The following is a 56727-nucleotide window of genomic DNA, read 5'->3' as shown; positions in this document are numbered from 1 at the left end:
GTGCGGTGCTCGGTCTGCTGCCGATCGCCGGTGTCCCGCTCCCGCTGTTCTCCTACGGAGGGTCCGCCCTGCTGCCGACCATGTTCGCCGTCGGGCTGCTGATCGCGTTCGCGCGTGACGATCCCGCTGCGCGGGCGGCGCTTTCGATGCGGCAACCCCGCTTTGGTCGAAAGCGGGCGGGAGGCGCCGTGCCGGCACGGGGGCCTCGGAGATGGAACACGATGAGACGGCGCGCCCCATCGGCGCGTTCGTCCGGAGAGCGGTGAATTTCGGTGCATGTCGTACTCGCCGGTGGGGGGACCGCCGGCCACATCGAGCCCGCGCTCGCCCTCGCGGACGCCCTGCGCAGGCAGGACCCGAGCGTGGGGATCACGGCCCTGGGCACGGAACGGGGGCTGGAGACCAAGCTCGTCCCGCAGCGCGGCTACGAGCTCGCGCTCATCCCGGCCGTCCCGCTGCCCCGTAAGCCCACCCCCGAGCTGATCACCGTCCCGGGCCGGCTGCGCGGCACGATCAAGGCCACCGAGCAGATCCTGGAGCGCACCAAGGCCGACGCCGTCGTCGGCTTCGGCGGCTACGTGGCGCTGCCCGGCTACCTCGCCGCCAAGCGGCTCGGCGTGCCGATCGTCGTCCACGAGGCCAACGCCCGTCCCGGCCTCGCCAACAAGATCGGGTCCCGGTACGCCGCCCAGGTGGCCGTGGCCACGCCGGACAGCAAGCTGCGCAACTCCCGCTACATCGGCATCCCGCTGCGCCACACCATCGCCACCCTGGACCGGGCCGCCGTCCGCCCCGAGGCCCGGCACCTGTTCGGCCTCGACCCGAACCTGCCGACCCTGCTGGTCTCCGGCGGCTCGCAAGGCGCCCGGCGCCTCAACGAGGTCGTCCAGCAGGTCGCGCCCCTGCTCCAGCAGGCCGGGATCCAGATCCTGCACGCGGTCGGCCCGAAGAACGAACTGCCGCATGTGCAGCAGATGCCGGGAATGCCCCCGTACATCCCGGTAAGTTACCTGGACCGGATGGACCTCGCGTACGCCGCGGCCGACATGATGCTCTGCCGCGCGGGCGCGATGACCGTCGCCGAACTCTCCGCCGTCGGGCTCCCGGCCGCCTACGTCCCGCTGCCCATCGGCAACGGCGAACAGCGGCTGAACGCCCAGCCGGTGGTCAAGGCCGGCGGCGGACTGCTGGTCGACGACGCGGAACTGACGCCCGAGTGGGTACGGGGCAACGTCCTGCCCGTGCTCGCCGACCCGCACCGGTTGTACGAGATGTCCCGCGCCGCCGCCGAGTTCGGCCGCCGGGACGCCGACGACCTGCTCGTCGGCATGGTGTACGAGGCGATCGCCTCGCACCGACGCCAGTAGCCAGGAAAAGGGAGTGCGCGTGGCCGGATCGACGACCGCCGAGCGCGGTGAACGCCAGCAGGAGTCGTCCGGCCCGCCTCCCGACCGGCGGTTGAGGGTGCGTCGGCTCCGTATGATCATCATCCTCGCCGTGGCGCTCGCGCTTCTCTCCGCGGGCGCCGTCTGGCTGTTGTACGGCTCCCAGTGGCTGCGCGTCGAACGCGTGGCGGTCTCGGGAACCCTGGTGCTGACTCCGGAGCAGGTGCGCGAGGCGGCGGACGTCCCGGTCGGCGAGCCGCTGATGTCCGTCGACACCGATGCGATCGAGGCACGACTGCGCCGGAAATTGCCCCGAATTGACTCAGTTGACGTCTCGCGCTCCTGGCCCCACGGAATCGGGCTGAAAGTGACCGAACGTACTCCGGTTCTGCTTGTCCAAAAGGGCGGAAACTTTGTCGAAGTGGACGATGAAGGTGTCCGGTTCGCCACGGTTTCCGAGGCTCCGAAAGGCGTCCCCGCACTGGAATTGGAGCTCACCCGGCCGGACTCGCGCGCCGCGAGCCTGCGCCGCTTCGGCGAAGCCCGGCTCGTGCGGGAAGCGGTGCGGGTGGCGGGTGACATTCCGGTCGACGTCGCGCGCGCGGCCCGTTCCGTCAAGGTGCGTTCGTACGACGACATCTCGCTGGAGTTGAGGGGCGGTCGCACCGTCGCCTGGGGGAGCGGCGAGAATGGCGCCGCGAAGGCCCGTACGCTCGCCGCTCTCATGAAAGCCACCCCTGATGCGGGGCACTTCGACGTCAGCGTTCCCACCGCCCCTGCGTCATCGGGGAGTTGACGCACATCAGCGCAGGCCAGCACCCTGGTTGGGCACTGCTACGGCTGATCACATAGGGTGAAAAGAAAAATGGGAGGTTCGGCGTGTTCGTTGAACGTGCGCCACTTGTCGACTTAGTGTCCTGTTCAGAAGACTCCAGGGAACAGACACACTGGTAACCCTAAACTTCAGCGTTAGGGTTCGGGTCGGCGCTACGGACCGTCCCATTCGGCATCAGTCGACGGATCGCGAGGCAGCAGTGCCTCATCGGTCCGGCGACACGTAACTCGAGGCGAGAGGCCTTCGACGTGGCAGCACCGCAGAACTACCTCGCAGTCATCAAAGTCATCGGTGTCGGCGGCGGTGGTGTCAATGCCATCAACCGGATGATCGAGGTCGGTCTCAAGGGCGTCGAGTTCATCGCCATCAACACCGACGCGCAGGCGCTGTTGATGAGCGACGCCGACGTCAAGCTCGACGTCGGCCGCGAACTCACCCGCGGACTCGGCGCCGGCGCCAACCCGGCTGTCGGACGCAAGGCCGCAGAGGACCACCGCGAGGAGATCGAGGAGGTCCTCAAGGGGGCCGACATGGTCTTCGTGACGGCCGGTGAAGGCGGCGGCACCGGCACCGGCGGCGCGCCCGTCGTGGCCAACATCGCCCGCTCGCTGGGCGCCCTCACCATCGGCGTGGTCACCCGCCCGTTCACCTTCGAGGGCCGGCGCCGCGCCAACCAGGCAGAGGACGGGATCGCGGAGCTCCGCGAAGAGGTCGACACCCTCATCGTCATCCCCAACGACCGGCTGCTGTCCATCTCGGACCGCCAGGTCTCGGTGCTCGACGCCTTCAAGTCGGCCGACCAGGTCCTGCTCTCCGGTGTCCAGGGCATCACCGACCTCATCACCACCCCCGGCCTGATCAACCTCGACTTCGCCGACGTCAAGTCGGTCATGTCCGAGGCCGGTTCGGCGCTCATGGGCATCGGCTCGGCCCGCGGCGACGACCGCGCGGTGGCCGCCGCCGAGATGGCGATCTCCTCGCCGCTCCTGGAGGCGTCCATCGACGGCGCCCGGGGCGTGCTGCTCTCCATCTCCGGCGGCTCCGACCTCGGCCTGTTCGAGATCAACGAGGCGGCCCAGCTGGTCAGCGAGGCCGCCCACCCCGAGGCCAACATCATCTTCGGCGCGGTCATCGACGACGCCCTGGGCGACGAGGTCCGCGTCACCGTGATCGCCGCCGGCTTCGACGGGGGCCAGCCGCCGACCCGCCGGGAGACCGTCATGGGGTCCTCCTCGAACTCGGCCCGCCGCGAGGAGCCCACCCCGGTGCGGCAGACCGAGAGCCGTCCGTCCTTCGGCTCGCTCGGCAGCGTCACACCGAAGGAGGGCCCGGACCCCGCGCCCGAGCCGGCCGCCGACCTCCCGGTCGCCCCGCCCGTCCCGCCGTCCCGGACCTACTCCGACAGCGCGGCCGAGGAACTGGACGTGCCGGACTTCCTGAAGTGATAGGGCAGCGCGAGAGCGTGAGCGGCGCGCACTTCGCCTTCACCGACCGGTGGGGCGGGGTGAGCGCCGCTCCGTATGAGGAGCTCAACCTCGGCGGGGCGGTCGGCGACCACCCCGACGCCGTACGGACCAATCGCGAACTGGCCGCCAAGTCGCTCGGTCTCGACCCGGACCGGGTGGTCTGGATGAACCAGGTGCACGGGGCGGACGTCGCGGTGGTCACGGAGCCGTGGGGCGAGAAGCCGGTGCCCCGGGTCGACGCGATCGTCAGCGCCGAACCCGGACTCGCCCTCGCCGTCCTCACCGCCGACTGCACCCCGGTGCTGCTGGCCGACCCGGTCGCCCGGATCGTCGCGGCGGCCCACGCCGGCCGGCCCGGCATGGTCGCCGGAGTCGTCCCGGCCGCGCTACGCGCGATGACCGAACTCGGCGCCGATCCCGCCCGGATCGTCGCCCGCACCGGACCGGCCGTCTGCGGCAGGTGCTACGAAGTGCCCGAGGAGATGCGCGCCGATGTCGCCGCCGTCGAACCCGCGGCGCACGCCGAAACGAGTTGGGGCACTCCCGCGGTCGACGTGACCGCCGGAGTGCACGCCCAGCTCGACCGGCTCGGGGTGCGTGACCGGCAGCAGTCGCCGGTGTGCACGCTGGAGTCGGCCGACCACTTCTCGTACCGCCGCGATCGCACCACGGGGCGACTCGCGGGATATGTCTGGCTGGACTGATGGGGCATGACGGACCGTAAGGACGAACTCGCCGCAAATCTGGCGAAAGTGGAGGAGCGCATCGCCGCCGCGTGCGCGACCGCCGGGCGAGCGCGGGAGGAGGTGACCCTCATCGTGGTCACCAAGACCTATCCCGCGAGCGATGTGCGGATCCTCTCCGAGCTCGGTGTGCGCCATGTCGCCGAGAACAAGGACCAGGACGCGGCGCCCAAGGCCGCCGAATGCGCGGATCTGCCTCTTACTTGGCATTTTGTTGGCCAGTTGCAGACCAACAAAGTGCGATCCGTTGTGGGTTACGCGGATCTCGTGCAGTCCGTCGATCGTTCGAAGTTGGTGACGGCTCTCTCCAGGGAGGCCGTGAAGGCCGGACGTGAAGTGGGCTGCCTGATCCAGGTCGCTCTCGACGCCGGTTCGAGCGAGCGAGGGGAGCGGGGTGGTGTGGCGTCGGGCGGAATCGAGGAGTTGGCCGATCTCGTGGCCCGGGCTCCGGGGGTGCGGCTCGACGGGTTGATGACCGTCGCCCCGCTCACCGGGGAGTACGCGGGACGCGAACAGGCTGCGTTCGAGCGGTTGATGGATTTGTCGACGGACCTGCGCCGAGCTCATCCGGCTGCGAACATGGTCTCGGCAGGGATGAGTGCGGACCTCGAACAGGCCGTGGCGGCCGGGGCGACACATGTACGCGTCGGCACCGCGGTACTCGGAGTCCGCCCCAGGCTCGGGTAACGTCGCCAGGAAGTCGGACCACAGCAGAAAATATGGTCATGACCGCCGCAAGGCGGTCATAACGACCTCGTGGATCGCGGGCACTTGGCAGTCGTCAGCCGATCCACCACAGAGCGGAGGACTCAGAGAATGGCCGGCGCGATGCGCAAGATGGCGGTCTACCTCGGCCTCGTGGAGGACGATGGGTACGACGGCCGCGGTTTCGACCCCGACGACGACTTCGAACCGGAACTCGACCCGGAGCCAGAGCGGGACCGCCGACGGCATGAGCCGTCTCACCAGTCACATCAGGCACTTCAGCCCGAAAGGGACGAATCGGTCAGAGTTGTGCAGTCCTCGGTGCCGCGCGACCCGGTGCCCCGATCCTCTTCGCTCGCCGCGGAATCGGTGCGTCCCGCGCGCATCGCGCCCGTGGCATCCATCACACAAGAGCGCGCAAGCCTGGAGAAGAACGCACCGGTGATCATGCCCAAGGTCGTGTCGGAACGAGAGCCTTACCGGATCACCACACTTCACCCCCGGACCTACAACGAGGCCCGTACCATCGGGGAACACTTCCGTGAGGGCACCCCGGTGATCATGAATCTGACTGAGATGGATGACACAGACGCCAAGCGACTTGTCGACTTTGCGGCCGGTTTGGTGTTTGGTCTTCACGGCAGCATCGAGCGGGTGACGCAGAAGGTGTTCCTGTTGTCGCCTGCTAACGTCGATGTCACGGCGGAGGACAAGGCTCGCATCGCAGAGGGCGGGTTCTTCAACCAGAGCTGAGAAGCAACAACCGGAACGAAGTACGAACAGGGGAGAGGGAAAGACAGTCCATGAGCGTGTTCGCACAGGTGATCTACATCGCGCTGATGGTGTTCCTCATCGTGCTCATCTTCCGGTTGGTCATGGACTACGTCTTCCAGTTCGCCCGCTCGTGGCAACCCGGCAAGGCGATGGTGGTCGTTCTGGAGGCCACCTACACTGTCACCGATCCACCGTTGAAGCTTCTGCGGCGGTTCATCCCGCCGCTGCGTCTCGGGGGCGTGGCGCTCGACCTGTCCTTCTTCGTGCTGATGATCATCGTCTACATCCTCATCTCCATCATGGGAAACCTGGCGAGGTGACTGTGGACGATACGGTCTTGCCGACTGCCGATGACTACGTTGAGGTGAAGAGATGCCGTTGACCCCCGAGGACGTGCGGAACAAGCAGTTCACGACCGTCCGCCTCCGAGAAGGCTATGACGAGGACGAGGTCGATGCCTTCCTCGACGAGGTCGAAGCCGAACTGACCCGCCTGCTGCGCGAGAACGAGGACCTGCGCGCCAAGCTGGCCGCGGCGACGCGTGCTGCTGCCCAGAACCAGCAGAACATGCGCAAGCCTCCGGAGCAGGACCAGCAGCAGCAGGGTGGCATGCCCGGACAGGGAATGCCGCAGCAGGGCATGCGTGGACCTGGTCCCGGCGCCCCGGTGCCCGCCGGCATATCTGGTCCGCCGCAGCAGCAGATGGGCGGCCCCATGGGTGGCCCGCCCCAGCTGCCGAGCGGTGCGCCGCAGCTGCCCGCCGGTCCCGGCGGTGGCCAGGGCGGCCCGCAGGGTCCCGGTCCGATGGGCCAGGGCCCCATGGGTCAGGGTCAGATGGGCCAGATGGGCCAGGGCCCCATGGGTCAGGGTCAGATGGGCCAGGGTCAGATGGGCCAGGGTCAGATGGGCCAGGGTCAGATGGGCCAGGGCACCATGGGCGGTCAGCCGCCCATGCAGCAGCAGATGGGCGGCCCCATGGGCGGTCCGATGGGCGGCCCCGGTCAGGGCCCTGGTGGCGACAGCGCCGCCCGAGTCCTCTCGCTGGCCCAGCAGACCGCCGACCAGGCGATCGCCGAGGCTCGTTCCGAGGCCAACAAGATCGTCGGCGAGGCGCGTTCGCGTGCCGAGGGTCTTGAGCGTGACGCCCGTGCCAAGGCCGACGCCCTGGAGCGGGACGCGCAGGAGAAGCACCGCGTCGCGATGGGCTCCCTGGAGTCCGCCCGCGCCACGCTGGAGCGCAAGGTCGAGGACCTGCGCGGCTTCGAGCGCGAGTACCGCACGCGTCTGAAGTCGTACCTCGAGTCCCAGCTGCGTCAGCTGGAGACCCAGGCCGACGACTCGCTGGCTCCGCCGCGCACCCCGGCGACCGCGTCGCTGCCGCCGTCCCCGGCGCCTTCCATGGCTCCGGCCGGTGCGAGCGCGCCGTCGTACGGTGGCAACCCGGGCATGGGTGGCGGTCCTTCGCAGGCCGCTCCCTCCTACGGCGGTCAGCAGCAGATGTCGCCCGCGATGACCCAGCCGATGGCGCCGGTGCGGCCGCAGGGTCCCGGCCCGATGGGGCAGGCTCCCTCGCCCATGCGTGGCTTCCTCATCGACGAGGACGACAACTGACGGCCTCTAGTACGCCTTAGGCGTCGGCAGCGTTCAGGGAGGGGCCCCGGATTTCGATCCGGGGCCCCTCCCTTTTACGCGTGTTGATCACAGTGTCGTTCGCAGGCATGAGGAAGGCCCGGCCCCGCGACGGGGACCGGGCCTTCCTTGTCGGGCTTACGCCTTGCGCAGGCGGAACGTCAGCGACAGGCCCTCGTCGGTGAACGGGGCGCCGTAGGTGTCGTCCGCCTCGCCCTGGGCGAAGTCCGTCGCCAGGACCTCGTCGGCGATCAGGGAGCTGTGCTCGGACAATGCCGCGATCACGGCCGGGTCGGTGGCCGTCCAGCGCAGCGCGATGCGGTCGGCCACGTCGAGGCCGCTGTTCTTGCGGGCCTCCTGGATCAGGCGGATCGCGTCACGGGCGAGGCCCGCCTGACGGAGTTCCTCCGTGATCTCCAGGTCCAGGGCCACCGTCGCACCGGAGTCGGACGCCACCGACCAGCCCTCGCGCGGGGTCTCCGTGATGATCACCTCGTCGGGAGCGAGCGTGATCGTCTCGCCGTCGACCTCGACCGAGGCCGTGCCCTCGCGCAGGGCGAGGGAGAGCGCGGCCGCGTCGGCGTTCGCGACGGCCTTGGCCACGTCCTGGACCCGCTTGCCGAACCGCTTGCCGAGCGCGCGGAAGTTGGCCTTCGCCGTGGTGTCGACCAGGCTGCCGCCGACCTCGCTGAGGGAGGCGAGCGCGCTCACGTTGAGCTCGTCCGTGATCTGCGCGTGCAGTTCACGGTCGAGGGCGTCGAAGCCGGTCGCGGCGACGAGCGCCCGGGACAGCGGCTGCCGGGTCTTCACGCCCGACTCCGCGCGCGTGGCACGGCCCAGCTCGACGAGCCGGCGCACCAGGACCATCTGCTTCGACAGCTCCGGGTCGATCGCGGAGAGGTCCGCCTCCGGCCAGGAGGTCAGGTGCACCGACTCCGGGGCGCCCGGGGTGACCGGCACGACCAGGTCCTGCCAGACCCGCTCGGTGATGAACGGGGTCAGCGGCGCCATCAGCTTGGTGACGGTCTCGACGACCTCGTGCAGCGTGCGCAGCGCGGCCTTGTCGCCCTGCCAGAAGCGGCGCCGGGACCGGCGTACGTACCAGTTGGACAGGTCGTCGACGAACGCCGACAGGAGCTTGCCGGCGCGCTGGGTGTCGTATGACTCCAGGGACTGGGTCACCTGGTCGGTCAGCGCGTGGAGTTCGGACAGCAGCCAGCGGTCCAGGACCGGGCGGTGGGCGGGGGCCGGGTCCGCCTCGCTGGGCGCCCAGTCGGACGTACGGGCGTACAGGGCCTGGAAGGCGACCGTGTTCCAGTACGTCAGGAGCGTCTTGCGGACGACCTCCTGGATCGTGCCGTGGCCGACCCGGCGGGCCGCCCACGGGGAGCCGCCGGCCGCCATGAACCAGCGCACCGCGTCCGCGCCGTGCCGGTCCATCAGCGGGATCGGCTCCAGGGTGTTGCCCAGGTGCTTGGACATCTTGCGGCCGTCCTCGGCGAGGATGTGGCCGAGGCAGACGACGTTCTCGTACGACGACTTGTCGAAGACCAGGGTGCCGACCGCCATCAGCGTGTAGAACCAGCCGCGCGTCTGGTCGATGGCCTCGCTGATGAACTGCGCCGGGTAGCGGGACTCGAACAGTTCCTTGTTCTTGTACGGGTAGCCCCACTGCGCGAAAGGCATCGAACCCGAGTCGTACCAGGCGTCGATGACCTCCGGCACGCGCGTGGCCGTCTTCTGGCACTGCGGGCAGGCGAAGGTGACGTCGTCGATGAACGGGCGGTGCGGGTCCAGTTCGGAGTGGTCCGTGCCGGTCAGCTCGGTGAGCTCGGCTCGGGAGCCGACCACGGTCAGGTGGTCGTCCTCGCAGCGCCAGATCGGCAGCGGGGTGCCCCAGTAGCGGTTGCGGGACAGCGCCCAGTCGATGTTGTTCTGCAGCCAGTCACCGAAGCGGCCGTGCTTGACCGTCTCCGGGAACCAGTTGGTGTTCTCGTTCTCCTGGAGCAGGCGGTCCTTGGCGGCGGTGGTGCGGATGTACCAGGAAGGCTGCGCGTAGTAGAGGAGCGCGGTGTGGCAGCGCCAGCAGTGCGGGTAGCTGTGCTCGTACGGGATGTGCCGGAAGAGGAGGCCGCGCTGCTGGAGGTCCTCGGTGAGCTGTTCGTCCGCCTTCTTGAAGAAGACGCCGCCCACGAGGGGGACGTCCTCCTCGAAGGTGCCGTCGGGGCGGACCGGGTTCACCACGGGCAGGCCGTAGGCGCGGCAGACCTTGAGGTCGTCCTCACCGAAGGCGGGGGACTGGTGGACCAGGCCCGTACCGTCCTCGGTCGTGACGTACTCGGCGTTGACCACGTAATGGGCCGGCTCCGGGAACTCCACGAGCTCGAACGGACGTTGATAGGTCCAGCGCTCCATCTCGGCGCCGGTGAAGGACTGGCCGGTCGTCTCCCAGCCCTCGCCGAGCGCCTTGGCGAGCAGCGGCTCGGCGACGACGAGCTTCTCCTCGCCGTCGGTCGCGACGACGTAGGTGACCTCCGGGTGCGCGGCGACCGCCGTGTTGGACACCAGGGTCCAGGGGGTCGTCGTCCACACCAGGAGCGCGGCGTCACCGGCGAGCGGACCGGAGGTGAGCGGGAAACGGACGTACACGGACGGGTCCACGACCGTCTCGTAGCCCTGCGCCAGCTCGTGGTCGGACAGGCCGGTGCCGCAGCGCGGACACCAGGGGGCGACGCGATGGTCCTGGACCAGCAGGCCCTTGTCGAAGATCGTCTTCAGCGACCACCAGACCGACTCGATGTACTCGGGGTCCATCGTGCGGTAGGGGTCCTGGAGGTCGGTCCAGTAGCCCATGCGGGTCGTGAGCGCCTCGAAGGCGTCGGTGTGGCGGGTCACGGACTCGCGGCACTTGTCGTTGAACTCGGCGATGCCGTACGCCTCGATGTCCTTCTTGCCGCTGAACCCGAGCTCCTTCTCGACCGCGAGCTCCACCGGGAGACCGTGGCAGTCCCAGCCGGCCTTGCGGGCCACGTGGTAGCCGCGCATGGTGCGGAAGCGGGGGAAGACGTCCTTGAAGACGCGCGCCTCGATGTGGTGGGCACCCGGCATGCCGTTGGCGGTGGGCGGGCCCTCGTAGAACACCCACTCGGGGCGGCCCTCGGACTGCTCCAGGGTCTTGGCGAAGATCTTCTGCTCGCGCCAGAAGTCGAGCACCGCGTGCTCGAGCGCGGGCAGGTCGACCTGGGCGGGCACCTGGCGGTACTGCGTCATCAGTCTTCCTCCGGCGGATGTGCTGCCTTCCGTCCGGAGGGACGAGAGTCCGTGCGCCGGTTTCGACGCGCTCCCGCGGTACCACCCTCCTTGGCCCGCCGACACGGGGTATGTGCCGGTGAGCCCCCTCATTGGGGTCGCGATGCCGGGTCTACGCCCCCCGCAGAGGGTTCTTCCGGCGGCTCCGGGGTGATCTTCGCGTCGCGCTCGCCCCCGGGCTTCCACCGTCCCCGGGTCGCTCTGGGCTGCGTACGCCGCTACTCGTCCCCATCCACGCTTTTCGCTGCGCCCAGTGTACGGCGCCCCGGGGACAGCGGCCGACCGCTTTTCAGGGGCCGGGCGCGGAGGCCGCCGCAGGGCCCGGGGTGACCCGAATGGAGCGGCACGGCTGTTCGGATTCCGGGACGGACGGTCCGGCGGATTACCCGGCGGGGAGCTGGGCACAACGCATGCATGCTTCCCGCCCCGCGCGCGTGGGGCGGGCGAATCAGGCGGCGTGCCCCGTTGCCGCGGGACTCAAGTCGATTTATCGTCCCAGCACGATTCGCGAGCAAGATCACAATATGTGAAGGGGCCGCGGCATGGTGGCGAAGAAGACCGCCGTACAGCAGTCGGCGTCGGGCCGGTCCACCCATGCCCGTGCCTCCGGCGGCGAGGCCAAGGGAGCGGGCGGGACATCTGCGGGGGCCGCGTCTTCCGACAAGGGCGCGGCGGCGAAGGCGGTGAAGGCGGTCGGGGCGGCGGCGAAGAGCGTCGCGAAGAAGGCCGGCGTCAAGAGCACGCGTACGGGTGCCGAGAAGGCCGCGGCGAGGAACGCGGTGCCCCGCGAGACGGGCGGCGCCAGGAAGGCCACCGCCGCGGCTTCCAGGGCGGCTCCTGACAGACAGGCGGCAGCGGAGGAGGAGGTCTCGGTCTCGGCCGGGAGACCGGCGGCCGACCCGCCTGTCGGCGGGACGGGAGAGACCACCAAGGGCGTCGGCAAAACTTCGGTCACGAAGAAGGCTTCGGGCACGAAGAAAACTGCGGTCACTAAGAAGTCCGCGGTCACGAAGAAGGCTGCTGTCGCGAAGAAGGCGGTCGCCAAGAAGGCTGGGGTCACCAAGAAGGCGGTCAAGAAGGCTGTGGTCCCCGAAAAGGCGGTCGCCGACAAGTCCCCGGTCGCCGAGAAGGCTCCGGCCACGAAGAAGAAGGCTGTCACGAAGAAGAAGGCGGTCCCGAAGAAGACCGCCGCCAAGAGCACGGCCGCGACGAAGAGCGCGGCCAAGAGCACGTCCGCGACGAAGGCCGCGGGGAAGAAGACGGCCGTGAAGGACACCGCGGTCGAGGAGACGGTCGCCACGGACGCCGGTGTTCCGCAGGGAGATGCCGGGCAGGGCGCCTCGGGGAAGAAGACCTCCACGAAGACGGCGGCCGGGAAGAGCACGGCCGGAAAGAGCACGGCCCACAAGGCGGGCGCGGCCGAGGCCGCGAAGAAGACGGGAGCCACGACGGTGGTTGCGAAGAAGACCCCTGGCACGGCCACGGCGGCGAAGACCGCCCTACCCAGCGCGCGTCTCGCCGCGGTGGAGCCCGGCGAACTCGCGGTGCGCCCGGGTGAGGACCCGTGGACGCCCGAAGAGGTCGAGGAGGCCCGCGCGGAGCTGACGGCCGAGGTGCTGCGGCTGCGCACCGAGATCTCCACGTCCGAGGAGTCCCTGGTCGGGCTCATGCGGGACTCCGGGGACGGCGCCGGCGACGATCAGGCCGACACCGGGACCAAGAACATCACGCGCGAGAGCGAGATGGCCCTCGCGGCCAACGCGCGCGAGATGCTCACCCAGACCGAGCGCGCCCTCGGACGCCTCGACGCCGGCACCTACGGTCTGTGCGAGAACTGCGGCAACCCCATCGGCAAGGCACGCATGCAGGCCTTCCCGCGGGCCACCCTGTGCGTGGAGTGCAAGCAGAAGCAGGAACGCCGGTACTGAAGGTCCTTGGAGGCGTGTCGTACCCTCGTCCTCAGTCAGGTACCTAGGTCGAGGGACTCACGTGGCAGAGGCGGAGCGCATCATCGGTACGCCGGATACCCCAGAGGCGGCGGGGGCCGGGCCGGAGCAGGACCAGACGGCGCGGCCCAGGGGCCGGCGCCGTATCGCCGTGCTGTTCACGGTGGCCGCCTTCGCGTACGCCCTCGACCTGGTCAGCAAGATGATCGTGGTCGCCAGGCTGGAGCACCACGAGCCGATCGAGATCATCGGGGACTGGCTGAAGTTCGAGGCGATCCGCAACGCGGGCGCGGCCTTCGGCTTCGGCGAGGCCTTCACCGTGATCTTCACGGTGATCGCGGCGGCGGTGATCGTGGTCATCGCCCGGCTCGCCCGCAAGCTCTACAGCCTCCCCTGGGCGATCGCGCTCGGGCTGCTGCTCGGCGGCGCGCTCGGCAACCTCACCGACCGGCTCTTCCGCTCGCCCGGCGTCTTCGAGGGCGCGGTCGTCGACTTCATCGCGCCCAAGCACTTCGCCGTCTTCAACCTCGCCGACTCGGCCATCGTGTGCGGCGGCATCCTGATCGTGCTGCTGTCCTTCAAGGGGCTGGACCCGGACGGGACCGTCCACAAGGACTGAGCGCGCGGTCGGGGCTGTCTCACCCGTCCGGCATACTCGACGGGTGAGCACCATTCCCGAGATCCGCACCCTGCCCGTGCCCGACGGCCTGGAGGGCGAGCGCGTCGACGCCGCCATCTCCCGCATGTTCGGCTTCTCCCGTACCAAGGCGGCCGAGCTCGCCGCCTCGGGGAAGGTCATGGTCGACGGGTCGGTGGTCGGGAAGTCCGAGCGGGTGCACGGCGGGGCCTGGCTGGAGGTCGAGATGCCACAGGCGCCCGCGCCGGTGCAGATCGTCGCCGAGCCGGTCGAGGGCATGGAGATCGTCCATGACGACGACGACGTGGTCGTGATCGTCAAGCCGGTCGGGGTGGCCGCGCACCCGTCGCCCGGCTGGACCGGGACGACCGTGATCGGTGGGCTCGCCGCCGCCGGGTACCGCATCTCGACCTCCGGTGCCGCCGAGCGCCAGGGCATCGTGCACCGGCTCGACGTGGGCACCTCGGGACTGATGGTCGTGGCCAAGTCGGAGCGGGCGTACACCTCACTCAAGCGGCAGTTCAAGGAGCGCACGGTCGACAAGCGCTACCACACGCTCGTCCAGGGCCACCCGGACCCGACCAGCGGCACCATCGACGCGCCCATCGGCCGTCACCCCCAGCACGACTACAAGTGGGCGGTCACCGCCGAGGGCAAGCCGTCCGTCACGCACTACGACCTCATCGAGGCGTTCCGTGCGGCCTCCCTGCTCGACGTGAAGCTGGAGACTGGGCGGACCCACCAGATCCGCGTGCACATGGCGGCCCACCGCCACCCCTGCGTCGGCGACCTGACGTACGGCGCCGACCCGACGCTCGCCAAGCGGCTGCGGCTGACCCGGCAGTGGCTGCACGCCGTCAGGCTCGGCTTCGAGCACCCCGGGGACGGGGAGTGGGTGGAGTTCGCCAGCGATTATCCGGAGGACCTCCAGCAGGCCCTGGAGCTGGTGCGCGAGGAGACCTACGGGTGAGCACGCGCGCGTACGTGGTGCGGGTCGCCGAGGATCCCGCCGACCGTGAGGCCTGCTTCACGGTGCGCAAGGAGGTCTTCGTCGGCGAGCAGGGCGTGCCCGAGGACATCGAGTACGACGCCTACGACGCCGTGGCGGTGCATGTGCTGGCCGTGCGGGACGACGGGGTGCCGCTCGGGACCGGGCGGCTGCTGTTCGGTGCGGAGGCGGCCGGGAAGACCGGCGGCGACGCGTCGGTGGGGTCGCTGGGGCGGCTCGCGGTGACCCAGGAGGCGCGCGGGCTCGGCGTGGGGGCCGCGCTCGTGCGGGCCGTCGAGGACGCGGCACGCGCGCGTGGGCTGACGGCTGTGGATCTGCACGCCCAGACGCACGCGCTGGGGTTCTACGAGCGGCTGGGGTACGTGGCGTACGGGCCGGAGTTCCCGGACGCGGGGATGCCGCACCGGGCCATGCGGCGGGTTCTCTGACGGTCGGCGGGAGCGGCGGTCGGGAGGGTTCGGGCGTTTTGCGGGCAGACTGAAGTGACCGATGTTCTGTCGATCTGCCCGGAGTTCTGACCGTGGATCAGTTGGCCCTGTTGTTTGTGTTGTTGCTGGGGGCTCTGATCAGTGTCCCGGCGGGGGACCGTTTCGGGTTGCCGGCGCCGGTGCTGATGACGCTGCTCGGCATAGTGCTCGCGGTGCTGGACTTCGTACCGAATGTCGACATCCCACCCGAGCTGATCCTGCCCATCCTCTTGCCGCCCCTGCTCTACGCGGCGGTGCGGCGCACTTCCTGGCGCCAGTTCACGGCCAACAAACGGCCGATCTTCCTGCTCGCCGTCGCGCTCGTGTTCGTGACGACCCTGTGCGTCGCCGCCGTCGCCCACGCGATCGTGCCGGGGCTGCCGATCGCCGCCGCCGTCGCGCTCGGCGCGCTGGTCGCACCGCCCGACCCGGTCGCCGCGACCGCCGTCGCGGGCCAACTGGGGCTGCCTCGCAGGCTGGTGTCCATCCTGGAGGGCGAGGGGCTGTTCAACGACGTCACGGCGATCGTGCTCTACCACGTGGCCGTCGCCGCGGCCGTCAGCGGCTCGTTCACGGCCGGGGAGGCCGGCTTGGAGCTCGTGCTCTCCGCGGTGGTCGCCGTTGCCGTGGGACTCGCGCTCGGCTGGGGCGCCAACAAGCTGATGGATCTGCTGGGCGACGCCACCCTCCAGATCGGGCTGACGGTGCTCGTCCCGTACGCCTCCTACGTGCTCGCCGAGGAGCTGCACGGCTCCGGGGTGCTCGCCGTGCTGACCACCGCACTGTTCCTCGCCGAGTACGGCACCGACGCCGACGACGTGATGACCCGGCTGGCCGGGCATACCTTCTGGGACATCGTCGACACGCTCGTCACCGGGGTGGCCTTCGGGCTGATCGGGCTCGAACTGCACAACGCGATCCGGACCGCCTCCGGCCGCTGGGGCGAGATGCTCGGCTGGGCCGCGGCGATCGTGGCCGTGGTCGTGCTCGTACGACTGGCATGGCTGATGCCGGCCACCTGGCTCACCAAGCGGATGCACGCGAAGCGGGACTACAGCGAGGAGATCCCGACCAGTTGGCGGGAGACCGTCATCATGTGGTGGTCCGGGATGCGAGGCGTGGCGTCGGTGGCGCTGGCCCTGGCCATTCCGCTGGAGACCGACTCGGGGGCGGGCTTTCCCGACCGGGACGAGATCGTCTTCATCGCGTTCGGGGTGATCATGGCCACGCTGGTGCTCCAGGGGCTGACCCTGCCGTGGCTGGTGAAACGGCTGGGGGTACAGGCCGACACCGAGCGGGAGAAGGAGTTCGAGAAGGCCCTCGCCGTCCGGGCGGCGAAGGCGGCCAAGCGGCGGCTGCGGGAGATCGAGGCCGTGGAGGAGCTGCCGGAGGACCTGTCCGAGCAGATGCTGCGGCGGGCGTTCGAGATCGGCGTGCGGATCCATCCCGAGTCGGGGGACGAGGAGCGGCGCGAGGCCAGGCGGCGGCTCAAGCGGGCACGGCGGATCCACGGCGAGCTGCTGAGCGCGGCGCGGCACGAGGTGCTGGCGGCGCGGAGTGAACCGGGGGCCGATCCCGAGGTCGTGGACCGGGTGCTGCGGCACCTGGATGTCCGCAGTCTGCGGTGACCGGTGTGCGAAGGTCACGTAAATCGGGGTGAGTCGGCCGACGGTGTGCTCGTAGGGTCCAGCTATGGCTCGCAATGTGGTGATCAGTGGTGGCGGTACGGGAATCGGGCTCGCGGCGGCGCAGGTGTTCGCCGCGGAAGGGGACCGGGTGCTGCTGCTCGGGCGGCGCGCCGAGGTGCTGGAGAAGGCCGGGGTGCCCGGGGCGCTGACGTACGCCGCCGATCTCGGTGACGTCGACCAGGTACGCGGGGTCGTCGGGTTCGTGGAGCGTGAACTGGGGGCCGTGGACGTACTGATCCACAGCGCCGGGGGCACCGGCCGGCTCGAACCGCCCGCAGACAGCACCGATCCGCTCGACGCCGTCGCACACAACTGGACCGTGAACTTCCGTCTCAATCTGCTGACCGCCGCGCTGCTCACCGAGGGGCTGAAGGAACTGCTCGCCTCACCGGGCGGCCGGGTGCTGTTCGTCAGCTCCATCGCCGCGTACCGGGGGTCCGGGAGCGGGGCGTACGGGGCGGCGAAGGCGGGGCTGCATCCGTACGCCCATGATCTGGCCCGGGAGTTGGGGCCTCGGGGGATCACGGCGAACGTGGTGGCGCCGGGGTATGTCGAGGACACCGAGTTCTTCGGCGAGGCGATCGACCCGGCCCGGCGCGAACGGCTCATCAACGACACCTCGACGGGGCGCGCGGGAAGGCCGGGGGACATCGCGGCCACGCTGCACTGGCTGGCGTCACCGGGGGCCGGGCACGTCACGTCACAGATCATCCAGGTCAACGGCGGGACCGAGCGGGGGCGGTGACGAGGCGCGGGCGCCGGTGACGGCGGATACCGTCACCGGCGCCAGGACGGACCGTCAGCCGCGGCCCGCCCAGGTGGATTCGGCGGCCACGCCGTCGGAGTTGCCGTCCGGTCGGTGGCCGTTCCTCGACCGGAACCCCGGCGCCGGCGTCGCGTCCGCCGTGTTGACCCGCGGCAGGGCGTACGGGTGGTTGTCGGTCAGCCAGCGGATCATCTGCTCGCGGACCGTGACCCGTACCGTCCAGATGTCGTCGGCGTCCTTGGCGGTCACCAGGGCACGCACCTGCATGGTGTTCGGTGTGGTGTCGGTGACGACGAGGCCGTAGTCGCGGCCGTCCCAGGCGGGGCACTCGCGCAGGATGTCCCGCAGCCGCCGGCGCATCAGGTCCACCGGGGCCGTGTGATCGACGTGCCAGTAGACGATGCCGGTCATCTGCGGGGTGCCGCGCGACCAGTTCTCGAACGGATTCGAGGTGAAGTACGACACCGGCATGGTGATCCGGCGCTCGTCCCAGGTCCGTACCGTCAGGAACGTGAGCGTGATCTCCTCGACGGTGCCCCACTCGCCGTCCACCACCACGGTGTCGCCTATGCGCACCATGTCGCCGAAGGCGATCTGCAGCCCGGCGAACATGTTGCTGAGTGTCGACTGAGCGGCCACACCGGCGACGATGCCGAGGATTCCGGCCGAGGCCAGCAGTGAGGCACCGGCCGCGCGCATGGCCGGGAACGTCAGCAGCATCGCGGCGGCCGCCATCACGCCGACGACCGCGGTGACCACACGCGTGATCAGCGTCACCTGGGTGCGCACCCGGCGGACCCGGGCGGCGTCGTGGTGGGCGCGGGCGTAGCGGGTGTAGGTCGTCTCCACGACGGCGGCGGCGATCCGGATCACCAGCCAGGCGGTCGCCCCGATGAGAACCAGGGTCAGCGTCTGCCCGATGCCGGCGCTGTGCCGCTCCAGCACCCTCGCCTCGTCGTACGCCCCTCTCAGCATCGCCGCGCAGAGCACGAGCATGTAAGGGATGCGGCCACGACGCAGCAGACCCCACAGCGGGGTCTCGCTGTGACGGTCGTCGGCCTTGCGCAGCAGTCGGTCGGTGGCCCACCCGATCAGCAGCGTGAGCAGTAGTGAGCCGCCGACCACGATCAGTGGGCGGAGTACGTTCTCCATGACCCCGAACCTAACCGGCCCGGGGGAGTCATGAACATGTGACTTCTGCCCCGAAGTGGGTACGGCCGCCGACGTGCCCGCGGAAACGGCGCTGTCGGTGCGGGCTGGCACCATGGCCTCATGAACATCATGCTCTTTCACTCGACCTACGGCCTCCGGCCCGCCGTCCGTCAGGCCGCCGACCGGCTGCGGGAGGCCGGACACGAGGTGTGGACGCCGGACCTCTTCGAGGGGCGTACGTTCGAGACGGTCGAGGAGGGCATGGCCTTCAACGAGGAGATCGGCAAGGACGAACTGCTCAAGCGGGCCGTCCTGGCCGCCGCGCCCTACTCCGAACGCGGCCTTGTTTACGCCGGCTTCTCGCTCGGCGCCTCGATCGCGCAGACCCTCGCTCTCGGCGACGAGAAGGCCCGCGGACTCCTGCTCCTGCACGGCACGTCCGACATCGCGCCGAACGCGACCGCGGACGAACTGCCGGTCCAGCTGCACGTGGCCGAGCCGGACCCCTTCGAGACCGACGACTGGCTGAGCGCCTGGTATCTCCAGATGGGCCGCACCGGCGCTGACGTGGAGGTCTACCGATATGCCGGCGCCGGTCACCTCTACACCGACCCTGGCCTGCCGGACTACGACGAGGAGGCCGCCGAGGCCACCTGGCGGGTGGCCCTCGGCTTCCTGGAGACCCTCTAGCGCCGGCCTAGACGGGGGTGTACGTCCGCTCGACCTTCTGCGTGCCGGTCCGCGTGCGGTACGAACGCGCCCAGGACGAGGTCGCGTTCGCCTTGGTCTTGTCGGAGAGCACGTAGTAGTCCATCTGCGCCCGGTCGGCTGTGATGTCCAGCACGCCGTAGCCGTGACGGTCGGTGTCGACCCAGTGGACGTGCCGGTTGGCGACCTGGATGACCGGCGCCGCGAGCGCGGTGACCGTGCCCTCGGGGACCTTCAGGAGGTCGTCGAGGTTGTCGGAGGTCACCGACGTGACGACGAACTCCGTGGCGGCCGAGGCCGACAGCGGGTAGGTGCCGGCGTCCACCGGCACGTCGTTGGCCCACGCCATGTGGATGTCACCGGTCAGGAAGACGGTGTTGCGGATGGCGTTGGAGCGCAGGTGGGCGAGGAGTTCACGGCGGTCGTCCGTGTAGCCGTCCCACTGGTCGGGGTTGAGGGCGAGGCCCTCCTTCGGCAGACCGAGCAGCTCGGCGAGCGGCCTGAGCAGGTCGGCGGAGAGCGAGCCGATCGCGAACGGCGAGATCATCACGGAGTTGCCGACCAGCCGCCAGGTCGTGTCGGAGGACTTCAGCCCCGCTTTGAGCCAGTCCAGCTGGGCCCGGCCGGTGATCGTGCGGTCCGGGTCGTCGACCGAGCCGTTGCCCACGGCGACCTGCTGCGAGCGGAAGGACCGCAGGTCGAGCAGCGAGAGGTCGGCGAGCTTGCCGAAGCGCAGCCGCCGGTAGGTGGTGCCCGCGAGCGCCGGACGCACCGGCATCCACTCGAAGTAGGCCTGCTTGGCGGCGGCCTGACGGGCCGACCAGGCACCCTCCGTGCCCTCGGTGTGGTTCTCCGCACCGCCCGACCATGCGTCGTTGGCGAACTCGTGGTCGTCCCAGATCGCGACGACCGGGGCGACCGCGTGCAGGGCCTGGAGATCGGGGTCCGTCTTGTACTTGCCGTGCCGGGTCCGGTAGTCGGCGAGGGCGAGTATCTCGTGGGTCGGCGCGTGCTGCCGTACGACGGTGTCGCGGGTGCCGTAGTCGCCGGTGCCGTACTCGTAGATGTAGTCGCCCAGGTGCAGCCAGGCGTCCAGGTCGCCGCGGGCCGCGAGGTGGCGGTAGGAGGAGAAGTAGCCGGCCTCCCAGTTGGCGCAGGAGACCACGCCGAAGCGGAGGTTCGCCACGGCCGCGTCCGCCGCCGGCGCGGTGCGGGTACGCGCCGCCGGGGAGTCGGTGCCGCCGGCCGAGAAGCGGAACCAGTAGTCGGTCGCGGGGGCGAGGCCGCGCACGTCCGCCTTGACCGTGTGGTCGGAGGCGGCGGTCGCGGTGACGGAACCCTTGGCGACGACGCTCGTGAAGCCCTTGTCCCTGGCGACGACCCAGCCGACCTCGGTGTCCGGGCCGAGCCCGGAACCGGGTACGGCCTCGGCGGTCGGGGTCACCCGGGTCCACAGCAGGATGCCGTCCGGGAGCGGGTCGCCGGAGGCCACGCCGTGCAGGAAGGCGGGTGCCTCGACCGCGCCGGCCGGCCAGGCGGCGGCGAGCGGGGCACCCAGGACAGCGGTGGCCGCCGCGGCCTTGACGACCGTACGGCGGCGCGGGGAAAGGGAGTTGCTCCCGGCTGTGCTCTGTCTGCTAGTCACGGACGATCAGGTTACTGATCGGTATGAACGAGAGCGGGCGAACTCGTGAAAGTTCGCCCGCTCTTTGCCCGAAGAGTGTGGGGATCAGCCCTTCAGGGCCGCCGTGAGCGCCGTGTTGAAGTCGGCGACGGTCATCGGCGCGCTCTTGCCGTCGGACCCGGTCAGCGTCTTGCCGTCCATCTTCAGGGTCGGGGTGCCGGTGACGCCGTCCTTGTTGAACTTCTCGGACATGTCCAGGGCCCACTTGTCGTAGGTGCCGTTCTTCACGGCGTTCTGGAAGGTCTTGTTGTCCTTCAGCTCCGGGACGGTCTGCGCGATCTTGATGAGGTAGGAGTCGTCCTTGAACTTGTCCGGGCCGCTCTCCTCGGGGTGCCACTTCGTGGAGTACATCGCGGTCTTGTACTTGAGGAACGCCTCCGGACTGACGTTCAGCGCGGCGCCGAGGGCGCTGAGGCCGTTCTTGGAGCCCTCGCCGCCGAGGTTGCCGTCGAGGAAGGTGGCGCCGACGTACTGGATCTTGAACTTGCCGTCCTCGACGTCCTTGTCGACGGTCGAGCCGACGGTCTGCTCGAACTGGGCGCAGACGGGGCAGCGCGGGTCCTCGTACATGACCAGGGTCTTCTTGGCGGTGCTCTTGCCGATGACGACCGTCGTGCCGTTGGTGCCCGTGCTGTTGGCCGGCTTGACGAGCTTGTCGTCCTTGGCCGCTTCCCAGTAGCCGGGCTTGTTGTTCTGGACGACCGCGTAGCCGATGCCGCCGGCTATCGCCAGGACGCCGACCACGGAGCAGGCGACGATGACCTGCCGCTTGACCTTGTCGCGCTTGGCCTGGCGCTCGCGCTCCTGCCGCAGCCGCTCGCGGGCGGCGGTCTTCGAGGCCTGGCTGTTCCGCTTGCTCATGGTGGTGTTCTCCATCAAGGGGACGCGCACACGTCGTGTGCGGGGATACGTGGGTCGGGACTGGTGGCGCTCAGATGCTGTGCGAGCGTGAGGCTCAGGCGGCAGCGGCCGAGCACGGCGGTCCACGCCGTCCCAGGGAGTGCACGAGGATCTCGTCGAGTACGGCGGCCGTACGGCGGCCCGGGCGCACCGGACGGGCCGGTTCCGGCGCCGACCGCACGGTCAGCGCGGCGGCCGCGAGCAGCAGCGGCCGGAAGGTCGTGGTGGCCACGGCCCGCAGCAGCTGGGCCAGGGCCCGCTCACCGCGGCGCAGCCAGGCGGCCGCGAGGAGGCCGACGCAGACGTGGGCGCCCAGCAGCAGCCAGGCGGTCTGCGGATGGGCGTGGGCGAGCAGGCCGCCGAGCCGGCCGGGGTCGGTGCCGGTCATCCGGGCCAGCGGTGAGCCGACGCGGGTGCCGTCACCGCAGAACACGTCCCAGCCGACCGAGCGCAGCGGACCCGCCACCGGGCCGCCCGCGGCGCCGTAGCAGACGTGCTGGCCGGTGGTGAAGACGGTGTCGGCGGCGAGCTCCAGTGGGATCAGCACGGCGGCGATCCGCCCGTAGCCGCGCTCCCGGCCGGCCAGCGCGTAGGAGAGCGCGAACACGGCGACGGCGACCGCCGCCACCGTGTTGAGCGGCAGGGGAGCCCGGGACAGCAGCACGTGCGACGCGGTGCTGAGCGTCACGACGAGTGCCGTGAACAGCGCCGCGCGGAGCGCTCGTAGCGGGGTCCCGGATATGTCCATAGCGTGGAGAGTGTGTCACGCGGGCCTGTAAGGGACCCCTAAAGAGTCCCTGTCAGCGGCCCTATCGTTATCGACAGCGGTATGGGGCCTGTCACAGGCCGGGGATACGGCCGTTGCGGAACAGGTCGACGAAGGTCTGGTGGTCGGCACGCGCGCGTGCGCCGTAGCTGTGCGCGAAGTCGACCAGGAGGCCCGCGAAGCCGTCCTCGTCGGCCGCGATCGCCGCGTCGATGGCCCGCTCGGTGGAGAAGGGCACCAGGGACTCGCCGGAGGTGTCGTCGGCCGCCGCGTGCATGGTGGCCGTGGCCCGGCCGAGGTCGGCGACGACCCCCGCGATCTCCTCCGGGTCGTCGATGTCGCCCCAGTCCAGGTCCACGGCGTACGGCGAGATCTCGGCGACGAGCTGGCCCGCGCCGCCCAGCTCGGTCCAGCCCAGCCACGGGTCGGCGTGCTGCTGGAGGGCGCGCTGGGAGATCACCGTGCGGTGGCCCTCGTGCTGGAAGTAGTCCCGGATCGCCGGGTCGGTGATGTGCCGGGAGACGGCCGGGGTCTGGGCCTGCTTGATGTAGATCACCACGTCGTTCTCCAGGGCGTCGGTATGCCCCTCGAGCAGGATGTTGTACGACGGCAGCCCGGCCGATCCGATGCCGATGCCCCGGCGGCCGACGACGTCCTTGACGCGGTAGGAGTCCGGACGGGCCAGGGATGCTTCCGGGAGGGTCTCCAGGTAGCCGTCGAAGGCCGCGAGCACCTTGTACCGGGTGGCGGCGTCCAGTTCGATGGAACCGCCGCCCGGCGCGAAGCGGCGCTCGAAGTCGCGGATCTCCGTCATCGACTCCAGGAGGCCGAAGCGGGTCAGCGAGCGGGCGTCGCGCAGCGCGTCCAGGAGTGGGCCCTGGGCGGTGTCCAGGGTGAAGGGCGGCACCTCGTCGCTCTTGGCGCCGGTGGCCAGGGCGTGGATCCGCTCGCGGTACGCGCCCGCGTACACCTCCACCAGCTCGGTGATCTGATCGTCGCCGAGCGCCTTGGCGTACCCGATCAGCGCGACGGAGGCGGCGAAGCGCTTGAGGTCCCAGGTGAAGGGGCCGACGTAGGCCTCGTCGAAGTCGTTGACGTTGAAGATCAGCCGGCCGTTGGCGTCCAGGTACGTGCCGAAGTTCTCCGCGTGCAGGTCGCCGTGGATCCACACGCGCGAGGTGCGCTCGTCCAGGTACGGGCCGCCCCTCTTCTCCGCGTCGAGGTCGTGGTAGAAGAGGCAGGCCGTACCGCGGTAGAACGCGAACGCCGAGGCCGCCATCTTCCGGAACTTCACGCGGAACGCTGCCGGATCGGCGGCCAGGAGCTCGCCGAAGGCGGTGTCGAAGACAGCGAGAATCTCCTCGCCGCGGTGCTCGTCGTTGAGCTGCGGAACCGACATCGCGGGGTGCCTCCTGGTACATCTGTACGACAGCGTTTCTGTCGTCTCTCCAACGGGCGGGCCCCGGGGAAAGTGCCCGCGACCCTCGTTGTGAAGGTACGCGGGGCGGGCCCCTGAGTGTCAGTGCAGAGGCATAGACTTCGACGCTGTCCCCCACCGTCCGCCCGCCTGTCGTCGAGTGTTTTCCATGGAGGCCATGCCGTGTCAAAGCCGCCGTTCACGCACCTGCACGTCCACACCCAGTACTCCCTGCTGGACGGTGCCGCGCGGCTCAAGGACATGTTCGACGCGTGCAACGAGATGGGCATGACCCACATCGCCATGTCCGACCACGGCAACCTGCACGGGGCGTACGACTTCTTCCACTCGGCGAAGAAGGCCGGGGTCACCCCGATCATCGGGATCGAGGCGTATGTCGCGCCCGAGTCCCGGCGCAACAAGCGCAAGATCCAGTGGGGCCAGCCGCACCAGAAGCGGGACGACGTCTCCGGTTCGGGTGGTTACACCCACAAGACGATCTGGGCGGCGAACAGGACCGGTCTGCACAACCTCTTCAAGCTCTCCTCGGACGCGTACGCCGAGGGCTGGCTGCAGAAGTGGCCCCGCATGGACAAGGAGACCATCTCCCAGTGGTCCGAGGGGCTCATCGCCTCCACCGGCTGTCCCTCCGGCGAGCTCCAGACGCGCCTGCGCCTGGGCCAGTTCGACGAGGCGCTGAAGTCCGCCGCCGAGTACCAGGACATCTTCGGCAAGGACCGCTACTTCCTGGAGCTGATGGACCACGGCATCGAGATCGAGCACCGGGTCCGCGACGGCCTCCTGGAGATCGGCAAGAAGCTCGGCATCCCCCCGCTGGTCACCAATGACTCGCACTACACGTACGCGCACGAGGCGACCGCCCACGACGCCCTGCTGTGCATCCAGACCGGCAAGAACCTCTCCGACCCGGACCGCTTCAAGTTCGACGGCACCGGCTACTACCTGAAGTCCACCGACGAGATGTACGCCGTCGACTCCTCGGACGCCTGGCAGGAAGGCTGCCGCAATACCCTCCTGGTGGCCGAACAGGTCGACACCGAGGGCATGTTCGAGGCCAAGAACCTCATGCCGAAGTTCGACATCCCCGAGGGCTACACCGAGGTCACCTGGTTCAAGGAGGAGGTCCGCCGCGGCATGGAGCGCCGCTTCCCGGGCGGCATCCCCGAGGACCGCCAGAAGCAGGCCGAGTACGAGATGGACGTCATCATCCAGATGGGGTTCCCGGGCTACTTCCTCGTGGTCGCCGACTTCATCATGTGGGCCAAGAACAACGGCATCGCGGTCGGCCCCGGCCGAGGCTCCGCGGCCGGTTCGATCGTCGCCTACGCCATGGGCATCACCGACCTCGACCCGATCCCGCACGGTCTGATCTTCGAGCGGTTCCTCAACCCCGAGCGCGTCTCCATGCCCGATGTCGACATCGACTTCGACGAGCGCAGGCGCGTCGAGGTGATCCGGTACGTGACCGAGAAGTACGGCGCCGACAAGGTCGCCATGATCGGCACCTACGGCAAGATCAAGGCGAAGAACGCGATCAAGGACTCCGCGCGCGTGCTGGGCTACCCGTACGCGATGGGCGACCGGCTCACCAAGGCGATGCCCGCCGACGTCCTCGGCAAGGGCATCGACCTGAACGGCATCACCGACCCCTCTCACCCGCGCTACAGCGAGGCCGGCGAGATCAGGTCGATGTACGAGAACGAACCGGACGTGAAGAAGGTCATCGACACCGCCAAGGGCGTCGAGGGCCTGGTCCGGCAGATGGGTGTGCACGCGGCCGGCGTGATCATGTCCAGCGAGCCCATCGTCGACCACGCCCCGATCTGGGTGCGCCACACCGACGGCGTGACCATCACGCAGTGGGACTACCCGCAGTGCGAGTCGCTCGGCCTGCTGAAGATGGACTTCCTGGGTCTGCGCAACCTCACGATCATGGACGACGCCATCAAGATGGTGAAGGCCAACAAGGGCATCGACCTGGAGATGCTCGCCCTGCCGCTGGACGACCCGAAGACCTTCGAACTGCTCTGCCGCGGTGACACCCTCGGTGTCTTCCAGTTCGACGGCGGCCCGATGCGCTCGCTGCTCCGCCAGATGCAGCCCGACAACTTCGAGGACATCTCCGCCGTCTCGGCCCTCTACCGGCCGGGCCCGATGGGCATGAACTCCCACATCAACTACGCCGAGCGCAAGAACGGCCGCCAGGAGATCACGCCGATCCACAAGGAGCTGGAGGAGCCGCTCCAGGAGGTTCTCGCGGTCACCTACGGCCTGATCGTCTACCAGGAGCAGGTGCAGAAGGCCGCCCAGATCATCGCCGGCTACTCGCTCGGCGAGGCCGACATCCTGCGCCGCGTCATGGGCAAGAAGAAGCCCGACGAACTGGCGAAGAACTTCACCATCTTCCAGGCCGGCGCCAAGAAGAACGGCTACAGCGACGAGGCGATCCAGGCCCTCTGGGACGTCCTGGTCCCCTTCGCCGGCTACGCGTTCAACAAGGCGCACTCCGCCGCGTACGGACTGGTCTCCTACTGGACCGCGTACCTCAAGGCCAACTACCCGGCCGAGTACATGGCCGCGCTGCTCACCTCGGTGAAGGACGACAAGGACAAGTCGGCCGTCTACCTGAACGAGTGCCGTCGTATGCGCATCAAGGTGCTCCCGCCGAACGTCAACGAGTCGGAGCACAACTTCGCCGCCCAGGGCGACGACGTCATCCTCTTCGGGCTCGAAGCCGTGCGCAACGTCGGTACCAACGTGGTCGAGTCGATCATCCGCAGCCGCAAGGCCAAGGGGAAGTACGCCTCCTTCCCCGACTACCTCGACAAGGTCGAGGCGGTCGCCTGCAACAAGCGCACCACGGAGTCGCTGATCAAGGCGGGCGCGTTCGACACGATGGGGCACACCCGCAAGGGCCTCACCGCGCACTTCGACTCGATGATCGACAACGTGGTCGCGGTCAAGCGCAAGGAGGCCGAGGGCCAGTTCGACCTCTTCGGCGGGATGGGCGAGGAGGACACCAGCGAGCCCGGCTTCGGGCTGGACGTGGAGTTCACCACCGAGGAGTGGGACAAGACCTATCTGCTCGCCCAGGAGCGGGAAATGCTCGGTCTGTACGTCTCCGACCACCCGCTCTTCGGCCTGGAGCACGTGCTGTCCGACAAGGCCGACGCGGGCATCGCCCAGCTCACCGGCGGTGAGCACGCCGACGGCGCGGTCGTCACCATCGGCGGCATCATCTCGGGCCTCCAGCGCAAGATGACCAAGCAGGGCAACGCCTGGGCGATCGCCACCGTCGAGGACCTCGCCGGCTCCATCGAGTGCATGTTCTTCCCGGCGACCTACCAGTTGGTGTCGACCCAACTCGTCGAGGACGCCGTGGTGTTCGTCAAGGGCCGCCTCGACAAGCGCGAGGACGTGCCCCGCCTCGTCGCGATGGAACTCCAGGTCCCCGACCTGTCCAACGCGGGCACCAACGCGCCCGTGATCCTCACCATCCCGGCGCTGAAGGTCACCCCGCCGATGGTCAGCAGGCTCGGTGAGATCCTCAGCCACCACAAGGGCGAGAGCGAGGTCCGCATCCGGCTCCAGGGGCCCAGCAAGACCACGGTCCTGCGGCTGGACCGGCACCGCGTGAAGCCGGACCCGGCCCTCTTCGGCGACCTGAAGGTGCTGCTCGGACCGTCCTGCCTGGCAGGCTGACCGGCCCGGGCGGCACGGACATGCGGAAGGGCGCACTCCTGACGGGGTGCGCCCTTCCGTGTACCCGGGTCTCAACAACCCTTTATGCACATGTCAGTTGTGGCCGAAGCTTTTCTGCCGCCCCTTGCGGGCGACATCGCCGGGCGTCACCTGCGTGGCGTGCTGCTCGGCCGGTGCGTCCATCGAGGACTGCTGCGGCTCCTGCCCGGCACGCTGGGACTGCGGCTGCTTGCGGTTCTGCTTCTTGTTCTTGGCCATGGGGATCTGCCTCCTGGGGAGTTCTAGGGGCCAGGGCCGGGATCAGATTCACATAGGCTGACAGGAGGCGCATTTCGGATAATTACCGTGTGTGACAGGGGATGTCGCCGGGCGATGCCCCGAAACGCCACGCCGAAGATCGAGTTCGGGCCGTTAAGCCCCGCGTGGTCGGGCAGACTCGAAGGAAGCCCGAAGCAAACCTCCCGGAAAGAGGGTGGATCGCGTGGACCGCTGCATCGTCCTGGTGGACGCCGGGTATCTGCTGGGGGCCGCCGCCAGTCTCCTTGCCGGGGAGCCCTCCCGTTCCCGTATCACCGTCGATCACGCCGCCCTCGTCCAGGGACTGCGCGACCGGGCCGAGTCCGACACGGAACGGCCCCTGCTGCGCATCTACTGGTTCGACGGCGCCCCCGACCGCGTCCCGCAGCCCGAGCACCGCAGACTGCGCGTGATGCCCCGGGTCACCGTCCGGCTGGGCGCCCTGACCCGCAGCGACGGACGCTGGGCCCAGAAGGGCGTGGACGCCGCCATGCACGCCGAGCTCACCGAGCTGGCCCGCAACCGCGCCTGCTCCGACATCGTGCTCGTCACCGGCGACGGGGACCTGCTGCCGGGCATGATGGCCGCCAAGGAGCACGGGGTCGCCGTACACCTGTGGGCCGTGCAGGCCGCGGACGGGGACTACAACCAGTCGGAGGACCTGGTCGCCGAGGCGGACGAGCGGCGGGTGCTGGACCGGGCCTGGATCACCAAGGCCGTCCGCGCGAAGGATGTCGGCGGGGTCTGCGCGCCGCCGCCCGTGCCGCGGCCCGAGATCGCCGCGATCCTCTCGGCGCCACTGCCCGAGTCCTCGCTCTCCCAGGCCCCCGAGCGGACATCCGAGGAGAGCGAGCACGCCCCGGCGGCCGACTCGGGGAACGGCACGCAGGAACGGGTGCCGGCGCCGAAGGGGGTGCCGACGCCCAAGGACCTCGCCGCGCTGCGGGCGCCCGGTGCCCAGCCCGCCCAGCACCCCGCGAGCGCGACCCTGCGCTGGTCCTCCGACAAGGGCTGGGTCGACCGGCCCGGCGGTGCCGGCGAGCCGCCCGAGGTCGCCTCCATGCCCACGCTCGCGCAGCTGACCACGGCGGAGCAGCGGTGGGCCGACCGGGAGGAGGACATCACCACGGTGGGCGGTGACCCGTTCGAGGTGGGGCAGGTCTTCGCGCGGCGGTGGATGGAGCGGCTGGGGGACCAGGCGCATCTGCAGCGGCTGTCCGGGATGTACCCGCGGGTGCCGCACCGGATCGACGGGGAACTGCTCAGGTACGCGGCCCGGTTCGGACTGCTCGCGCACAAGGACGACCAGATCGACGAGCACGACCGTTATGCGATCCGCGCCGGGTTCTGGCGGGAGATCGACGTGCGGACGGCGGCGGAGCACGCCCCCGCCGGGGAGTGAAGGGCACATACCGCGCCCCAAGGGCGAGCAAAGCTCCCCGACCCCGTAGTCTCGTCCTTTGTGAGTACGCGCGCTGCACCGGCACTTCGACACAGTGGGGATGTCGTGTGTGCGGTGCGCGGACTGACCAAGACCTATCCCGCGGTGCGCGGACGGCGCGGGACCCCGGCGACGCCCGAGGTGCGGGCCACCGACGACGTACGGCTGGACATCCGGCGCGGTGAGATCTTCGGGCTGCTCGGGCCGAACGGCGCCGGGAAGACCACGCTGGTACGGCAGCTCACCGGGCTGATGCGGCCCGACCGCGGCAGTGTCGAGATCCTCGGGCACGACATCGTGCGCCACCCGGACCGGGCCTCGCGGATCCTCGCCTACCTCGGCCAGGAGTCCACCGCCCTCGACGAGCTCACCGTCTCCCTCGCCGCCGAGACCACCGGCCGGCTGCGCGGTCTGGAGGCCAGGACGGCGCGGGCCGAGCGGGACGCCGTACTCGACGAGCTGGGGCTCACGCCGATCGCCGGGCGGCCGCTGAAGAAGCTGTCCGGCGGGCAGCGGCGGCTTGCGTGCCTCGCGTCGGCGCTCGTGGGAGAACGGCCGCTGCTCGTGCTCGACGAACCGACCACCGCGATGGACCCGGTGGCGCGGCGCGCGGTGTGGTCCGCCGTGGACCGGCGGCGGGCCGAGCGGGGGACCACCGTGCTGCTCGTCACCCACAACGTCATCGAGGCGGAGACGGTCCTGGACCGGGTCGCCGTCCTCGACCGGGGCCGCGTGATCGCCTGCGACACGCCTTCCGGGCTCAAGGAACAGGTGGCCGGAGAGGTCCGTGTCGACCTCGTGTGGCGCGAGGCGGCCCCGCTGCACGTCCCCGAGGTCGCCGCGCTCCAGGAGCGGGCCGTGGCCGCCGGGCGCCGCTGGACGCTGCGGCTCGCCCCCGAGGAGGCCCGCGCGGTCGTCGCCACCGTCACCGGCGGGGCCGCGTTCGCCGCCCTTGACGACTTCACGCTCGCCACGCCCAGCCTGGAGGACGTGTACCTCGCGCTGGGCGGGGCCGCGCAGCAGGGGCTGGTGAAGGCGTGAGCACACTGAGCGAAGAGGAGCAGAGCCACGTGAGTGCCGTACCCGCCGGGGCTCTGCCGGGCGGTGCCCTGACCGCCGAGGACACGGGCCGGGGCGCGGCGGCCGAGCTAGGGCCCCGCGCGAGGCTGTGGCCGTCGCTGGCGGCCGTGTACCGGGCACAGCTGTCCCGCGCCCGGGTCGCGCGCATCCCGCTGCTGTTCGTGGCGACCTTCCAGTCGATCGGGATCATGATCCTGATGCGTGGGGTCGTGGACGGCGGGGGCGAGGCGCAGTCCGTGGTCGCCGGGGCGTCCGTGCTGGTCGTGGCCTTCGTCGCGCTCAATCTGCTCGCGCAGTACTTCGGGCAGCTGCGGGCGAGCGGTGGGCTCGACCACTACGCCACCCTGCCGGTGCCGCCCGCCGCCGTGGTGCTCGGCGCAGCGGGCGCGTACGCCTCCTTCACCGTGCCCGGGACCGTGGTGACCGCGGTCTTCGGGTGCGTGCTGTTCGGGCTGCCGCTGGCGCATCTGTGGATCCTGGTGGCGGTGATCCCGCTGGCGGGCGCCGCTCTGGCGGGCCTCGGCGCCGCGCTCGGCCTGCTGGCGCCCCGGCCGGAGCTCGCGACTCTGCTCGGCCAGCTCGGGATGTCCGCCGCGCTGCTGCTGGGGGTGCTGCCCGCCGACCGGATGCCCGAGGCGGTGCGGTTCGCCCGGGATCTGCTGCCGTCGACCTACGGCGTCGAAGCGTTCGCCCGGACCTTCGGGCCGCATCCCGACTGGGCCTTCGTGCTCGGTGACCTCGCCGTGTGCGGGTGCGTGGGCGTGGTCTCGCTGGCCGTCGCCACCTGGGCCTATCGCCGGGCGGCCGTCCGGTGACGCGCCGCACAGGCGGGCCTGGCACGATGTCAGGGTGACCGCTCCGTTGACGCCTCCGCCGCCGCCGCACGAACCCTCCTCGCACGAACCGTCCTCGCACGACGCGTGGCAGGCCCCTGATGCAGGGTCCGCGGCCCCTGCCGAAGCCCCGTACGGGCAGGGCGGGCCCGGGATGAAGACCGAACTGATCGAGGGCGCGGTCATCCTGGTCGCCGTGGCGCTCGGCGGGGTGCTGCTCGGGGTGCTGTGGTGGTGGCTGGCGCCGCATGTGCCGCTGGTCGGGGACGTGGACGCACAGGGGAACTGGGTCGTCTATCTCAAGGACACCGAGGGGGAGCAGGCGGTGGGTGTCGACGGGACCCTCACTCTTCTGGCCCTTGCCTTCGGGTTGGTGAGCGCGCTCGTCGTGTTCCTGTGGCGGCGGCGGGGCGGGGTGCCGCTGGTGGTGGGGCTGGCTGTCGGGGGAGTGCTGGGATCCTTGCTCGCGTGGCGGGTCGGGACGTGGCTCGGGCCCACGTCGGATGTGATCGCCCATGCGAAGGCCGTGGGCAAGGGGGTCACGTTCTCCGCGCCGCTGAAGCTGGGAGCGAAGGGGGCGCTGCTGGCCTGGTCGTTCGCCGGGCTGGTCGTGCACCTGGGGCTCACGGCGTTGTTCGGGCCGCGGGATCCCGAGCCGGTGTACGGGGCGGGGGTTCCGGGGGACGGGTACGGGGCGCCTGTGCAGTAGGTTTTTCGCCCCCGCCGCCCCTACCCGTCCCATCCCCAGGGGCTGCCGCCCCTTCGGCCCCGTCTGGGGGCTACGCCCCCAGACCCCCCATCGGCCCTTGAGGGCCTCGTCCTCGAACGCCGGACGGGCTGGATGTACGGACCGGCGTAGAGAAGCTCCCTAGACCTACGCCGGGCGCCTGCCGTGGTTTGAGTGGCCCTTCTTGGTGCGCCATTTGCGTTTCCGTGTTTTCTTCGACATGCCCCTTCTGCTTAACCGAGGAAGAGGGGTCCGTCGAGGGGTCACGCGCGGGCGATCGGCGCCAGGACCGCGTCAGTGAGGTCGGCCAGGTCCTTCGGCGCGAGTTCCACCTCCAGGCCCCGGCGGCCGGCCGAGACGCAGATCGTGTCATGGGTGGAGGCGGAGGCGTCGAGGACCGTGGGGAGTTTCCTGCGCTGGCCCAGGGGGGAGATACCGCCCCGGACATAGCCCGTGGTGCGTTCCGCGTGGGCCGGGTCGGCCATCGCCGCTCGTTTGCCGCCCACTGCCGTCGCCAGGGCCTTCAGGTCCAGGGAGCCCGCCACCGGGACCACCGCCACCGTCAGGGCGCCGTCCACGTCCGCCACCAACGTCTTGAAGACGCGGTCCGGGGAGACTCCCATCGCCTCGGCCGCCTCCTCGCCGTAGGAGGGGTGGGCGGGGTCGTGGTCGTAGGCGTGCATCGTGAAGGGCACGCCCGCCGACGTCAGAGCCACCGTCGCGGGGGTGCCCCCCGGCTGCTGCTTCTTCGACTTCTTCGCCATCTGACGGGTTCCGGCCTCAGTTCAGACTCGTCCGGCCGAGCGTCAGGTCCGACGCCGGCAACGACGGAAGATTACGGATGATCGCCGTCTCCGCGCGCAGGAGTTTCAGTTCGTCGCGGAGGCGGGACGCGGTGTCGGGGGCCTGGAGCAGGCGCTGCTTGGTGGGGGTGTCCAGCACCACCGCGGCCGCCACCAGGTACGAGACCACCGACGGTTCGTCCGGGAGTTCCGTGCCCGACGACAGGGAGCGTTCCCTGGCTCCCGCCAGGCGCTTCTGGTACTGGTGGAAGGCCCGCAGGACGCCTTCCGCCAGGGGCCCGGACTCGTCGCCCGCCTCCTCCGGCAGCTCCTCCAGTTCGGCCGTCAGATACGGGCCCGAGGCGTCCACGGACAGCAGCCGGACCCGGGTCGTCCCCGTCGCCAGCACCTCGAACGTGCCGTCGGCCCGCTCCCGTACCGTCGCCGCGTCCGCCACACAGCCGACCGCGTGGAACGCCTTGACCGGGTCGTCACCGAAGCCGGCCGCGGGGCCGCCGTCGGGCACGGCCGTGCCGTCCGGCAGGCCGTTGGCGCTGGGCGCCACCTCATGGCCGTCGCGGATCGCCACGACGGCGAACCGGCGCGGTTCCTCCTCGGGGGTCTTGAGCAGTTCGCGCATCATGGCGCGATAGCGCTCCTCGAAGACGTTGAGAGGAAGCACGAGCCCCGGGAACAGCACGGTGTTCAGGGGGAAGAGCGGGAGCCGCACGGTGGTCACGGCGCCAAAGCCTAATGGCCCCAGGAGCGGACACGTCCCCCGTGCCCACTCCGTGGATGGATCAAGGCGTGCCGCCGGACCTCCTCACGCACCTCCAGGAAGCGGCCCAGCGGGTCCTCCGACTCCCGTCCCCACGGGAACGAGGTCGCGTACGGGCCGAGCAGGCGCAGCTGCTCCAGGGCGTCCGGCCAGCGGCCGAGGCGCACCAGGACGTACACCAGCTTGTTGCGGATCTCGGCGGGCCAGGGGTCGGCCGGCGCGAAGGTGGCGGACAGCTCGATCGCCCGGTCGGCCGCCGCGTCCAGCCGCTCGCGCGGCACCGCCTCGCCGCCGGTCCCGGTCAGGCAGGCGAGGGCCGCCCGCGCGGGCAGCGCCTGGATCAGGGAGCCGGGCGGGGCGTCCTGCGCGGCCCGGTCGGCGAAGTCGAAGCACTCGCGGTACGAGCCGCGCCAGGAGGCCGCCAGATAGCGCAGGGCGGCGACGTGGCAGCCGTAGTGCAGCGGGGCGCGCCTGAGGGCCGCCTCCCACAGCTCGCCGAAGTAGGTGTGCCCGGCCTGCGAGCCGCGCGCGTGGTCCAGCGCGATCCGCCACGGCACCGGGTCGCGGTCCTCGCCGCGCGCCGCGGCCGTGATCAGCGGGCTCACCTCGCGCAGCAGCTCCGCCCGGGCCGGTGACTCCCACACGCGGTCCACCCCGAGCTGGGCGGCGAGGAGCAGCTGGTCCGGGTCGTACGGAGCGTCGGCGCGCCAGGCGTCGTACCACTCGGGGCGCGAGCGGGCGAAGGCGGAGAGCCGTCGGACGTACCGGTCGCGCAGCTCCCAGGCGGCGCTCTCCCGGGTCGCGGAGAGCAGCTCGGCCGCGCGCCCGTACCCGCCCTGTCCGGCGGCGACCAGCGCGGGTGCGAGCCGGTCGTCGGGCGCGTCGAGCAGCACCTCGTCGTCGGCGGGCAGTCCGCCGGTGAGGAAGGGGGGCATCCGTGACGCGCGGATGAAGGGGGGCAGCAGAGCCATGGTGTCGACCATTGAAAGTCCGCTGGTCAAGGCTGCGCCAGTGCGAACGGGCAATTCGTGGAAAGTTGTACGCCGCGGAGTCAAGGGACGTTAAAAAGGTGACCGTTCAACAACTCTCTGACCAGCGGTCTCACCAGTCCTCACCGGTGCCTTGCCGAATTCTTCACATCGGCCGTCAGTTCCGCCGCAGCAGCCTTGTGGCCCCCGCCGCCACCGTCGTCGCCAGGACCCAGCCGAGGAGGACCATCGCCGCCGCCAGCCACTGCCAGCCGCCGCGCAACTGCCAGAACCCGACCTGCCCCAGGTCGATCACCGGCAGCAGCAGGTCCAGTGCGAAGAGGGCGGGGTTCCAGGCCGGGTGGTCGCCGCCCTTGAGTGGCGGATGGCTCGCGTGTGCGAACGCCATGGAGCTCGCCGCCCACAGCACGGCCATCCATACGGCGGCCCGCCCGGGCCGGTACCCGTAGGCGACCGTCCAGTCCTGCACGTATCCCCACAGCTTGGCGGCCGGCGGCAGGCTCTCGCGACGCCGGCGCTGCTTGGCGAGCAGCACCTCGCGCGCGTCCTCGTCCTCGCCGCCGGCCCGCAGGACGGCGGCGAGCCTCTCGTACGGCTCCGGGTTGTACTCGGCGGTCGCGGCCGCGACCCACTCCAGCCGCTCGGCGAGCGGGAAGGGGCCGTGCGGCACGAGGTTCTCGTAGGTGAAGCCGCCCATGTGCAGATTGCCGGGCCCCGGCCAGGCGGTCGCCCGGTCCACGAGGTTGCCGACCCGCGCGCCCGACAGCACCACCTTGCCGCGCTGCGGCTTCTCGCCGAGGAAGCGCAGCTCAGGCGCCTGGATGCGGCGCAGTGACAGCTCCTGCTCGTCGGTGAAGACGAAGCGGGCCCGCTCCAGGTCCACGGCGTCCCCGAAGCGCCCGTCGTCCAGCCGTACCCCGCCCTGGCACTCGAAGCGCTGGATCCGCGTCCCGCGCGCGGGAGTCGCCCCGCTCAGCATGGAGGCGCCGACGCCCGCCGGGGTCAGGTACAGCGTGCGCTCGACGGTCAGCTGGGGGGCGTTCAGCGCGAGCCGGCTGTACGGGTTGTTCAGCCGGGCGCCGCGCAGGCTCAGCGAGACGCCGATCGTCGCGCTGCGCAGGCTCAGCTCGCCGTGCGACTCCAGGAGCTCGGCCTGGAGGTCCTGGCCCACGGTCATGCCGTCGGCGGCGATCGAACGGCCGCTGCGGTCGCGGTAGACGATCGCCTGGTTCATCAGCAGGTCCGTGCCGATGTGCGCGTCGGTCAGCCGTACGCCGTTGTGGAACCGGCAGCGCGGCAGATGCAGATCGCCCTCCGTGTGCACCCGGGCGGCCTCCAGGCGCGGGACCGAGCAGTTGACGAACCGCGCGGTGGTGAAACGGGCCTCCGGCAGCAGGATCTCCCGTTCGAAACGGCAGCCCTTCATCTCCAGGTACGGCACCACCGTGCCGCCCGCGAGGTCCAGGGTGCCGCTGATCTGCACGCCGGTGAGCTTCAAGGACGACACCCGGCCCGCGAGCGCGGGCGGACCGTCCAGGAGCAGCCAGCACACGATCCGCGCGCGTACCGTCCGCTCGGGGCCCCAGGGGTGCCCGCCGTGCGGATCGTCGACGACGGTGTCGCCGCTGCTCAGGTCGTACACGGTGCCGTTGCGGAAGGCCTGCCACATGCCGGCCTCGGCGGCGGTGAGATCGTCCGGCAGGTCTCCGTCGCGGATGCCCCGGATGCCGGCCCCCTCGGTCACGGTTCTTCCAGCTCCTTGCGGCTCGTGCGATTCGTACAACCGTTCATGCCCGCTGAGTAACCCCTCGAACGCTAGACGTGAAGGGGATCTTCCGGGTTCCGTATCAGCCATTGGAATGGGCGAACGGCCGCTGACGAGGGTCTGAGAGAATTGGCTACGTGATCTCCCGAATCGATCTGCGCGGCGACGCCCTCCCCGAGGGCCCCGCCCTGCGCGACCTGCTGCCCCGAGCCGACTTCGACGTCTCGGCCGCCCTGGAGAAGGTGCGTCCGATCTGCGAGGCCGTGCATCATCGGGGAGACGCGGCGCTGATCGACTTCGCCGAGAAGTTCGACGGAGTGCGACTGGAGTCGGTACGGGTGCCGGCCGCCGCTCTGGACAAGGCGCTCGAAGAGCTCGACCCCGCCGTGCGGGCGGCCCTGGAGGAGTCCATCCGCCGCGCCCGTCTCGTCCACCGCGAACAGCGCCGTACGAACCGCACGACCCAGGTCGTGCCCGGCGGCAGCGTGACCGAGAAGTGGGTGCCGGTCGACCGGGTCGGGCTGTACGCGCCCGGCGGGCGGTCGGTCTACCCGTCCTCCGTGATCATGAACGTGGTGCCCGCGCAGGAGGCGGGAGTGGAGTCCATCGCGCTCGCCTCGCCCGCCCAGGCCGAGTTCGGCGGCCTCCCGCACCCGACGATCCTCGCCGCGTGCGCGCTGCTCGGCATCGACGAGGTCTATGCCGCCGGTGGCGCGACCGCCGTCGCGATGTTCGCGTACGGCACCGAGTCGTGCCCGCCCGCCAACATGGTCACCGGCCCCGGCAACATCTGGGTCGCCGCCGCCAAGCGCTACTTCACCGGCAAGATCGGCATCGACGCCGAGGCCGGCCCGACCGAGATCGCGGTCCTGGCGGACTCCTCCGCCGACCCGGTGCACGTGGCGTCGGACCTGATCAGCCAGGCCGAGCACGACCCGCTGGCCGCGGCCGTCCTGGTCACCGACTCCGTCGAACTCGCGGACGCCGTCGAGAAGGAGCTGGAGCCGCAGGTCGCGGCCACCAAGCACGTCGAGGACCGGATCGTGCCCGCCCTGAAGGGCAGGCAGTCCGCGATCGTCCTCGTCGACGGCATCGACGAGGGCCTCAGGGTCGTCGACGCGTACGGCGCCGAGCACCTGGAGATCCAGACCGCCGACGCCGCCGCGGTGGCCGACCGGGTGCGCAACGCCGGTGCGATCTTCATCGGGCCCTGGGCGCCGGTCTCGCTCGGCGACTACTGCGCCGGGTCCAATCACGTGCTCCCGACCGGTGGCTGTGCCTGCCACTCCTCCGGGCTGTCCGTGCAGTCCTTCCTCCGCGGCATCCACATCGTCGACTACACGCAGGACGCGCTCGCGGACGTGGCGCACCACGTGGTGACGCTGGCGGAGGCGGAGGACCTGCCCGCCCACGGGGCGGCGATCAAGGCCCGGTTCGGGTGGAAGGTGCCGACGAGCAAGTGAACTTCGGAATCGACGATCTCCCCGTACGGGACGAGCTGCGCGGCAAGTCCCCCTATGGCGCGCCCCAGTTGGACGTCCCCGTACGGCTGAACACCAACGAGAACCCCTATCCGCTGCCCGAGCCGCTGGTCGAGCGCATCGCCGAGCGCGTCCGCGAGGCGGCCCGCGACCTCAACCGCTACCCGGACCGGGACGCCGTCGAGCTGCGGACCCGGCTCGCCCAGTACCTGAGCGACACGTCCGGGCACCAGGTCGGCCTCGCCAACGTCTGGGCGGCGAACGGCTCCAACGAGGTCATCCAGCAGCTGCTCCAGACCTTCGGCGGACCGGGCCGTACGGCGATCGGCTTCGAGCCGTCGTACTCGATGCACGCCCTCATCGCGCGCGGTACCGGGACAGGCTGGATCTCGGGCCCCCGCAACGAGGACTTCACCATCGACGTCGGGATCGCCGTAGAGGCGATCGCCTCCCACAGGCCGGACGTCGTCTTCATCACCACCCCCAACAACCCCACCGGCAACGCGGTCCCGCCCGAGACGGTCCTCGCGCTGTACGAGGCCGCGCAGGCCGCCAAGCCCTCGATGGTCGTGGTCGACGAGGCGTACATCGAGTTCAGCCACGGCGACTCGCTGCTGCCGCTCATCGAAGGGCGGCCGAATCTCGTCGTCTCCCGGACGATGTCGAAGGCGTTCGGAGCGGCGGGCCTGCGCCTCGGCTACCTCGCCGCGCACCCGGCGGTCGTGGACGCCGTCCAGCTCGTACGGCTGCCCTACCACCTGTCGGCCGTCACCCAGGCGACCGCCCTCGCTGCCCTGGAGCACACCGAGACGCTGCTCAAGTACGTCGAGCAGCTGAAGGCCGAGCGGGACCGGCTGGTGAGCGAGCTGCGCGCGATCGGCTTCGAGGTCGTGGAGTCGGACGCGAACTTCGTGCAGTTCGGGCGGTTCGACGGCCCCGGCGGTTCGCACGCGGCCTGGCAGAAGATCCTCGACCGGGGTGTCCTGGTCCGGGACAACGGCATCCCGGGGTGGCTGCGGGTCAGCGCCGGAACCCCGGAGGAGAACGACGCGTTCCTCGACGCGGTACGTGGACTGAAGAAGGAGCAGAGCACATGAGCCGCGTAGGACGCGTGGAGCGGGTCACCAAGGAGACCTCGGTGCTCGTCGAGATCGATCTCGACGGGTCCGGCAAGGTCGAGGTGTCGACGGGCGTCGGCTTCTACGACCACATGCTCGACCAGCTCGGCCGTCACGGTCTGTTCGACCTGACCGTGAAGACCGAGGGCGATCTGCACATCGACTCGCACCACACCATCGAGGACACCGCCCTCGCGCTCGGCGCCGCCTTCAAGCAGGCGCTCGGCGACAAGGTCGGCATCTACCGCTTCGGCAACTGCACCGTCCCGCTGGACGAGTCCCTCGCCCAGGTCACCGTCGACCTCTCCGGCCGCCCCTACCTCGTGCACACCGAGCCCGAGAACATGGCGCCGATGATCGGTGAGTACGACACCACGATGACCCGGCACATCCTGGAGTCGTTCGTGGCCCAGGCGCAGATCGCCCTGCACGTGCACGTGCCGTACGGGCGCAACGCGCACCACATCGTGGAGTGCCAGTTCAAGGCGCTGGCCCGGGCCCTGCGCTACGCCTCCGAGCGCGACCCGCGCGCGGCGGGCATCCTCCCCTCCACGAAGGGCGCGCTGTGACCGGCCTCTCGACCCTGCTGATCGTCGTCGGCCTCTTCCTGGCCGGCGGCATCTACTCCTTCGTCAAGCAGCAGATGCCCAAGGGCCTGATCGTGCTGCTCTCCATCGCCGCCGGGATGTGTCTCGTCGCCGGTGTCATGAGGCTGGAGGTGTGGAATTGAGCGGCTCCAAGCGAGTGGTCGTCTTCGACTACGGCTTCGGCAACGTGAGGTCCGCCGAGCGCGCCCTCGCGCGCGCGGGCGCCGATGTCGAGATAACGCGCGACTACGACAAGGCCATGAACGCCGACGGCCTGCTGGTGCCGGGCGTGGGCGCCTTCGCCGCCTGCATGAAGGGCCTGCACGAGGCGCGCGGTGACTGGATCATCGACCGCCGGCTGTCCGGCGGGCGCCCCGTCATGGGCATCTGCGTCGGCATGCAGATCCTCTTCGCGCGCGGCATAGAGCACGGTGTGGAGACCGAGGGCCTCGACGAGTGGCCCGGTGCGGTCGAGCCGCTGAAGGCCGACATCGTGCCCCACATGGGCTGGAACACCGTCGACGCGCCGGCCGGCTCCCAGCTGTTCGCCGGCCTGGACGCCGACGCCCGCTTCTACTTCGTGCACTCCTACGCCGTCCACGACTGGTCGCTGGAGACGCTCAACAAGACGATGGCCGCGCCCAAGGTCACCTGGTCGACCCACGGCGAGCCCTTCGTGGCCGCCGTGGAGAACGGCGCCCTGTGGGCCACGCAGTTCCACCCCGAGAAGTCCGGCGACGCCGGTGCGCAGCTGCTGAACAACTGGATCGGAACCCTCTGATGCCCTCGAAGCTTGTACTCCTTCCCGCCGTGGACGTCCGCGACGGCCAGGCGGTCCGGCTCGTGCACGGCGAGTCCGGCACGGAGACCTCCTACGGCTCCCCTCTGGAGGCCGCGCTGTCCTGGCAGCGGGCGGGCGCCGAGTGGCTGCACCTGGTCGACCTGGACGCGGCGTTCGGCACCGGCGACAACCGGGAGCTGGTCCGCCAGGTCACCGAGGCGATGGACATCAAGGTGGAGCTGTCCGGCGGCATCCGCGACGACGCCTCGCTGGCCGCCGCGCTCGCCACCGGCTGCACCCGGGTGAACCTCGGCACGGCCGCCCTGGAGAGCCCGGAGTGGGTCGCCAAGGTCATCGCCGAGCACGGCGACAAGATCGCGGTGGGCCTCGACGTACGCGGTACGACCCTCAAGGGCCGCGGCTGGACCAGCGAGGGCGGCGACCTGTACGAGGCGCTGGAGCGGCTCGACAAGGAGGGCTGCGCGCGGTACGTCGTCACCGACATCGCCAAGGACGGCACGCTCCAGGGCCCGAACCTGGAGCTGCTGCGCAACGTCTGCGCCGCGACCGACCGCCCGGTGGTGGCCTCCGGCGGGGTGTCCTCGCTGGACGACCTGCGGGCCATCGCCGAGCTGGTGCCTCTCGGTGTCGAGGGCTCCATCGTAGGGAAGGCGCTGTACGCGAAGGCGTTCACCCTCGAAGAAGCCTTGGAGGCGGTGGCTCAGTGAGCGATCTGCGACGCGTCACGACCGGTGCGCCCTGGGAGGACACCTTCGGGTACTCCCGCGCGGTGGAACTCCCGAACGGCCTGGTGCTGGTCTCCGGCTGCACCTCGGTGGTGGACGGCGAGATCGCCGCGGGCGATCCGTACGAGCAGACGGTCAACTCCTTCAACGTCGCGTTCGCGGCGCTGAAGGAGCTCGGACTCGGCCGGGACGACGTGGTGCGGACACGCCTGTACATCACCCACGCGCGGGACGTGGACGAGGTCGGACGCGCTCACAAGGAGCTGTTCGACACCGTCCGGCCCGCCGCATCCCTGATCATCGTCTCCGGCTTCGTGGACCCCAGCCTGGTCGTCGAGGTCGAGGTGGAGGCGTTCCGAGGAGACACCCCAGCATGACCCTCGCCGTACGAGTCATCCCCTGCCTGGACGTGGACAACGGCCGGGTCGTCAAGGGCGTCAACTTCCAGAACCTGCGCGACGCGGGCGACCCCGTCGAGATGGCCAAGGTCTACGACGCCGAGGGCGCCGACGAGCTGACGTTCCTGGACATCACCGCCTCCTCCGGCAACCGCGAGACGACCTACGACGTGGTGCGCCGCACCGCCGAGCAGGTGTTCATCCCGCTGACGGTCGGCGGCGGGGTCCGCACGGCCGAGGACGTCGACAAGCTGCTGCGGGCCGGGGCGGACAAGGTGGGCGTGAACACCGCGGCCATCGCCCGCCCCGACCTGATCCGCGAGATCGCCGAGCGGTTCGGCCGGCAGGTACTGGTGCTGTCGGTGGACGCGCGGCGCACCGAGTCGGGTTCCTTCGAGGTGACCACGCACGGCGGCCGCAAGGGCACCGGCATCGACGCCGTCGAGTGGGCGCACCGGGCCGCCGAACTGGGCGCCGGTGAGATCCTGCTCAACTCCATGGACGCCGACGGCACCAAGGACGGCTACGACCTGGAGATGATCGAGGCCGTCCGCAAGCACGTGAGCGTCCCGCTGATCGCCTCCGGCGGCGCGGGCACACTGGACCACTTCCCGCCGGCCATCGGCGCGGGCGCGGACGCGGTACTGGCGGCCTCGGTGTTCCACTTCGGTGATCTGCGGATCGGCGAGGTGAAGGAGACGCTGCGGGGAGCGGGACACCACGTGCGGTAGCCGGGCTTCCGAGCCCCGGTCATCCGGTGACCGGGGCTCCTCCACCGGGCCCGGGGCCCCTCAGATCCCGAGTTCCTTCGCCTCGTGCAGCTTGGCGATCGCCTCCTTGTCGCCGTCCAGCTCCACCTTGGCCGCGCTCTGCCGGCCGTAGAGGAACAGCAGCAGCTCCGAGGGCTCGCCGGTCACGGTCACGACCGGTGTGCCGCGGTGGGCGACCGCCGTCTGGCCGTCCGGGCGGCGCAGCACCAGGCCGGTGGGGACGCTGCGGCCCATCAGCCGGGCGGTGCGCTCCAGACGGGACCACAGGGTGTCCTGGAAGACGGAGTCCAGCTCGCGCGGCGTCCAGTCGGGGCGGGCCCGGCGGACGTCCTCGGTGTGGACGTAGAACTCCGCCGTGTTCGACAGCTCCTCGACCTGCTTGAGCTGGAACGGCGAGAAGCGCGGTGGGCCCGTACGAATGAGCTGGATCAGCTCTTCGTAGGGCTTTTCGGAGAACTCGGTCATCACCCGGTCCAGGCGGGACGCGAGCTGCTTGATCAGCAGACCGCCGGCGGCGTCGGGACGGCGCTCGCGCACCACCACGTGCGCCGCGAGATCACGGGTGAGCCAGCCCTCGCAGAGGGTGGGGGCCTCCGGGCCCTCGGCCTCCAACAGGTCGGCGAGGAGAAGTCGTTCACGCTTGGCGAAAGTCGACATGCAGTCAGCCTACGACCGCCTCGCGGGTCCGCCCACCCGTCTCCCGGCCACCGTCCCTCACCGAGGCGCTTCGCGCCGCCCTTTTCCAATCAGTGGACACCCCACGGTCACTGTCCGTGGCGCGCGGCACAATGGCACCCATGACCAGCACGCCCCAGCCCAGCAGCCTCGACCCCGAGATCGCCGCGCGCCTCAAGCGCAGCGCCGACGGGCTCGTCCCCGCCATCGCCCAGCAGTACGACACCGGTGAGGTGCTCATGCTCGGCTGGATGGACGACGAGGCGCTGCACCGCACGCTGACCACCGGCCGCTGCACCTACTGGTCGCGCAGCCGCCGGGAGTACTGGGTCAAGGGCGACACCTCCGGCCACTTCCAGTGGGTCAAGTCCGTCGCCCTGGACTGCGACGCCGACACCGTGCTGGTCAAGGTCGACCAGGTCGGCGCCGCCTGCCACACCGGCGCGCGGACCTGCTTCGACGAGGACGTCCTCCTCAAGGACGGCGCCGGTTCCGGTACCGCCGCCTCGGATCAGTAAGGTCAGCCGCCATGGACCTCGAGACCTTCCGCAAGCTGGCCACCGACCGCCGTGTCATCCCCGTCACGCGCAAGCTCCTGGCCGACGGCGACACCCCGGTCGCCCTCTACCGCAAGCTCGCCGCCGAGCGCCCCGGCACCTTCCTGCTGGAGTCCGCGGAGAACGGCCGCTCGTGGTCCCGCTACTCCTTCGTGGGCGTGCGCTCCGCCGCGACCCTGACCGCGCGCGACGGCCAGGCCCACTGGCTCGGCACCCCACCGGTCGGCGTCCCCGTCGACGGCGACCCGCTGGCCGCCCTGCGCGCCACCATCGAGGCCCTGCACACCCCGCACCAGGAGGGCCTGCCGCCCTTCACCGGCGGCATGGTCGGCTACCTCGGCTACGACATCGTCCGCCGCCTGGAGAAGATCGGCCCGGGGGAGCGGGACGACCTCAACCTGCCCGAGCTGACCATGCTGCTCACCAGCGACCTCGCCGTCATGGACCACTGGGAGGGCTCGGTCCTGCTGATCGCCAACGCGATCAACCACAACGACCTCGACACCGGCGTCGACGAGGCCCACGCGGACGCAGTGGCCCGCCTGGACGCCATGGAGGCGGACCTGTCCCGCGCGGTGGCCCAGCCCCCGGCGGTCCTCCCGCCCTCTGAGCTGCCCGAGTACACCGCGCTCTGGGGCGGCCCCGACTTCCAGGAGGCCGTAGAGGACATCAAGGAGCGTATCCGGGCCGGCGAGGCCTTCCAGGTCGTCCCCTCGCAGCGCTTCGAGACGCCGTGCACGGCAAGCGCGCTGGACGTCTACCGGGTCCTGCGGGCCACGAACCCTTCCCCGTACATGTACCTGTTCCGCTTCGACGGCTTCGACGTCGTGGGCTCGTCCCCCGAGGCCCTGGTCAAGGTCGAGGACGGGCACGCGATGGTGCACCCCATCGCCGGCACCCGGTGGCGGGGGGCGACCCCGCAGGAGGACCAGGCCCTCGCCGACGAACTGCTCGCCGACCCGAAGGAGCGCGCCGAGCACCTGATGCTGGTGGACCTCGGCCGCAACGACCTGGGGCGCGTCTGCGAGCCGGGCTCGGTCGAGGTCGTCGACTTCATGTCCGTCGAGCGGTACTCCCACGTGATGCACATCGTCTCCACGGTCACCGGCAAGGTCGCGCCGGGCCGGACCGCCTTCGACGTCCTGACCGCCTGCTTCCCCGCGGGCACCCTCTCCGGCGCCCCCAAGCCCCGCGCTATGCAGATCATCGACGAACTCGAGCCGTCCCGGCGCGGGTTGTACGGCGGCTGCGTCGGCTACCTCGACTTCGCGGGCGACTCCGACACCGCGATCGCCATCCGCACCGCGCTGCTGAGGGACGGCACCGCCTACGTCCAGGCCGGCGCGGGCATCGTCGCCGACTCCGACCCGGTCGCCGAGGACACCGAGTGCCGCAACAAGGCCGCGGCGGTCCTGCGGGCGGTCCACACGGCGAACCGGCTCGGCACATAGGGTTCTTCGGCGCCGAATGGGGCGCTTCTCACGGAACCCCGGGTCACCGTTCGCCCGGGGTTCGGGTGATAGTGGGGTACGTGACTGCCGTACCGCACTCCCGTTCCGAAGCCGCCGGACCCGCCAGGGCCGGACGTCTGAGTCTCGCCGTCGCCCTGTTGTGCGGCGCGCTCGGCGCCGCCGTGGCGCTGCTGGCCACCCGCCAGCAGTGGGCCGAGGGCACCGCGACCGTGGCCGGTGGCGCCTTTCCCCTGACCGCCAAGGGCAGTGACGTCACGGGCGTCCCCGCCGCCCTGGCCATAGTCGGCCTCGCCGCGCTCGTCGCCGTCTTCGCCGTCCGCAAGGCGGGGCGGCTCCTGGTCGCCGCACTGCTCGCGCTCTCCGGCGCGGGGATCGTCGTGGCGGCGCTGATCGGCGCCGGTGACTCGTCCGCGCTGGACGAGCAGGCGGCGAAGGCCTCCGGCGACACCTCTGCGACGGTCGCCACCCTCTCGCACACCGCCTGGCCGTATGTCGCCGTGGTGGCAGGTGCGCTGATTCTGCTCGCAGGGTTGCTGGCTCTTCGGTACGGGCGGCTGTGGCCTGCGATGTCGGGGCGGTACGAGCGGGACGGGGCGCCGCGGGTGCGGCGCAAGGCCGCCGTGGTGGATCCCGACCGGCCCGAGGACATCTGGAAGGCGCTCGATCGCGGGGAAGATCCCACGGGGGCGTAGCGGGCGGATTCCGGCTCCGGGCCGGTGGGGGCTTGTCGCGCCCGCGCGGCGGCAGCCGCAAGTCGATACAGCCCCGCGCCCCTGCGGGGCACGTCCAGGTGACCCCCGAACACGTCGCGCCCGTGCGTGCGGAACAATGGACCCCGAGCGTCCGGCTCAGTCACGTACTTCAGCACCTAGGAGCAATCAATGGCGGGCAGCAGCCACGGTCACACCCCGGCCGCCTGGACCGGTGTCACCATCGCCTTCATCGGTTTCTGCGTCGCGGGCGCCTTCATGGTGATGGCCCAGCCGGCGGGCTTCTGGGCCGGTATGGCGATCGTGGTCATCGGCGGTGTCATCGGCTGGATCATGAGCGCGATGGGGATGGGCATGCCCAAGGACGCCCACAAGCCGCTCGCCACCGCACAGCCGGAGTCGGCGGACGCCAAGAGCTGACACGCGCACCTCGTGAAGGGGCGGCCCGGCGAAAGTGCCGGGGCCGCCCCTCACGCGTTCGACGGGAGGGCGGGGGACAATGCCGGACGTGAACGCCGACACTCAGCACGTGCTGCCCCGGACCGGCCTGCCGGGTCGCCTGGCCGTCCCGGGCGGCCTCCTCGCGGCCGTCGCCGGAGCCTTCGCGTACGTCGGGACCGTGGACCCCAACCAGCCCGGCCACTACCCCGTCTGCCCGCTCTACCGGATCACCGGCCTGTACTGCCCCGGCTGCGGTGGCCTGCGCAGCGCCCACGCGTTCATCCACGGTGACTTCCTGGGCGCCCTCCAGGACAACGCCATGGCCGTGGCGGGCTATCTGGGCTTCGCCGTGCTGTGGACCGTCTGGGTGGTCCGCGCGGCCCGCGGTCGGCCGCTGAACCTCGGACTCGGGCCGGTGCACCTGTGGACTGTGGGGGCATTGCTGCTGGTCTTCACGGTTGTCCGGAACCTGCCGTTCGGTGGCTGGCTACATCCTTGATCAACCCGCGAACGTCCAGGTAGTGGGACCGGCGTCAACCGGATGTGAGGCCTACGCCCTCCTGCGGATACCATCGCAGTGACCACTTGTTTCCATCAGTCGCTGGAACTGCCAACCGTCTGGAAGGGGGCCGCTCGCGTGAGTGTGCTCGACGAGATCATCGACGGAGTCCGTGCCGACCTCGCGGAACGGCAGGCGCGCGTCAGCCTCGACGAGCTCAAGGAGCGCGCGGCGAAGGCTCCCGCGGCCAAGGACGGCGTGGCCGCCCTGCGGGGCGACGGCGTCAAGGTCATCTGCGAGGTCAAGCGCTCCAGCCCCTCCAAGGGCGCGCTGGCCGCGATCGCCGACCCGGCGGGCCTCGCCGCCGACTACGAGGCGGGCGGCGCGGCCGTCATCTCCGTCCTCACCGAACAGCGCCGCTTCGGCGGCTCGCTGGCCGACCTGGAGGCCGTCCGCGCGCGCGTGGACATCCCGGTCCTGCGCAAGGACTTCATCGTCACGTCGTACCAGCTCTGGGAGGCCCGGGCCTACGGCGCCGACCTCGCGCTGCTCATCGTCGCGGCCCTGGAGCAGCCCGCCCTGGAGTCCCTGATCGAGCGCGCCGAGTCCATCGGGCTCACCCCGCTCGTCGAGGTCCACGACGAGGACGAGGTCGAGCGCGCGGTGGACGCCGGAGCGAAGATCATCGGCGTCAACGCGCGTAACCTCAAGACCCTCGAGGTCGACCGCGGCACGTTCGAGCGCATCGCCCCCGAGATCCCCTCCCACCTGGTCAAGATCGCCGAGTCCGGCGTCCGCGGCCCGCACGACCTGATCGCCTACGCCAACGCCGGCGCCGACGCGGTCCTGGTGGGCGAGTCCCTGGTGACGGGGAAGGACCCGAAGACGGCGGTCTCCGACCTGGTGGCGGCGGGCGAGCACCCGGCTCTGCGCCACGGGCGCGGATGATCACCGGCTAGAGTTGGCGCGATGACTGTCACCATGACCACCGCGGACCGGCACGCGCGCCTCGCGCGAGGTTGCCGTCCCCGCGGCTGCCGTGCCCCGGCCCGCAGGGTGCACGGCCGCCGGGTGCGGTACGTCATCGGTGACGAGCCCGGGCAGGTCAACGGCCGTCGATGGCAGCGCGCCCTTTAGGGGCGCGGGGAACTGCGCGACAAGCCACACACGGCCCGCAGCCATCAGACGAACCCCGCCCCCACGGCGATTAGTGCATCACCACACACACTCACCGTGAGGTCCAGCCATGCCCAGCGAGTTCTTCATCCCCGACCCCGAGGGTCAGATCCCCAGCGCCGAAGGCTACTTCGGCGCGTTCGGCGGCAAGTTCATCCCGGAGGCCCTCGTCGCCGCCGTGGACGAGGTCGCCGTCGAGTACGACAAGGCCAAGCACGACCCGGAGTTCGCCCGCGAACTCGACGACCTGCTCGTGAACTACACGGGCCGCCCCTCGGCGCTCACCGAGGTGCCGAGGTTCGCCGAGCACGCCGGTGGCGCCACGATCTTCCTGAAGCGGGAAGACCTCAACCACACCGGCTCCCACAAGATCAACAACGTCCTCGGTCAGGCCCTGCTCACCAAGCGCATGGGCAAGACCCGGGTGATCGCCGAGACCGGCGCCGGCCAGCACGGCGTCGCCACGGCCACCGCCTGCGCGCTCTTCGGTCTCGAGTGCACCATCTACATGGGCGAGATCGACACCCAGCGCCAGGCCCTCAACGTGGCCCGGATGCGCATGCTCGGCGCCGAGGTCATCGCCGTGAAGTCCGGCAGCCGCACGCTGAAGGACGCCATCAACGAGGCCTTCCGCGACTGGGTCGCCAACGTCGACCGCACCCACTACCTCTTCGGCACGGTCGCCGGCCCCCACCCCTTCCCGGCCATGGTCCGCGACTTCCACCGGGTCATCGGCGTCGAGGCCCGCCGCCAGCTGCTGGAGCGGGCCGGCCGGCTGCCCGACGCGGCCATCGCCTGCGTCGGCGGCGGCTCCAACGCCATCGGCCTCTTCCACGCCTTCATCCCCGACACGGACGTACGCCTCATCGGCTGCGAGCCCGCCGGGCACGGCGTGGAGACCGGCGAGCACGCGGCGACCCTCACCGCGGGCGAGCCCGGCATCCTGCACGGCTCCCGCTCCTACGTCCTCCAGGACGAGGAGGGCCAGATCACCGAGCCCTACTCCATCTCGGCCGGTCTGGACTACCCGGGCATCGGCCCCGAGCACTCCTACCTCAAGGACTCCGGCCGCGGCGAGTACCGCGCGGTCACCGACGACGCGGCCATGCAGGCGCTGCGCCTGCTGTCGCGCACCGAGGGCATCATCCCGGCCATCGAGAGCGCCCACGCGCTGGCCGGTGCCCTGGAGGTCGGCAAGGAGCTCGGCAGGGACGGGCTGATCGTCGTCAACCTGTCGGGCCGCGGCGACAAGGACATGGACACGGCCGCACGCTACTTCGGCCTGTACGACACCGACGCCGAGGTCGCGGCGGACGAGGCCGGTACCGGCGCGGAGATCGAGGGGGACGCCAAGTGAGCGGGAACATTCAGCTGCTGTCGGACACCCTCGCCGCCGCCAAGGCCGAGGGCCGGTCCGCGCTCATCGCCTACCTCCCGGCCGGGTTCCCGACCGTGGACGGCGGCATCGAGGCGATCAAGGCCGCCTTCGACGGCGGCGCGGACGTCGTCGAGGTGGGTCTGCCGCACAGCGACCCCGTCCTCGACGGCCCCGTCATCCAGACCGCCGACGACATCGCCCTGCGCGGCGGCGTCAAGATCGCCGACGTCATGCGGACGGTCAGGGAGACCCACGAGGCTACCGGGAAGCCGGTGCTCGTGATGACGTACTGGAACCCCATCGACCGCTACGGCGTCGAGCGTTTCACCGCCGAACTCGCCGAGGCGGGCGGCGCGGGCTGCATCCTGCCCGACCTGCCCGTGCAGGAGTCGGCGCTGTGGAGGGAGCACGCTCACAAGCACGGGCTCGCCACGGTCTTCGTGGTCGCGCCCAGCAGCAAGGACGGACGGCTCGCCGAGATCACCGCGGCCGGCAGCGGATTCGTCTACGCCGCCTCGCTGATGGGCGTCACGGGCACGCGTGAGTCGGTCGGGGCACAGGCCCAGGACCTGGTCGAGCGCACCCGGGCCGCCGGTGCCGGGACCACTCTGCCCGTCTGTGTCGGGCTCGGGGTCTCCAACGCCGAACAGGCCGCCGAAGTGGCCGGCTTCGCCGACGGCGTGATCGTCGGCTCGGCCTTCGTGAAGCGGATGCTGGACGCGCCGGACGACAAGGCGGGCATCGAGGGCGTCCGCGCACTCGCGGGTGAGCTGGCGAAGGGCGTGCGCCGACAGGCGTAGGCCGGCCGTACGCCTGTCAGGGCGTGACGGGAAAGTTCGGTCACTCGAACGGGTGGACCTGGGACCGGGGAGGCGCGGTGCGCCTCCCCGGTTCGTTCTGCGGGTGTGAGCGAGAAGAACCGTGAGGGAAAGCGCACCGCCCGCGAGCGGCTGGCGGAGGAGCGCGCGAAGCAGAAGACCGCGGAGAAGCGGCGCCGGATGCTGATCGTGGGCGCGAGTGTCGTGTGCGTCCTGGGTCTCGCGGCGGTGGTCGGCGTCGTCGCGGCCAACTCCGGCAAGGACAAGGACAATAAATCGGGCCCGGTGGTGGCGCCCTCGGGAGCCAAGGGCCAGGACAGTCTCGCCATCCCGGTCGGCAAGGAAGGCGCCAGGTCGACGCTCGTCGTCTGGGAGGACTTCCGCTGCCCGGCCTGCAAGGCCTTCGAGACGGCGTACCGCCCGACCGTCCACGAACTCACCGAGTCCGGGAAGCTCAAGGTCGAGTACCACCTGGCGACGATCATCGACGGCAACATGGGTGGCAGCGGCTCGCGCAACGCGGCCAATGCCGCGGCCTGCGCCCAGGACGCCGGGAAGTTCCCGGCGTACCACGACGTGTTGTACGAGAACCAGCCCGACGAGACCAGCGACGACTACGCCAAGACCGAGAACCTCCTCGACCTGGCGAAGAAGGCCGACGGTCTCGACACCCCCGCGTTCCGATCCTGCGTGGAGAAGGGCACCCACAACACCTGGGTGGACAAGTCCGCGGCCGCCTTCCGGGGCGGCGGGTTCTCCGGCACCCCGACCGTCCTGCTCGACGGCAAGAACATCTACCAGGACCGGACGATGACCCCGGCGAAGCTGAAGCAGCAGGTGGAGGCCGCCAACAAGGGGTGAGGGCGGGTAAGGCGGCGGGCGCCTTCTCTCACCCGCCTGTTATGGACCCGTTGCCGGGCCGCCTGCCGTGGGCCCGGCCCGGCAGGGTAGCGTCGACCCTGCCATGGAACTTGCCTACATTCCCAGCCCGTCGCGCGGGGTGATCCACCTCGGTCCCATCCCGCTGCGTGGCTATGCGTTCTGCATCATCATCGGCGTCTTCGTTGCCGTCTGGCTCGGCAACAAGCGCTGGATCGCCCGGGGCGGGCGGGTCGGCACGGTGGCCGACATCGCGGTCTGGGCGGTGCCGTTCGGACTGCTCGGCGGCCGCCTCTACCACGTGATCACGGACTACGAGCTGTACTTCAGCGAGGGCCGTGACTGGGTCGACTCCTTCAAGATCTGGGAGGGCGGTCTCGGCATCTGGGGCGCGATCGCGCTCGGCGCCGTCGGCGCGTGGATCGGCTGCCGCCGCCGGGGCATCCCGCTGCCGGCCTACGCCGACGCCATCGCCCCCGGCATCGCCCTCGCGCAGGCCATCGGCCGCTGGGGCAACTGGTTCAACCAGGAGCTGTACGGCAAGCCCACCGACCTGCCGTGGGCCCTGCACATCACGTCCTCCACGGACGGCCGGGTACCGGGCTACTACCACCCGACGTTCCTGTACGAGTCGCTGTGGTGCATCGGTGTCGCGCTCCTCGTCATCTGGGCCGACCGCCGCTTCACGCTGGGGCACGGACGGGCGTTCGCGCTGTACGTCGCCGCGTACTGCACGGGGCGCGGCTGGATCGAGTACATGCGCATCGACGACGCCCACCACATCTTCGGGGTCAGGCTCAATGTCTGGACCGCGATCATCGTGTTCCTGCTCGCGGTGACCTACATCGTGGTGTCGTCGAAGAAGCGGCCGGGGCGTGAGGAAGTCGTCGAGCCGGGTGCGGACGTCGCCGACGCCGAGGCCGAAGAGGGCGAGAAGGCCGACGGCGAGAAGAAGACCGAGGCGGACACCGCCGAGGTGACGGACGAGGCCGAGGCCGAGTCCGCGAAGAAGACCTGACGGCCGGTCGTACGTCGACGAGGGCGCCCCGGATCGCCGGGGCGCCCTCGTCGTGTGTCAGCCGCGGTGGGCGAGGGACAGGGTGCGGTGCGCCTGGGTCACCACCGCCGCGTCGATGAAGGTGCCGTCCGGGAGCGCCTGGGCCCCCTGGTGGGCCTGCGCCGCCTTGAGGATCGTCTCCGCGTGCTCGATCTCCTCCTCCGTGGGGAGGTAGGCGCGCTCGATCACCGGAAGCTGGCGGGGATGGACGGCTGCCCGGCCCAGGAAGCCCAGAGCCCGGCCGTGGGCGCAGGAGGATCTCAGGCCCTCCAGGTCCCGGATGTCGGGGTGGACCGACTGGGACGGAGGAGGGAGGGCCGCCGCTCTCGCCGCCACCACCACGCGGGAGCGGGACCAGTCCAGGCCCCCGTCGTGCCGTACACCCAGGTCGGCGCGTAGGTCCGCCTCACCGAGGGCGATGCCCCGCAGGATCGGGTGGGCGGTGGCGATGGCGTAGGCGTGCTCGACGCCCAGGGCTGATTCCAGCAGGGCGTACAGGGCCGGGGCGTCTCCTTCGGACCGGGCCGTCGCCCGTGCGACGTGGGTGATCTGGGCGGGGGCGGTGACCTTGGGCAGGCGCAGGCCGGAGACGCCCGGGAGGGCGGCGATCGCCGCCAGGTCCGCTGCCGCCCAGGAGCTGTCCAGGGCGTTCACCCGGACGTGGACCGGGATCGGCTGGGGGGTGCCGAGACGTTCGGCGGTGGCCTCGCGGGCGTAGCGCTTGCGGTCGGGGGCGACCGCGTCCTCCAGGTCGACGACCACGACGTCGGCACCGGCCACCAGTGCCTTGGTGACGATCTCCGGGCGGTCGCCGGGGACGTAGAGCCAGGTCAGAGGGTACGGCCTCACAGCGCGCCCTCCGTGCGCAGCGCCTTCAACTCGGCCTCGGTCAGGCCCAGTTCCGTCAGGATCTCGTCCGTGTCCGCGCCGTGCGGACGGCCCGCCCAGCGGATCGCGCCGGGGGTCGAGGAGAGCCGGAAGAGGACGTTCTGCATGCGCAGCGGGCCGAGTTCGGGGTCGTCGACCGTGGTGACGGTGTCCAGTGCCTGGTACTGCGGGTCGGCCATCACGTCCCGGATGTCCTGGATCGGGGCGATGGCGGCCTCCGCCTTCTCGAACGCGGCGAGGACGTCGGTGCGGGTGCGTTCGGCGATCCAGGAACCGACCGCCGCGTCGAGGACGTCGGCGTGCGCGGCCCGCTCGGCACCGGTGGCGAACCACGGTTCGTCGATCAGCTCCGGGCGGCCCACCAGCCGCATCACGCGTTCCGCGATGGACTGGGCCGAGGTGGAGACGGCGACCCAGGTGCCGTCGGCCGTGCGGTAGGTGTTGCGCGGGGCGTTGTTGGCGGAGCGGTTGCCGGTGCGCTCCTGGACGTGACCGAGCTGGTCGTACCAGGTCGGCTGGGGGCCGAGGACCGTCAGGATCGGCTCGATGATCGCCATGTCGACGACCTGGCCCTCGCCCGTGCGGTCGCGGGCCGCCAGCGCCGTCATCACCGCGTACGCCGTGGCCAGGCCCGCGATGCAGTCGGCCAGGCCGAAGGGCGGCAGGACCGGGGGCGCGTCCGGTTCGCCGGTGATCGCCGCGAAGCCGCTCATCGCCTCCGCGAGGGTGCCGAAGCCGGGGCGCCGGGAGTAGGGGCCGAACTGGCCGAAGCCGGTGACGCGGGCGAGGACCAGGCCGGGGTTGACGGCTTGCAGCTCCGGCCAGCCCAGGTCCCACTTCTCCAGGGTGCCGGGGCGGAAGTTCTCGATGACCACGTCCGCGGAGGCGGCAAGCCGCAAGAAGGTGGTCCGGCCGCCCGGCTTGGACAGGTCCAGGGTGAGGGTGCGCTTGTTGCGGCCCAGGACCTTCCACCACAGTCCGATGCCGTCCTTCGAGGGGCCGTGGCCGCGGGAGGGATCCGGTTTCGTGGGGTGCTCGATCTTGACGACCTCCGCGCCGAAGTCACCGAGCAGGGTGGCGGCGAGGGGGCCCGCGAAGAGGGTGGCCGTATCGAGCACGCGCAGGCCCTCGAGGGGGGTCTCGGTCATGACGTGTACCGGGCCTCGATCTCGGAGCGGTACGGCATCGACGCCGAGGCGCCTTCCCGCTGGACGGAGAGCGCGGCCGCCGCGGCGGCCCAGGCCATCGCCTCCCGGATCGGCCGTTCCTCGCCGAGGGCGACGGCGAGCGTGCCCACGAACGTGTCGCCCGCACCGGTGGAGTCCACGGCGGTGACCTGCGGGGCGGGGACGACGAGGGGTTCGGCGTCCCGGGTCAGATACAGGCTGCCCGCCGCGCCCAGGGTGATCACCACGCGCGGGACCCGGTCGAGGAGGGCGGCACCCGCGGCGAACGGGTCGGAGCGGCCGGTGAGGGTGGCCGCCTCGTGCTCGTTGGCGACCAACAGATCGGTGGCGGCGAGGAGTTCGGGCGGCAGGGGCTGGACCGGGGCAGGGGTGAGGATCGTCCGGACACCGTGGTTGCGAGCCGTCTGCGCGCCCGCGAGGACCGCTGCCAGGGGGATCTCCAGCTGGAGGAGCAGGGCGTCGGCCGAGCCGATCAGGCCCTCGTCGCCCGGGACGAGATGGTCGACGGTGCCGTTCGCGCCCGGGACGACGACGATCGCGTTGCCGCCCTCGTCGTCCACGACGATGTGCGCGGTGCCGGTTGGGCCCTCGACGGTGCGCAGATGGTCGGTGGTGACGCCGGAGTGTTCGAGGGTGGAGCGCAGGCGGGCACCGAAGGGGTCGTGGCCGACCGCCCCGATCATCGAGACGGTGGCGCCGGCGCGGGCCGCGGCGATCGCCTGGTTGGCGCCCTTGCCGCCGGGGATCGTACGGAAATCCCTGCCGGTGACGGTCTCTCCGAGCCGGGGTGCCTTCTCGACGTAGGCGACCAGGTCCATGTTGGTGCTGCCGAGCACGGCGATGTGGGTCATGGGCGAGCAGCCTCCCGGTGGGTGAGGTGGGCCAGGGTGTCGAAGCCGGTGCCGTTGAAGTCGGCGACGGAGGTGGCCAGACGGTTCTTCAGGGGGGTGGTCCAGCGGTCGGGAAGGTGCTCGGGGGCGCCGGTCAGGAGGGCGGCGATGCTGCCCGCCGTGGCGCCGTTGGAGTCGGTGTCCCAACCTCCGCCGACCGCCTTGCAAATGGAGCTTGTGAACTCGCCGTTCGCGTGGGTGAGGGCGGCGGCGATCAGCGCGGTGTTGGGGATCGCGTGGACCCAGTGGTGGGTCGCGGCGTGGGTGGCGTGGAGTTCGTCCACGACCGTGTCGAAGTCGTCGTGCCGCCCGGCCAGTTGGACGGCGTGGGTGATGGCTGCGGCCAGGCGGGAGTTCGGGGGGATCACACTGAGGCCGGTGCACAGGCAGGTGTGGATGTCGGGGGTCGCCGCCGCCTGGGCGATCACGGCGGCCGTGAACATCGCCGCGTAGACGCCGTTCGCCGTGTGGGTGAGGGTGGCGTCCCGGTGGGCCTGTTCGGCCGCGGCCGCCGGGTCGCCGGGGTTGGTCCAGCCGTGGACGTCCGCGCGGATCAGGGCGCCGATCCATTCGCGGAAGGGGTTGCGGTGGCGGGCCGTTCTGGGGGGTTCCAGACCCTCGAGGAGGTTGCGGTAGGCGATGCGTTCGGCGGTGAAGGTGCGGCCGGCGGGGAGTTCGTCGAGCCAGAGCCTCGCCACGTCCGTGGTGGTGAAGTGCCTGCCCTGGCGTCGGAGCAACAGCAGGTTCAGCAGGGGGTAGTTGAGGTCGTCGTCCTCGGGCATGCCGTCGATGTTCTCGGCGAGGGAGGTGGGCGCCGAGCGGCGGTTCCAGGGGTGGGCGGTGAGGAGTTCGGCGGGGACGCCCTTCGCCGTGAAATAGGTGTTCAGGGGCCAGTTGCCAGTGGACCGGGCGAGTTGGCGGATGGCGTCGAGGGAAAGCTTCTCCACCGGTTTGCCGAGGAGGCAGCCCACGGCCCGGCCCACCCAGGCCGCCTCCAGCCCGGCCTGGGTGAGGGTCGCCGGGGAGGCGTGCGCCGGCCACGTCCGGCAGCGGGCCTTGATCCTCGCGAGGTCGGTGGGCTCGTCGTCCGCCAACGCGCTCGGAAGATCCGCCAGTTCGTCCAGCAGATCCTCGGCGAGCTGTCGCAGATACCTGGACGCGGGCTGTGCCGAGGCGCCCGCTCGGATCGGCGCCTCCCCGCCCCCCGCGGCTCGCCACCGCGCCGCGATCGCCGAGGGCTCCCTGCCGTCCTGGGCCGCCTGGCGGAGTTCGTGGCCGATGAGGTCTTCCGGTTGGACCCAGGTCAGTCGGAGCATCTGGGACCTCCGAGTTCCGCGAAGGCCGCCTCGTGGGTCCTGCGACGGTCCACGTCCCTCTCGAAGATCTCCCGGGTCACGGCGGTCAGCGTGGTCGCCGGTTCCCACAGGTCCAGGCGGCTCGCCTCCGAGACCGTCTTCGCCCAGTCGTCCGGGACCGGGGAGCCCAGGGCGCCTGACAGGGCGCCGGCCATCGTGGCGATCGAGTCGCAGTCCCTGCCGTAGTTCACCGAGCCGAGAACGGCTTCCCGGTAGTCACCCGCGGCCACGAGCAACATGGCCAGCGCGACGGGAAGTTCCTCGATGGTGTGGAGGCGGGAGGGGCGGCGGGCGCCGAGGGAGGGGGCGCGGTAGTCGGGGCCGACGGTGTCGTAGGGAGCCACGGCGTCCCGCAGGGGTCGTAGGGCCGATTCGAAGTCCGTGTGGTGGGCGGCCACTTCGCAGACCTTCTCGATCGCCGTCCGCGTGCCGTCCTTCGCCAGCCGCAGACAGGCCGTCACGA

At 70.7% G+C, this 56727-nt stretch carries 57 protein-coding genes (2 of these 57 only partly in view); 40 read left to right on the top strand and 17 right to left on the bottom strand.

Features of this window, described 5'->3' with window-relative positions; genetic code table 11:
- From ftsW to ABZT06_RS26885, 9 genes are all read left to right on the top strand, one after another.
- A protein-coding gene (gene ftsW / locus ABZT06_RS26925) for a putative lipid II flippase FtsW (protein WP_355745934.1) crosses the window boundary here: on the top strand, nt 1-266 show its 3' portion. The gene continues 1096 nt to the left of window position 1, outside the view; 266 of the gene's 1362 nt are visible here — the last part of the coding sequence; the start codon falls outside the window, past its left edge; it ends in the stop codon at nt 264-266.
- Between the two features lie 6 nt (nt 267-272).
- The gene (gene murG, locus ABZT06_RS26920; protein WP_355745931.1) at nt 273-1367 is read left to right on the top strand and encodes an undecaprenyldiphospho-muramoylpentapeptide beta-N-acetylglucosaminyltransferase; all 1095 of its coding nucleotides are present in this window, start codon (nt 273-275) and stop codon (nt 1365-1367) included.
- 19 nt (nt 1368-1386) lie between these two features.
- Nucleotides 1387-2181, top strand: coding sequence for an FtsQ-type POTRA domain-containing protein (locus ABZT06_RS26915; RefSeq protein ID WP_355745928.1), 795 nt, complete (start codon nt 1387-1389; stop codon nt 2179-2181).
- 287 nt (nt 2182-2468) lie between these two features.
- Nucleotides 2469-3665 (top strand): cell division protein FtsZ, encoded by a 1197-nt coding sequence (gene ftsZ, locus ABZT06_RS26910; protein WP_355745925.1) that lies wholly within the window; start codon nt 2469-2471, stop codon nt 3663-3665.
- Entirely contained in the window at nt 3662-4390 is a 729-nt protein-coding gene (gene pgeF, locus ABZT06_RS26905; protein WP_355745921.1) for a peptidoglycan editing factor PgeF, read from the top strand. Before ftsZ ends, pgeF begins: the two co-directional genes overlap by 4 nt.
- A gap of 6 nt (nt 4391-4396) precedes the next feature.
- A complete protein-coding gene (locus tag ABZT06_RS26900; protein ID WP_355745918.1) occupies nt 4397-5116 on the top strand; it encodes a YggS family pyridoxal phosphate-dependent enzyme in 720 nt (239 codons plus the stop codon).
- A gap of 129 nt (nt 5117-5245) precedes the next feature.
- Nucleotides 5246-5887 (top strand): cell division protein SepF, encoded by a 642-nt coding sequence (gene sepF, locus ABZT06_RS26895; protein ID WP_007381413.1) that lies wholly within the window; start codon nt 5246-5248, stop codon nt 5885-5887.
- A 50-nt stretch (nt 5888-5937) separates the two neighbouring features.
- Nucleotides 5938-6228 carry a YggT family protein gene (locus ABZT06_RS26890; protein ID WP_053847334.1) on the top strand — a complete coding sequence of 97 codons (291 nt, stop codon included), beginning with the start codon at nt 5938-5940 and terminating at the stop codon, nt 6226-6228.
- Between the two features lie 52 nt (nt 6229-6280).
- Nucleotides 6281-7519 carry a DivIVA domain-containing protein gene (locus tag ABZT06_RS26885; protein ID WP_355745913.1) on the top strand — a complete coding sequence of 413 codons (1239 nt, stop codon included), beginning with the start codon at nt 6281-6283 and terminating at the stop codon, nt 7517-7519.
- A gap of 156 nt (nt 7520-7675) precedes the next feature.
- Here the strand turns inward: ABZT06_RS26885 and ileS are convergent, their stop codons facing one another.
- Nucleotides 7676-10807 carry an isoleucine--tRNA ligase gene (ileS, locus tag ABZT06_RS26880; protein ID WP_355745910.1) on the bottom strand — a complete coding sequence of 1044 codons (3132 nt, stop codon included), beginning with the start codon at nt 10805-10807 and terminating at the stop codon, nt 7676-7678.
- A gap of 581 nt (nt 10808-11388) precedes the next feature.
- Here ileS and ABZT06_RS26875 point away from each other — a divergent pair.
- The 6 genes from ABZT06_RS26875 to ABZT06_RS26850 all read left to right on the top strand — a co-directional run bounded on the left by ABZT06_RS26875 (nt 11389) and on the right by ABZT06_RS26850 (nt 17338).
- The gene (locus tag ABZT06_RS26875; protein WP_355745907.1) at nt 11389-12774 is read left to right on the top strand and encodes a TraR/DksA C4-type zinc finger protein; all 1386 of its coding nucleotides are present in this window, start codon (nt 11389-11391) and stop codon (nt 12772-12774) included.
- Nucleotides 12775-12835: 61 nt separating this feature from the next.
- Nucleotides 12836-13411 carry a signal peptidase II gene (lspA, locus tag ABZT06_RS26870; RefSeq protein ID WP_355745904.1) on the top strand — a complete coding sequence of 192 codons (576 nt, stop codon included), beginning with the start codon at nt 12836-12838 and terminating at the stop codon, nt 13409-13411.
- Nucleotides 13412-13454: 43 nt separating this feature from the next.
- Entirely contained in the window at nt 13455-14399 is a 945-nt protein-coding gene (locus ABZT06_RS26865; protein WP_355745901.1) for an RluA family pseudouridine synthase, read from the top strand.
- Nucleotides 14396-14866 (top strand): GNAT family N-acetyltransferase, encoded by a 471-nt coding sequence (locus tag ABZT06_RS26860; RefSeq protein WP_355745898.1) that lies wholly within the window; start codon nt 14396-14398, stop codon nt 14864-14866. Before ABZT06_RS26865 ends, ABZT06_RS26860 begins: the two co-directional genes overlap by 4 nt.
- Nucleotides 14867-14958: 92 nt before the next feature.
- Nucleotides 14959-16533, top strand: coding sequence for a Na+/H+ antiporter (locus ABZT06_RS26855; RefSeq protein ID WP_355745894.1), 1575 nt, complete (start codon nt 14959-14961; stop codon nt 16531-16533).
- 64 nt (nt 16534-16597) lie between these two features.
- A complete protein-coding gene (locus ABZT06_RS26850) occupies nt 16598-17338 on the top strand; it encodes an SDR family oxidoreductase (protein WP_355745892.1) in 741 nt (246 codons plus the stop codon).
- 54 nt (nt 17339-17392) lie between these two features.
- On the opposite strand, the gene ABZT06_RS26845 is transcribed toward ABZT06_RS26850, so the two are convergent.
- Nucleotides 17393-18511 (bottom strand): mechanosensitive ion channel domain-containing protein, encoded by a 1119-nt coding sequence (locus ABZT06_RS26845; protein ID WP_355745887.1) that lies wholly within the window; start codon nt 18509-18511, stop codon nt 17393-17395.
- 120 nt (nt 18512-18631) lie between these two features.
- On the opposite strand from ABZT06_RS26845, the gene ABZT06_RS26840 reads away from it, so the two are divergent.
- Complete coding sequence (locus ABZT06_RS26840) at nt 18632-19201, top strand: dienelactone hydrolase family protein (protein ID WP_355745884.1); 570 nt, start codon at nt 18632-18634, stop codon at nt 19199-19201.
- Between the two features lie 7 nt (nt 19202-19208).
- On the opposite strand, the gene ABZT06_RS26835 is transcribed toward ABZT06_RS26840, so the two are convergent.
- From ABZT06_RS26835 to ABZT06_RS26820, 4 genes are all read right to left on the bottom strand, one after another.
- Nucleotides 19209-20864 carry an alkaline phosphatase D family protein gene (locus tag ABZT06_RS26835; protein WP_355745881.1) on the bottom strand — a complete coding sequence of 552 codons (1656 nt, stop codon included), beginning with the start codon at nt 20862-20864 and terminating at the stop codon, nt 19209-19211.
- A gap of 84 nt (nt 20865-20948) precedes the next feature.
- On the bottom strand, nt 20949-21764 hold the full coding sequence (locus tag ABZT06_RS26830) for a thioredoxin domain-containing protein (protein ID WP_355745878.1): 816 nt from the start codon (nt 21762-21764) through the stop codon (nt 20949-20951).
- A gap of 94 nt (nt 21765-21858) precedes the next feature.
- Nucleotides 21859-22551, bottom strand: a complete 693-nt coding sequence (locus tag ABZT06_RS26825; protein ID WP_355745876.1) for a hypothetical protein — start codon at nt 22549-22551, stop codon at nt 21859-21861.
- A gap of 91 nt (nt 22552-22642) precedes the next feature.
- On the bottom strand, nt 22643-23968 hold the full coding sequence (locus tag ABZT06_RS26820; RefSeq protein ID WP_355745873.1) for a DUF2252 domain-containing protein: 1326 nt from the start codon (nt 23966-23968) through the stop codon (nt 22643-22645).
- A 201-nt stretch (nt 23969-24169) separates the two neighbouring features.
- On the opposite strand from ABZT06_RS26820, the gene dnaE reads away from it, so the two are divergent.
- On the top strand, nt 24170-27709 hold the full coding sequence (dnaE, locus tag ABZT06_RS26815; RefSeq protein WP_355745870.1) for a DNA polymerase III subunit alpha: 3540 nt from the start codon (nt 24170-24172) through the stop codon (nt 27707-27709).
- Nucleotides 27710-27802: 93 nt separating this feature from the next.
- Here the strand turns inward: dnaE and ABZT06_RS26810 are convergent, their stop codons facing one another.
- Nucleotides 27803-27967: a hypothetical protein gene (locus ABZT06_RS26810; RefSeq protein ID WP_355745868.1), complete on the bottom strand. Its 165-nt coding sequence runs from the start codon at nt 27965-27967 to the stop codon at nt 27803-27805.
- A 223-nt stretch (nt 27968-28190) separates the two neighbouring features.
- On the opposite strand from ABZT06_RS26810, the gene ABZT06_RS26805 reads away from it, so the two are divergent.
- From ABZT06_RS26805 to ABZT06_RS26790, 4 genes are all read left to right on the top strand, one after another.
- On the top strand, nt 28191-29408 hold the full coding sequence (locus ABZT06_RS26805) for an NYN domain-containing protein (RefSeq protein ID WP_355745865.1): 1218 nt from the start codon (nt 28191-28193) through the stop codon (nt 29406-29408).
- Nucleotides 29409-29513: 105 nt separating this feature from the next.
- Nucleotides 29514-30488, top strand: coding sequence for an ABC transporter ATP-binding protein (locus tag ABZT06_RS26800; protein ID WP_355745862.1), 975 nt, complete (start codon nt 29514-29516; stop codon nt 30486-30488).
- A gap of 29 nt (nt 30489-30517) precedes the next feature.
- Nucleotides 30518-31342 (top strand): ABC transporter permease, encoded by an 825-nt coding sequence (locus ABZT06_RS26795; protein ID WP_355745859.1) that lies wholly within the window; start codon nt 30518-30520, stop codon nt 31340-31342.
- Between the two features lie 34 nt (nt 31343-31376).
- Entirely contained in the window at nt 31377-32069 is a 693-nt protein-coding gene (locus tag ABZT06_RS26790; RefSeq protein ID WP_355745856.1) for an AAA family ATPase, read from the top strand.
- Nucleotides 32070-32350: 281 nt separating this feature from the next.
- On the opposite strand, the gene ybaK is transcribed toward ABZT06_RS26790, so the two are convergent.
- The 4 genes from ybaK to ABZT06_RS26770 form a co-directional block, all read right to left on the bottom strand.
- A complete protein-coding gene (gene ybaK, locus ABZT06_RS26785) occupies nt 32351-32851 on the bottom strand; it encodes a Cys-tRNA(Pro) deacylase (RefSeq protein ID WP_355745853.1) in 501 nt (166 codons plus the stop codon).
- A 16-nt stretch (nt 32852-32867) separates the two neighbouring features.
- Nucleotides 32868-33608, bottom strand: a complete 741-nt coding sequence (locus ABZT06_RS26780) for an LON peptidase substrate-binding domain-containing protein (RefSeq protein WP_355745850.1) — start codon at nt 33606-33608, stop codon at nt 32868-32870.
- 11 nt (nt 33609-33619) lie between these two features.
- On the bottom strand, nt 33620-34630 hold the full coding sequence (locus tag ABZT06_RS26775) for a hypothetical protein (protein ID WP_355745847.1): 1011 nt from the start codon (nt 34628-34630) through the stop codon (nt 33620-33622).
- Between the two features lie 163 nt (nt 34631-34793).
- A complete protein-coding gene (locus tag ABZT06_RS26770; protein ID WP_355745844.1) occupies nt 34794-36380 on the bottom strand; it encodes an oxidoreductase in 1587 nt (528 codons plus the stop codon).
- A 158-nt stretch (nt 36381-36538) separates the two neighbouring features.
- Between ABZT06_RS26770 and hisD the strand changes: the two genes are divergently transcribed.
- The 8 genes from hisD to hisF are packed head-to-tail and all read left to right on the top strand — an operon-like array spanning nt 36539 to nt 42243.
- Nucleotides 36539-37864 carry a histidinol dehydrogenase gene (hisD, locus tag ABZT06_RS26765; RefSeq protein ID WP_355745841.1) on the top strand — a complete coding sequence of 442 codons (1326 nt, stop codon included), beginning with the start codon at nt 36539-36541 and terminating at the stop codon, nt 37862-37864.
- The gene (locus tag ABZT06_RS26760; RefSeq protein ID WP_355745838.1) at nt 37861-38979 is read left to right on the top strand and encodes a histidinol-phosphate transaminase; all 1119 of its coding nucleotides are present in this window, start codon (nt 37861-37863) and stop codon (nt 38977-38979) included. The genes hisD and ABZT06_RS26760 overlap by 4 nt, the downstream gene beginning before the upstream one ends.
- The gene (gene hisB / locus ABZT06_RS26755; RefSeq protein ID WP_007381383.1) at nt 38976-39569 is read left to right on the top strand and encodes an imidazoleglycerol-phosphate dehydratase HisB; all 594 of its coding nucleotides are present in this window, start codon (nt 38976-38978) and stop codon (nt 39567-39569) included. Before ABZT06_RS26760 ends, hisB begins: the two co-directional genes overlap by 4 nt.
- Nucleotides 39566-39730 (top strand): hypothetical protein, encoded by a 165-nt coding sequence (locus ABZT06_RS26750; RefSeq protein WP_007381382.1) that lies wholly within the window; start codon nt 39566-39568, stop codon nt 39728-39730. Before hisB ends, ABZT06_RS26750 begins: the two co-directional genes overlap by 4 nt.
- The gene (gene hisH / locus ABZT06_RS26745) at nt 39721-40368 is read left to right on the top strand and encodes an imidazole glycerol phosphate synthase subunit HisH (RefSeq protein ID WP_355745833.1); all 648 of its coding nucleotides are present in this window, start codon (nt 39721-39723) and stop codon (nt 40366-40368) included. The genes ABZT06_RS26750 and hisH overlap by 10 nt, the downstream gene beginning before the upstream one ends.
- Entirely contained in the window at nt 40368-41096 is a 729-nt protein-coding gene (priA, locus tag ABZT06_RS26740; protein ID WP_355745830.1) for a bifunctional 1-(5-phosphoribosyl)-5-((5-phosphoribosylamino)methylideneamino)imidazole-4-carboxamide isomerase/phosphoribosylanthranilate isomerase PriA, read from the top strand. The genes hisH and priA overlap by 1 nt, the downstream gene beginning before the upstream one ends.
- Nucleotides 41093-41491 carry a RidA family protein gene (locus ABZT06_RS26735; protein ID WP_355745827.1) on the top strand — a complete coding sequence of 133 codons (399 nt, stop codon included), beginning with the start codon at nt 41093-41095 and terminating at the stop codon, nt 41489-41491. Before priA ends, ABZT06_RS26735 begins: the two co-directional genes overlap by 4 nt.
- Nucleotides 41488-42243, top strand: a complete 756-nt coding sequence (gene hisF, locus ABZT06_RS26730) for an imidazole glycerol phosphate synthase subunit HisF (RefSeq protein ID WP_355745824.1) — start codon at nt 41488-41490, stop codon at nt 42241-42243. The genes ABZT06_RS26735 and hisF overlap by 4 nt, the downstream gene beginning before the upstream one ends.
- A 60-nt stretch (nt 42244-42303) precedes the next feature.
- Here the strand turns inward: hisF and ABZT06_RS26725 are convergent, their stop codons facing one another.
- Entirely contained in the window at nt 42304-42939 is a 636-nt protein-coding gene (locus ABZT06_RS26725; protein WP_355745821.1) for a TIGR03085 family metal-binding protein, read from the bottom strand.
- Between the two features lie 140 nt (nt 42940-43079).
- Here ABZT06_RS26725 and hisI point away from each other — a divergent pair, with 140 nt between their 5' ends.
- The 11 genes from hisI to lgt all read left to right on the top strand — a co-directional run bounded on the left by hisI (nt 43080) and on the right by lgt (nt 51905).
- The gene (gene hisI / locus ABZT06_RS26720; protein ID WP_355745818.1) at nt 43080-43475 is read left to right on the top strand and encodes a phosphoribosyl-AMP cyclohydrolase; all 396 of its coding nucleotides are present in this window, start codon (nt 43080-43082) and stop codon (nt 43473-43475) included.
- A gap of 11 nt (nt 43476-43486) precedes the next feature.
- Entirely contained in the window at nt 43487-44965 is a 1479-nt protein-coding gene (locus ABZT06_RS26715) for an anthranilate synthase component I (protein WP_355745815.1), read from the top strand.
- Nucleotides 44966-45036: 71 nt separating this feature from the next.
- Nucleotides 45037-45678, top strand: a complete 642-nt coding sequence (locus ABZT06_RS26710) for a TIGR02234 family membrane protein (RefSeq protein ID WP_355745812.1) — start codon at nt 45037-45039, stop codon at nt 45676-45678.
- Nucleotides 45679-45867: 189 nt separating this feature from the next.
- The gene (locus ABZT06_RS26705) at nt 45868-46116 is read left to right on the top strand and encodes an HGxxPAAW family protein (RefSeq protein ID WP_355745809.1); all 249 of its coding nucleotides are present in this window, start codon (nt 45868-45870) and stop codon (nt 46114-46116) included.
- A gap of 79 nt (nt 46117-46195) precedes the next feature.
- The gene (locus ABZT06_RS26700) at nt 46196-46636 is read left to right on the top strand and encodes a DUF2752 domain-containing protein (RefSeq protein ID WP_355745806.1); all 441 of its coding nucleotides are present in this window, start codon (nt 46196-46198) and stop codon (nt 46634-46636) included.
- 138 nt (nt 46637-46774) lie between these two features.
- The gene (gene trpC / locus ABZT06_RS26695; protein ID WP_355745803.1) at nt 46775-47584 is read left to right on the top strand and encodes an indole-3-glycerol phosphate synthase TrpC; all 810 of its coding nucleotides are present in this window, start codon (nt 46775-46777) and stop codon (nt 47582-47584) included.
- 21 nt (nt 47585-47605) lie between these two features.
- On the top strand, nt 47606-47773 hold the full coding sequence (locus ABZT06_RS26690; RefSeq protein ID WP_106968371.1) for a hypothetical protein: 168 nt from the start codon (nt 47606-47608) through the stop codon (nt 47771-47773).
- 109 nt (nt 47774-47882) lie between these two features.
- Nucleotides 47883-49169, top strand: coding sequence for a tryptophan synthase subunit beta (gene trpB, locus ABZT06_RS26685; protein ID WP_355745799.1), 1287 nt, complete (start codon nt 47883-47885; stop codon nt 49167-49169).
- Complete coding sequence (gene trpA / locus ABZT06_RS26680) at nt 49166-49990, top strand: tryptophan synthase subunit alpha (protein WP_355745796.1); 825 nt, start codon at nt 49166-49168, stop codon at nt 49988-49990. Before trpB ends, trpA begins: the two co-directional genes overlap by 4 nt.
- Nucleotides 49991-50095: 105 nt before the next feature.
- On the top strand, nt 50096-50869 hold the full coding sequence (locus ABZT06_RS26675) for a thioredoxin domain-containing protein (RefSeq protein ID WP_355745794.1): 774 nt from the start codon (nt 50096-50098) through the stop codon (nt 50867-50869).
- A gap of 103 nt (nt 50870-50972) precedes the next feature.
- Nucleotides 50973-51905: a prolipoprotein diacylglyceryl transferase gene (gene lgt, locus ABZT06_RS26670; RefSeq protein ID WP_355745791.1), complete on the top strand. Its 933-nt coding sequence runs from the start codon at nt 50973-50975 to the stop codon at nt 51903-51905.
- 57 nt (nt 51906-51962) lie between these two features.
- Here lgt and ABZT06_RS26665 read toward each other — a convergent pair whose 3' ends face one another.
- The 5 genes in view from ABZT06_RS26665 to ABZT06_RS26645 are tightly spaced (each overlapping or abutting the next) and all read right to left on the bottom strand, a layout consistent with a single transcriptional unit that may run on beyond the window.
- The gene (locus ABZT06_RS26665; protein WP_355745789.1) at nt 51963-52793 is read right to left on the bottom strand and encodes a CoA ester lyase; all 831 of its coding nucleotides are present in this window, start codon (nt 52791-52793) and stop codon (nt 51963-51965) included.
- Entirely contained in the window at nt 52790-53980 is a 1191-nt protein-coding gene (locus ABZT06_RS26660) for a CoA transferase (RefSeq protein WP_355745786.1), read from the bottom strand. Before ABZT06_RS26660 ends, ABZT06_RS26665 begins: the two co-directional genes overlap by 4 nt.
- The gene (gene rbsK / locus ABZT06_RS26655; RefSeq protein ID WP_355745783.1) at nt 53977-54870 is read right to left on the bottom strand and encodes a ribokinase; all 894 of its coding nucleotides are present in this window, start codon (nt 54868-54870) and stop codon (nt 53977-53979) included. The genes ABZT06_RS26660 and rbsK overlap by 4 nt, the downstream gene beginning before the upstream one ends.
- Entirely contained in the window at nt 54867-56225 is a 1359-nt protein-coding gene (locus tag ABZT06_RS26650; RefSeq protein WP_355745780.1) for an ADP-ribosylglycohydrolase family protein, read from the bottom strand. The genes rbsK and ABZT06_RS26650 overlap by 4 nt, the downstream gene beginning before the upstream one ends.
- Nucleotides 56213-56727, bottom strand: the 3' end of a protein-coding gene (locus tag ABZT06_RS26645; RefSeq protein WP_355745777.1) for an ADP-ribosylglycohydrolase family protein. 652 nt of this gene lie beyond the right edge of the window; 515 of the gene's 1167 nt are visible here — the last part of the coding sequence; its start codon lies beyond the right edge, outside the window; the stop codon is at nt 56213-56215. The genes ABZT06_RS26650 and ABZT06_RS26645 overlap by 13 nt, the downstream gene beginning before the upstream one ends.

Origin of the sequence: Streptomyces sp. NPDC005483, assembly GCF_040606035.1 — a bacterium.
GTDB lineage: Bacteria > Actinomycetota > Actinomycetes > Streptomycetales > Streptomycetaceae > Streptomyces.
The sequence above is the reverse complement of the archived record's forward strand: the minus strand, read 5'-3'. Positions and strand labels throughout refer to the sequence as shown.

Excerpts from the sequence above, each read along its gene's own strand:
- ABZT06_RS26900 (WP_355745918.1), top strand. The coding sequence starts at position 4,397 with ATGACGGACCGTAAGGACGAACTCGCCGCAAATCTGGCGAAAGTGGAG.
- sepF (WP_007381413.1), top strand. The coding sequence starts at position 5,246 with ATGGCCGGCGCGATGCGCAAGATGGCGGTCTACCTCGGCCTCGTGGAG.
- ABZT06_RS26890 (WP_053847334.1), top strand. The coding sequence starts at position 5,938 with ATGAGCGTGTTCGCACAGGTGATCTACATCGCGCTGATGGTGTTCCTC.
- ABZT06_RS26885 (WP_355745913.1), top strand. The coding sequence starts at position 6,281 with ATGCCGTTGACCCCCGAGGACGTGCGGAACAAGCAGTTCACGACCGTC.
- ileS (WP_355745910.1), bottom strand. The coding sequence starts at position 10,807 with ATGACGCAGTACCGCCAGGTGCCCGCCCAGGTCGACCTGCCCGCGCTC.
- ABZT06_RS26875 (WP_355745907.1), top strand. The coding sequence starts at position 11,389 with ATGGTGGCGAAGAAGACCGCCGTACAGCAGTCGGCGTCGGGCCGGTCC.
- ABZT06_RS26850 (WP_355745892.1), top strand. The coding sequence starts at position 16,598 with ATGGCTCGCAATGTGGTGATCAGTGGTGGCGGTACGGGAATCGGGCTC.
- ABZT06_RS26845 (WP_355745887.1), bottom strand. The coding sequence starts at position 18,511 with ATGGAGAACGTACTCCGCCCACTGATCGTGGTCGGCGGCTCACTACTG.
- ABZT06_RS26840 (WP_355745884.1), top strand. The coding sequence starts at position 18,632 with ATGAACATCATGCTCTTTCACTCGACCTACGGCCTCCGGCCCGCCGTC.
- ABZT06_RS26830 (WP_355745878.1), bottom strand. The coding sequence starts at position 21,764 with ATGAGCAAGCGGAACAGCCAGGCCTCGAAGACCGCCGCCCGCGAGCGG.
- ABZT06_RS26825 (WP_355745876.1), bottom strand. The coding sequence starts at position 22,551 with ATGGACATATCCGGGACCCCGCTACGAGCGCTCCGCGCGGCGCTGTTC.
- ABZT06_RS26820 (WP_355745873.1), bottom strand. The coding sequence starts at position 23,968 with ATGTCGGTTCCGCAGCTCAACGACGAGCACCGCGGCGAGGAGATTCTC.
- ABZT06_RS26810 (WP_355745868.1), bottom strand. The coding sequence starts at position 27,967 with ATGGCCAAGAACAAGAAGCAGAACCGCAAGCAGCCGCAGTCCCAGCGT.
- ybaK (WP_355745853.1), bottom strand. The coding sequence starts at position 32,851 with ATGGCGAAGAAGTCGAAGAAGCAGCAGCCGGGGGGCACCCCCGCGACG.
- ABZT06_RS26775 (WP_355745847.1), bottom strand. The coding sequence starts at position 34,630 with ATGGTCGACACCATGGCTCTGCTGCCCCCCTTCATCCGCGCGTCACGG.
- hisB (WP_007381383.1), top strand. The coding sequence starts at position 38,976 with ATGAGCCGCGTAGGACGCGTGGAGCGGGTCACCAAGGAGACCTCGGTG.
- priA (WP_355745830.1), top strand. The coding sequence starts at position 40,368 with ATGCCCTCGAAGCTTGTACTCCTTCCCGCCGTGGACGTCCGCGACGGC.
- hisF (WP_355745824.1), top strand. The coding sequence starts at position 41,488 with ATGACCCTCGCCGTACGAGTCATCCCCTGCCTGGACGTGGACAACGGC.
- ABZT06_RS26725 (WP_355745821.1), bottom strand. The coding sequence starts at position 42,939 with ATGTCGACTTTCGCCAAGCGTGAACGACTTCTCCTCGCCGACCTGTTG.
- hisI (WP_355745818.1), top strand. The coding sequence starts at position 43,080 with ATGACCAGCACGCCCCAGCCCAGCAGCCTCGACCCCGAGATCGCCGCG.
- ABZT06_RS26715 (WP_355745815.1), top strand. The coding sequence starts at position 43,487 with ATGGACCTCGAGACCTTCCGCAAGCTGGCCACCGACCGCCGTGTCATC.
- ABZT06_RS26705 (WP_355745809.1), top strand. The coding sequence starts at position 45,868 with ATGGCGGGCAGCAGCCACGGTCACACCCCGGCCGCCTGGACCGGTGTC.
- ABZT06_RS26700 (WP_355745806.1), top strand. The coding sequence starts at position 46,196 with ATGCCGGACGTGAACGCCGACACTCAGCACGTGCTGCCCCGGACCGGC.
- ABZT06_RS26690 (WP_106968371.1), top strand. The coding sequence starts at position 47,606 with ATGACTGTCACCATGACCACCGCGGACCGGCACGCGCGCCTCGCGCGA.
- trpB (WP_355745799.1), top strand. The coding sequence starts at position 47,883 with ATGCCCAGCGAGTTCTTCATCCCCGACCCCGAGGGTCAGATCCCCAGC.
- lgt (WP_355745791.1), top strand. The coding sequence starts at position 50,973 with ATGGAACTTGCCTACATTCCCAGCCCGTCGCGCGGGGTGATCCACCTC.
- ABZT06_RS26660 (WP_355745786.1), bottom strand. The coding sequence starts at position 53,980 with ATGACCGAGACCCCCCTCGAGGGCCTGCGCGTGCTCGATACGGCCACC.
- rbsK (WP_355745783.1), bottom strand. The coding sequence starts at position 54,870 with ATGACCCACATCGCCGTGCTCGGCAGCACCAACATGGACCTGGTCGCC.
- ABZT06_RS26650 (WP_355745780.1), bottom strand. The coding sequence starts at position 56,225 with ATGCTCCGACTGACCTGGGTCCAACCGGAAGACCTCATCGGCCACGAA.